Origin of the sequence: Stenotrophomonas sp. yr243 (assembly GCF_900184195.1) — a bacterium.
Lineage (GTDB): Bacteria > Pseudomonadota > Gammaproteobacteria > Xanthomonadales > Xanthomonadaceae > Stenotrophomonas > Stenotrophomonas lactitubi.
In genome coordinates, this window is record NZ_FXWT01000004.1 from 452373 (window position 1) to 508602 (window position 56230).

Genomic DNA, 56230 nt, shown 5'->3' on the forward strand with positions numbered 1-56230 from the left:
GCAGGCCGGCGTCGACCAGCGGCTGGGTCAGCGCGTCATCGTGGGCGAAGTCGACGTTGTCCACGCACCAGTCGTACAGCGGGCGGTGGTCTTCGAACTCCAGCGTGCACAGCGAGTGGGTGATGCCCTCGATCGAATCGCCCAGCGCGTGAGCGAAGTCGTACATCGGGTAGATCGGCCACGCGTTGCCAGTGTTCTGGTGCTCGACGTGCTTGATGCGGTACAGCGCCGGATCGCGCAGGTTGATGTTGCCGCTGGCCATGTCGATCTTGGCGCGCACGGTGCGCGCGCCATCGGGGAATTCACCGGCGCGCATGCGGCGGAACAGGTCGAGGTTTTCCTCGACGCTGCGCTCGCGGTACGGCGAGGGACGGCCGGGTTCGGTCAGGGTGCCGCGGTAGGCGCGCACCTCCTCGGCCGACAGGTCGCACACATAGGCCTTGCCGTCGGCGATCAGCTTCTCGGCGGCCAGGTAATAGGTCTGGAAGTAGTCCGAGGCGTGGCGCAGCTCGTTCCATTCAAAGCCCAGCCAGCGCACGTCGTCCTGGATCGCGGCCACGTACTCCGGGTCTTCCTTGGCCGGGTTGGTGTCGTCGAAACGCAGGTTGCAGACGCCGCTGAACTCACCGGCGATGCCGAAGTTCAGGCAGATCGACTTGGCATGGCCGATGTGCAGGTAGCCGTTCGGCTCCGGCGGAAAGCGGGTCTTGATCGCCTGGTGCTTACCGCTGGCCAGGTCCTCGCGCACGATCTGGCGGATGAAATCGCGCTTCTCGTGGCTGTCGGCGGGGGTCTCGGGGCTGGCGGGGGTGTGCTCTGACATGAGTCGGCGAAAGTAAGGCAGAAAGATCGCCAGTCTAACGCTTACCGGGAAGGGCTGCCCGGGCTGCCGCTACGCTCGCCGGGCATGGCCCGGCGCTACCATCCCGCACCGGTAGCGCCGGGCCATGCCCGGCGAGCGCAGCGGCACCATTCAGGCCCCGGGCGTATGCTGGAATCCTGTCCCACGGAGCCGCCCCATGCACATCGTGTACAAGGCCGACAACCTGTTCGACGCACACCTGGTCAAGCACGCGCTGGAAGACGCCGGCATCCCGGCCTTCGTGTTCGGTGAGTCGCTGCTGGGTGGCATGGGCGAGCTGCCGCTGTTCGGCGTGCTGCGGGTGGGTATCCCCGATGCCGCGCGCCCGCAGGCCGAGGACATCGTCGCCGCGCTGGACTTGGGCCACGCCCCCGGCGACCCCATTTCAGATGCTGACGACATTGCCGGCCTTCCGGCGTAGGAGCGCATCATGTTGGGAATCGGACAGGGCATCCTCGGCATCGGGGCCTTCAAGCAGCGCCTGCCGCGCCCGGAAGAAGCGCTGCCGGGCCGCGAGCAACCGCTGCCGCTGCACAGCAACCAGCACTTCGTGAACAGCCATCCGCTGAAGGACCGGTTCGCCGGCCTGCAGCAGATCCGCTTCGCGCTGGGCTGCTTCTGGGGTGCCGAGCGCAAGTTCTGGAGCGAACCGGGCGTGTACAGCACCTCGGTGGGCTATGCCGGCGGCATCACCCCGAACCCCACCTATGAAGAGGTCTGTTCAGGCCTGACCGGCCACACCGAGGTGGTGCAGGTGGTGTTCGACCCGGCGGTGGTGAGCCTGGAGCGGCTGCTGCAGCTGTTCTGGGAAAGCCATGACCCGACCCAGGGTATGCGCCAGGGCAACGACACCGGCACCCAGTACCGTTCGGCGATCCACGCCACCGATGAGGCGCAGTACGCGGCGGCGCTGGCCAGCCGCGAGGCCTACCAGGCGCAGTTGGCTGCGGCGGGCTATGGCCCGATCACCACCGAGATCGTGTATCCGGCGCCTGAGTACTACTACGCCGAGGATTATCATCAGCAGTACCTGGCGAAGAATCCGAACGGTTACTGCGGCATCGGCGGTACTGGCGTGAGCTGCCCGATCGGGTTGGATGTAGAGGTGCCGCGCTGACGCGCGGTGGTCCGCCTGCGGCGGGCAGAGGCTGAAAGCAACGGCCAAAGCGAAAGCCAAAGCGGCTCTGGGTTGCTGTGGGTTTGGCGGGACGGGTACAGATGGCGGGACACGCCGTAAACCCATCCCTGGGGGCTCGGCCACGGCATCCATGCCGTGGACGGTCCCGCCATCTGCACCCGTCCCGCCTTCGACAGTTTCCCGGTGACGGTGGGCAAGAGCATGGGGTTACTGACGACCTGATAGAAAACAAAAAGGACGCGGCATTCGCCGCGTCCTTTTTGTTTGTGAGCACGCGTAGCGCGCGACCCGCTTTTGCTCTTCTTTTCTTTCTTCCGTGGCGGACCACCGCAGGAAATTGTCGAAGGCAGGGCGGGTGGGCCGTGCAGGGGCGTGAGCCGCATGGATGCGGCGACCGAGCTTACATGGACGTACTTGCAGCGTCCCCTGCATGGCCCACCCGCCCTGCCAATCCCACGATCTGCCTTACGCGATCCGCCACGAGGGGCTCAGCCGTTGGCCGGAACCCTCACAGTGCCTCGCGAATCCGCTGACGCAGTGCTTCCAGATCCTTGGCAAACGCATCGATACCCGTTGCCAGCTTCTCGGTCGCCATCGGATCGGCCGCCAGGTCGGCAGCGAACGTCGCCGCGTCGATCGGCGTCACCTGCACGGCCTCAGCGGCACCGGCCACCAGCTTGCGCGGCAGCATGCCGTGGTCGGCATCCAGCTTTTCCAGCAGGTCCGGCGAAATGGTCAGGCGGTCGCAGCCGGCCAGCGCTTCGATCTGCGCGGTCGAACGGAACGAGGCGCCCATCACCACGGTCGGCGAACCGCGGCGCTTGAATTCGGCATATACGCCACGCACGAACACCACGCCCGGGTCCTCGTCGATGTTCGCCGGGGTCTGGCCGTTGGCCACGTACCAGTCGAGAATGCGGCCGACGAACGGCGAGATCAGGAACGCACCCGCTTCGCTGCAGGCGAGTGCCTGGGTCGGGTTGAAGATCAGGGTCAGGTTGCAGTCGATGCCTTCGGCCTGCAGCACGCGCGCGGCTTCCACGCCTTCCCAGGTCGCAGCGATCTTGATCAGGATCTTCTCGCGCGGCACGCCGGCATCGGCGTACATCTGGATGAACTGGCGGGCCTTGGCCACGGTCGCGGCGGTGTCGTGGGCCTGGTCGGCGTCCACTTCGGTGGACACGCGGCCTGGTACCAGCGTGCTCAGCAGCGCGCCGACGCCGATGGTCAGGCGGTCGGCCACGGCGTGCACCACGGTCTCGCGGTCACCGCCCTGCTGGCGGCCCCAGGCCAGTTCGCGTTCGATCAGTTCCGCATAGACCGGCAGGTCCAGCGCCTTCTTCACCAGGGTCGGATTGGTGGTGCAGTCCACCGGCTGCAAGCGCTTGATCGCCTCGTAGTCACCGGTATCGGCAACGACCACGGACAGTTCGCGCAGCTGGGACAGTTTGGACGGGGTACTCATTACGGCTCCTGGTGCGGGGATTGCAGGGAAACTGATCGCGCGCGGTACGCAGCGCAGGTCAGGGACGGTCGTTGTGGACCGCGCTCACGCGCAGCCGCAGCTTGCGGCCGCCGGGGGCGGTCCAGTCGATGCTCTGGCCCACGGCCAGGCCAAGCAGGGCGCTGCCGACGGGCGCCAGCACGGACACCTTGCCTTCATCGACATTGGCTTCGCGGGGGAAGACCAGGGTCAGGACATGCTTCTCGCCCGACACTTCATCTTCGCACTCCACGCGCGAATGCATCATGACGATGCCTTCGGGAATCTGGTCTGGCGGCAACACGGTCGCCCGGTTCAGTTCGTCGGCAAGCGCACGCGCGGCCGGCGTCTGGCTGTTTGCCGGAGACTCGAGCATGGCGTCCAGGCGGTCCATGTCGAGGGTGGAAACGGTGATCGACGGCGGCAGGCCGCTGGCGGTGTTCATGGTGACGCTCCTTGGTTGAAAGCCATGCAAAAGGCGGCACCTGCTGGCGCCGCCTGACTGTATTGTGGGGACAAATGCGGCCGGAATCGACTCCCGGCGGTTTTGAGGCCCGGCTGCGGTGTCTCAGCCGTTCAGCACCGGCGTGGGCGGGGTGGCAGCATCGCCGTTTGCCGGGGCCAACGCCTCCAGCGTAAACAGCGCATCGGGCAGGCGCTTGAACTGCTCGGCCAGCTCCATCAGGAACTCGTTCATCGCCGAGCTGCGGCGCCAGATCATGGCGATGCGACGGCTGGGACGGCCCTCGCCGACGAAGTCGATCAGGCGGATGTTGTTCGAGCGCGGCACCGGCGGCTGTACCGACAGGCTGGGCAGCAGGGTGATGCCCACGTCGGCGGCGACCATCTGTCGCAGTGTTTCCAGGCTGGTGGCGCGGAACTCGGATTTTTCATTGGCGCCGAACAGGCGACAGACTTCCAGCGCCTGGTCACGCAGGCAGTGGCCGTCTTCCAGCAGCAGCAGCTTCTGCGTGGCCAGTTCCTGTACGTCCAGATGCTCGCGCGTGGCCAGCGGATGGCGGCCGGACACGGCCAGCAGGAACGGCTCCTCGAACAGGAATTCGGCATGCAGCTGGTCGTCGATCACCGGCAGTGCCAACAGTGCGGCGTCGAGCTTGCCTTCGCGCAGGCGCTCCAGCAGCACATCGCTCTTTTCTTCCACCAGCAGCAGTTCCAGCTCGGGGAAGCGGCTGCGGATGCGCGGGATCACGTGCGGCAACAGGTACGGGCCCAGGGTGGGGAAGATCCCCAGGCGCACCGTACCCGCTTCCGGATCGCGGCTGCGTCGCGCCGCTTCCTTCAACTGCTCCACTTCGGCCACGATCACCCGTGCCCGCGCGGCCGCTTCGTGGCCGGCAGGGGTCAGCATCACCTTGCGCGGCGCGCGTTCCACCAGCGGCAGGCCCAGTTCCTCTTCCAGCTTGCGGATCTGGGTCGACAGCGTCGGCTGGCTGACGAAGCAGGAGGCGGCGGCCCGGCCGAAGTGCTTGTGATCGGCCAGGGCCACCAGGTATTTCAGGTCACGCAGGTTCATCCTCAGACCTCTCGGGGGTACTGCACCGGCATGGCGTTGCCCCGCCGGTTGATGGTGCTCCCGATGGCCTGGGAACGTTGGATCAGGCCGCTTCGGCCACCGCACCGCTGCTCTTGGGAACCGAGGAACGGATCAGGTGATCGAAAGCGCTCAGTGCGGCGGTCGAACCGGCGCCCATCGCGATGATGATCTGCTTGTAGGGTACCGTCGTGCAATCGCCTGCGGCGAACACGCCCGGCAGATTGGTCTGCCCGCGGTCATCGATGACGATCTCGCCACGCGGCGAAAGAGCCACGGTGTCCTTCAGCCATTCGGTGTTCGGCAGCAGGCCGATCTGCACGAAGATGCCTTCCAGTTCAACGCGATGCGAATCACCGCCGACACGGTCCTTGTAGACCAGGCCGGTGACGCGGCTGCCGTCACCCAGCACTTCGGTGGTCTGCGCGCTGGTCAGCACGGTGACATTGGCCAGGCTGCGCAGCTTCTTCTGCAGCACTTCGTCGGCACGCAGGCTGGAATCGAATTCCAGCAGGGTCACATGCGACACGATGCCGGCCAGATCGATGGCGGCTTCAACGCCGGAATTGCCACCGCCGATCACCGCTACGCGCTTGCCCTTGAACAGCGGGCCATCGCAATGCGGGCAGTAGGCCACGCCCTTGTTGCGGTACTGGTCTTCGCCGGGCACGTTCATCTGCCGCCAGCGGGCGCCGGTGGACAGGATCACCGAGCGCGACTTCAGCACCGCGCCGTTTTCCAGCTGCACCTGCACCAGACCGTCTTCACCGGCCGGCACCAGCGCACTGGCGCGCTGCAGGTCCATGATGTCGACCTCGTATTCACGCACGTGCTGTTCCAGCGCCGCGGCCAGCTTCGGGCCTTCGGTCTCCTTCACCGAAATGAAGTTCTCGATCGCCATGGTGTCCAGCACCTGGCCACCGAAACGCTCGGCAGCGATGCCGGTACGGATGCCCTTGCGCGCAGCGTAGATCGCCGCTGCGGCGCCGGCCGGGCCACCACCGACCACCAGCACGTCGAAGGCGTCCTTGGCGGCGATCTTCTCGGCATCGCGCTTGCTGGCGTTGGTGTCCAGCTTGGCCACGATCTGCTCCAGCGTCATGCGGCCCTGGTCGAACACCGCACCATTGAGGTACACGGTCGGCACCGACATGATCTCGCGCTGCTCGACTTCCTCCTGGAACAGCGCGCCGTCGATGGCCACGTGCTGGATGCGCGGGTTGAGCACCGCGGCCAGGTTCAGTGCCTGCACCACGTCCGGGCAGTTCTGGCAGGACAGCGAGAAATAGGTTTCAAACCTGTAGTCGCCTTCCAGGTTCTGCACCTGCTCGATCAGCTCGGCGGTGGCCTTGGACGGATGCCCGCCGACCTGCAGCAGTGCCAGCACCAGCGAGGTGAACTCGTGGCCCATCGGCAGGCCGGCGAAGGTCAGGTGGATGTCCTGGCCCGGCGTACCCAGGTCGAAGGACGGCACGCGGCCCTGGCCATCGCGCAGCACCTGCAGCGAGATCTTGTCCGACAGGCTTTCCAGGGTCTGCAGCAGGTCCAGCATCTCCTGCGACTTGGCACCGTCGTCGGCATGCGCGGTGATCTGGATCGGGCGGGTCACGCGCTCCAGATAGGTCTTCAGCTGCGACTGCAGGTTGGCGTCCAACATGGTCTTCTCCTGGCTTCAGGCAAAACGAGGGCGTGGCACCGCTGTAGAAGGTAGCGGACCAGCAGGGGGTAGGGGTGAACCCAAGGCAGCGACACCGTGGAAGGGGCTGGCTGGCCAAGGCTGGCGCGCGTTGGCTGTCTTGGGTTCACCCCCACGCCGGCGGGGGGACCGGCACGGGGATGAAGGCCGCGCCGCAGCGTGGGGCTGCGGCAGGCCGGTACTGCGGGTACTGCTTTAGATCTTGCCGACCAGGTCCAGCGACGGGGTCAGGGTCTTTTCGCCTTCCTTCCACTTGGCCGGGCAGACCTGGTTCGGGTTGGCGGCGGTGAACTGGGCAGCCTTCAGCTTGCGCAGGGTCTCGGAGACGTCACGGGCGATCTCGTTGGAGTGGATTTCCAGGGTCTTGATCACGCCTTCCGGGTTGATGATGAAGGTGCCGCGCAGGGCCAGGCCTTCTTCTTCGATGTGCACGCCGAAGGCGCGGGTCAGCTGGTGGGTCGGGTCGCCGACCAGCGGGAACTGGGCCTTGCCGACGGCCGGCGAGGTTTCGTGCCAGACCTTGTGCGAGAAGTGGGTGTCGGTGGTGACGATGTAGACCTCGGCGCCGGCCTTCTTGAACTCGGCGTAATGGTCAGCGGCGTCTTCGATCTCGGTCGGGCAGTTGAAGGTGAAGGCTGCCGGCATGAAGATCAGGACCGACCACTGGCCCTTCAGGGTGCTGTCGGAGACCTTGATGAACTCGCCATTCAGGTAAGCGTTGGCTTCGAACGGCTGGATCTGGGTGTTGATCAGGGACATCGTTTTTCCTCTGGGTGAAGGGGAGTGGGTGAATCGACAGGACCTAGGTTACTGGTTCTGTTTCGATAAGGACAATGCATTGATTACATCTATTTGATAGAGACAGGCTATCAAAATCCAATGAGCAGGCACTGAACCCGGCCACGTCCATCCTGCAACTGCCTGTGTGACAAGGAAAATCTTCCTGGACGTGTGAAGAGGGCTGATAGCCCCTCTTTATCCCCTCTGGCGGAACCTGAACGGATTCCAGCATTCTCTAGCGTCGAGCCATGCTCGGCTGTGCATCCGTAGAGCCGAGCCCACGCTCGGCTGGGGCTACCGCGAACAGCAGCCGAGCATAGGCTCGGCTCTACAATTGCCGGATGTCTCTACAACCCGAACCCACCCTGCGCCAAGTCGTGACCGACGCGAGTACCCGGCTGGGCAACGTCGACGCCCGCCACGAAGCCGAGCTGCTGCTGCTGCATGTGCTGGAGCGGCCGCGCAGCTGGTTGTTCGCGCATGCCACCGATCCGTTGCCGGCCGCCGAGCAGGCCGCTTTGGAGGCCCTGCTGGATCGTCGCCTCGCGGGCGAGCCGGTGGCCTACCTGACCGGCCGCCGTGGTTTCTGGACACTGGACCTGGAGGTGGACCCGGCCACCCTGATTCCGCGGCCGGAGACCGAACTGCTGGTGGAACTGGCGCTGGATCGCCTGCCGCCGGACCGCGCGTTGCAGTTGGCCGACCTCGGTACCGGCAGCGGTGCCATCGCGCTGGCCCTGGCCAGCGAGCGGCCGCAGGCGCAGGTACTGGCCACCGACGCCAGTTCCGCTGCGCTGGCGGTGGCCGCCCGCAACGCCGCGCAGCACGCGCTGGGCAACGTGCGTTTTGCCGAAGGGGGCGACGACTGGTATGCACCGCTGCGCGGCGCGCGCTTCGACCTGATCGCCAGCAACCCGCCGTATATCGCCAGTGACGACCCGCATCTGGAGCAGGGCGACCTGCGCTTCGAACCTGCCACGGCACTGGCCTCGGGCGTTGATGGGCTGGATGACATCCGCCGCATCGTCGCCGGCGGCGGCGACCATCTGCAGCCCGGCGGCTGGCTGCTGATCGAGCACGGCTGGGACCAGGGCGATGCCATCCGCGCGCTGTTCGAGCAGGCCGGCTACAGCGACGTACACACCGTGCAGGACCTGGAGCAGCGCGACCGGGTCACCCTGGGCCGGCGACCGGCCTAGAATGGGGGTTCTCCTGCCAAGGGCAGGGCACCACCACGGAGCTGCAAGCATGCGTACGCTGTACCCCGCCATCACCCCTTACGACGTCGGCACCCTGAAGGTCGACGACCGCCACACGCTGTACTTCGAACAGTGCGGCAACCCGGACGGCAAGCCGGTGGTGATGCTGCATGGTGGGCCGGGCGGCGGCTGCAGCGACAAGATGCGCCAGTTCCATGACCCGGCCAAGTACCGCATCATCCTGTTCGACCAGCGCGGCGCCGGTCGTTCCACCCCGCATGCCGATCTGGTGGACAACACCACGTGGGACCTCGTTGCCGACATCGAGAAGCTGCGCCAGCACCTGAAGGTCGATCGCTGGCAGGTATTCGGTGGCAGCTGGGGCTCGACCCTGGCGCTGGCCTATGCCGAAACCCATCCGCAGCGCGTGACCGAACTGGTGCTGCGCGGCATCTTCATGCTGCGCCGCTGGGAACTGGAATGGTTCTACCAGAAAGGCGCCAACCGCCTGTTCCCGGATGCGTGGGAGCACTACCTCAAGCCGATTCCGGCGGTGGAGCGCCACGATCTGATCTCCGCCTTCCATCGCCGCCTGACAAGCGAAGACGAAGCAACGCGCCTGGATGCGGCCAAGGCCTGGGCGGTGTGGGAAGGCGCGACCAGCTTCCTGCATGTGGACGACGACTTCATCAACAGCCATGAAGACCCGCATTTCGCGCTGGCGTTTGCCCGCATCGAGAACCATTACTTCGTCAACGGCGGTTTCTTCGAAGTGGAAGACCAGCTGCTGCGCGACGCGCACCGCATCGCCGATATTCCGGGCGTGATCGTGCACGGCCGTTACGACGTGGTCTGCCCGCTGGCCAACGCCTGGGATCTGACCAAGGTGTGGCCGAAGGCGAAACTGGAGATCACCCCGGCCTCCGGGCACTCGGCGTTCGAAGCGGAGAACGTCGACGCGCTGGTGCGCGCCACCGATAGCTTCGCCTGATCGTTGGTGGTGCCGGCCGCTGGCCGGCAATGCCTTACCGGTAGCGCCGGGCCATGCCCGGCTGCTCTCGCGTCGACGCATTCATCCACGCATGGCGTGGATCTACTACAGGTCAGTAGAGCCAGGCCACGCCTGGCTGCTTTCCGTTCCGCTGCCACGATGCGGCTCGCCGACCCTGAATCATGTTCATGGCCTGGCGGCAGGTCTCCCGCGCATGGCGATGCGTTCGTCTGGACGGCGCCCGCCGTTCAACGTGCGCGGCGTGGATCTACCATTCTGCGGCGAGCAACGCCTCGGCCAGCACCTGCAGCTTCGGCGAATGCTGGCGCGACGGCGGATAGATCAACGACAACGCGCGGCTGCGGCCTTCAAACGGCTGCAGCACGCGCTGCAGGCGACCATCGGCCAGCGCATCGGCCACGGCGAAATCCATCACCTGCACGATGCCGATGCCAGCGATCGCTGCCTCCACCAACGGGTCGCCGCAGTCGAACACCATCCGCGTCGGCGGCGTGACCTCGCGCAGCTGCCCGTCCTGCAGGAACTGCCAGTCCACCAGCCGACCGCTGCGCAGGTTGCGCACCGCCAGGCAGGCATGGCCCTGCAATGCCCCCACATCGGCCGGCTCACCGTGCGCGGCCAGGTAGGCCGGGCTGGCCACGGTCACCCAGCGCAGTGGCTTCAACGGACGCGCCACCATGCGCTGGTCGGCGATGGTGCCGGTGCGCAGGGCGGCGTCGAAGCCTTCCTCCACCAGATCCACCAGCCGGTCGCTGAGCACCGCCTCGACCTGAAGCTGCGGATGCTGCTGCAGCAACGGTCCCAGCAACGGCACCAGCACCTTGCGCCCGAACATCGACGGCGCGCTGATCTTCAACGTGCCCGACGGCATGCAGGGGCGGTCGGCCAGCAGCCGCTCGGCGTCCTCCATTCCGCACAGCAACGGTCCCACCTGCTCGACGAACTGCTGGCCATCCGGGGTCAGCGCGACATTGCGGGTGTTCCGCTGCAGCAGCTTCACCCCCAGCGAGGCTTCCAGCCGGCCGATCGCGCGTGACAGCCCGGACTGGCTCAGGCCGAGCTGGCCGGCGGCCACGGTGAAGCTGCGCGCTTCGGCCACCTGCACCAGCATGCGCACCGCATTGAGGTCCATCGACGATCCATTCATGCGAAAAATCATGACAGAAATCGCGCTGAGGGGGTTTATTGATGCACTCGCATCAATGAGACTGCCGTCCCCCCTCCGAACCGGGCGCCGCATGCCTCCCCTGAAATACCCGCGCTGGGCGCTGACCCTGCTGGCCACCGCGCAGCTGATCATCGCCCTGGATGCCACCATCATCTTCGTGGCCCTGCACGACATGGGCCGCGCGCTGCAGATCAATGCGCAGCAGCTGCAGTGGGTGGTCAGCGCCTATACCGTGGCCTTCGGCGGCAGCCTGCTGTTGGGCGGGCGTGCGGCCGATCTGCTGGGCCGCCGCCGTTTCTACCGGCTGGGCATGCTGCTGTTCGCGCTGGCCTCGCTGCTGGGCGCGCTGGCGCCCAATGCCACGCTGCTGATCGTGGCGCGTGCGGCGCAGGGCATCGGTGCGGCGCTGCTGTTCCCGGCCACCCTTGCCTTGATCAATACCCTGTATGCGGAAGGCCCGGTGCGCAATCGCGCGCTGGCGATCTGGAGCATGGCCAGTGCGGCGGGCCTGGCGCTGGGCACGCTGCTGGGCGGCGTGCTGACCCAGGCCTTCGGCTGGCCGGCGGTGCTGGCGGTGATCGTGCCGCTGGCCACGGCCTGCGCGGTTGCCGCGGGCGCGTGGCTGCCGGCCGATGGCCCGCGCGTGCGCGGCCGTTCCTTCGACCTGGCCGGTTGCCTCACCGTCACCGCCGGCGGCAGCCTGCTGGTCACCACCCTGGTGCAGGGACCGGAGTGGGGCTGGACCGCGCCGGCCACGCTCATCTGCCTGCTGCTGTCAGCGGTACTACTGACGGTGTTCGTGCAGATCGAAAAGTGCAGTCGTGATCCGCTGATGCAGTTCGCACTGCTGCGCCTGCCTGGCCTGCGTGCAGCACTCGGCCTGACCTTCGCGTTCATGAGCAGCTATGGCGTGCAGTACTACTTCCTGGCGCTGTACTTCCAGGATGGTTACGGCTGGAGCCCGCTGCAGGCTGGCATGGCCTTCCTGCTGCCGACGCTGGTATGCACCTTCGGCATCCGCATTGCCGAGCGCATGCTGCAGCGTCGTTCGCCGCGCCAGGTGCTGGCCTGGGGCTTCGCCGCCGGTGCCATCGGCATCGCCGCGGTGGCTCTGGCGATGCCGCACGGCGGCAGCTACTGGCCGCTGCTGCCGGGCATCGTGGTGCTCAGCGTCGGCCAGGGCATGAGCTGGACGGCGATGTGGATCGTGGCCGGGCAGGGTGTGCCGGGGCCGCAGCAGGGTGTCGCGTCCGGCATGGCCGCCACCGCGCAGCAGATCGGTGGTGCGCTGGGCCTGGCGGTGCTGGTGATGGTGGCCAACGCCGCGCGCGGCACGCAGGCGGCAACCAGTGCTGATGCCCTGCAGGGCATGGTCAATGCACAGTACGGTGCTGCGCTGTTCGCTGCACTCGGCGTGGTCATCGCGCTGGGCCTGCGTCCGGCACGGGTAGACTCGGCAACGACCGCTTGCCTGAGCAACGAAGCATGATCGAGCTGCTGGACCTGCAACAGACCCTGCACGCGTTCGCAGCCTGCAACGATGACGATGAGGTGTATGCCTCCTTCGGTTGGGTGCACGCCACCGATGACGACCTGCTGCAGGCGCGCTTCTGGTTGCCGGCCGATGAAGACGCCGCGTTCGATGATGACGGTGAGGTGCCCGGGGCCGCGCAGGCGCTGGGTCTGACGACCTACCTGGAGCCGGCCACGTTCGCTGACGTCCTGGATGTGCAGAAGCGCCAGCGTCCGCTTTCTTCCCTGCACGATTACGCCGAAGCGTTGGCGTACTACGCAGAGTACGACGCCTTCCTGCAGGTGGACGGTGTCGATGAAGCATTGGGCGAAGCGGGGGCCGCCGAGCAGGCCGCCGCACGTGCAGCCGGTGTCGGGCCGGGCATCTTCGCCGCGTTCGGGTTGACGCTGGAGGGATGTGCGGACGAACAGATCAAGGCTGCGGCACAGCGCGTGGCGCACCTACTCGACATTCCGGTGGGCGAAGCGCTGGCACGTTGCCGCGCGCTGCCGCTGGTGCTGGGCGAAGCCCTGGATCGCAACCGCGCACAGACCATCAAGGATGATTTTGCAGCGATCGGCGCGACCGTGCAGGTGCACGGCTTCAAGCCGTTCCCGTGGATGGATGCGCCTTCATTGCGTTGAACAACACCATCCACGCATGGCGTGGATCTACTGGAATGCAACGCCATGCGCGGATGCGGTCATCCGAACGCCAACAACCGCGGCTGCAATGCGCTGAAAATCCGTGCCAACCGCTCCGCCCATGCCTGCTGCCCGGCTTCATCGGCAATCAGGTCCTGGCGGATCTCCAGTTCCACGTGCACCAGACCGCGGCCTTCGCCATGCACCGGTACCGCGTAGTCGCTGCTGCTGTTGACCGAATAGGGTTCGTTGTCGCCCACCACCAGGTCGCCTTCATCGCGCAGCGCCTGCAGCAAGGCGTGGGCAAAACGTGTGTCCTGGTGGTACAGCACGCCGGCATGCCAGGGACGCTGCACGCCATTCATGGTCGGCGTGAAACTGTGCATCATCACCAGCAGCGTCGGCCGTGCCGCATGGCGACGTGCATCCAGTTCGGCATCGATGCGTGCATGGTAGGGCGCGTGGATCGTATCAATGCGCTGCTGCCGCTGCGCGGGCGACAGCCCGGCATTGCCCGGCACCACGGTGTGGTCGCTGACCTCGGGGATCAGCGTGGGCGAAACCAGCGGGCGGTTGCAGTCGATCAGCAGCCGCGAATAGGTCTGCTCGATCCCCCACGCATCCAGCCGCTCGGCCAGTGCACGGGTGGTGCCGCCGATGCCGATGTCCCAGCCGATATGGCGGTCCAGTTCGGTCTGCGGCAATCCAAGATCGGCCAGCGCACGCGGTACCCGCTGGCCTGCATGATCGGCCAGCAGCAGGAACGGTGAGGCGCCTTGTGCACGGTGAATGCTGTAGATCGCCGGATCGTCGGCGCCCAGCAGCGCCGGCAGCGCGTGCAGGCCGGCATCAGCCACGGGGGCGGCCGTCCAGGTGGTGTTCGATCATCCACAGACCAGCCCACAGCTTGGCATCGGCTTCATAGCCTTCGGCCATTTTCTGCACCAGCCAGGCGGCCGCCTGCGTACGCGGAATCTCGTGTACGGTGATGTCCTCGCTCTCGTCGCCGCCGCCTTCGCCGATGCGACGCAGGCCGGTAGCACGGACAAAGGCGATCTTCTCGCTGCTGGCACCGGAGGAGGTAGGACCGATCATCAGCACTTCGGCGTGCTCGGCGGTCCAGCCGGTTTCCTCTTCCAGTTCGCGTACCGCGGAAACTTCGATGGACTCGCCTGCATCGATGTCGCCAACCAGCCCGGCCGGCATCTCGATGGTCGGTGCCTGCAGCGGCACGCGGAACTGTTCGACGAACAGCACCTTGTCCTCGGGGGTGACGGCAATGATGATCGCGGCCAGGCCGCCGGCGTGGGTGCGTTCGCTGTACTCCCAGCTGCCGCGCACGACCATGCGCTGGTACTTGCCTTCGTAGACGACACGCGGTGCTTCGGTATTGCGCTGGCTCATGCGGGCTCGCTGGAAGTGGGAACGGGGTCGGAAATGCCGGCGGCATTGAACAGCCGGCGACGGGTCATGGGGCCGAAGCGCAGGGTCTGGCACAGGCCGCCGAGCAGCTCCGGATCGGCCGCCTGGCGCGGCATGCCGGGCTGGCAGCCTTCCAATGGGGCGTCCAGGGCAATGGTGGTCAGCTGGCGCCAGAGCTGGGCGTGCTCGCGCTGCTCACGCAGGCGCACCGCCATCTGGGCCGCGCCGCGCAGGCGCAGGAACGGCACTTCGTCCAGGCGTTCGTAAAGCACGTCCATGCTGCCGAAATGGGCCAGCAGCACGGCCGCCGACTTGGCGCCGACACCGCTGATGCCCGGAATGTTGTCGACCGCATCGCCGCACAGCGCCAGGTAGTCGGCGATCTGGTGCGCGTGCACACCGTGCCTGGCCTTCACCCCGGCCACGTCCCAGCGCTGGTTGCGTGCGTAGTCCCACTGTTCGTCGTGGTCGAGCAGCAACTGCGACAGGTCCTTGTCGGCGGAAATGATCACGCCGCGATGGCTGTTGCGGTGGCCATGCAGGGCGCTGCCGATCAGGTCGTCGGCTTCGTAATCGTGGTGGGCCAGCACCGCCAGGCCGAGCGCTGCGCACAATGCCTTGCAGTGCACGAACTGGCGCTTGAGCGCTTCCGGCGCTGGGTCCCGGTTGGCCTTGTAGGCCGGGTACAGGCGGTGGCGGAAGCCGCTGTCCAATGCTTCGTCGAAGGCGACGGCGATGTGCCGGGGGTGTTCGCGCTCAAGCAGGTCGAGCAGGAAACGGGCGAAACCATGCACGGCGTTGGTCGGCCAGCCCTGGCTGTCCTGGAATTCGTCCGGCAGTGAATGCCAGGCGCGGAACACGTAGATGCTGGCGTCGACCAGGTACAGCGGCGGCGGTGCCGGCAGGCTCATGCCGGCGGGGTCCAGTCACGCAGCAGGGCGACCGGGTCCGGGCGCTCGCGCTCGGGCACCTCGGCCTTGGGCGTGCCGATGTGGATGAAACCGGCAATGCCTTCGCCCTCGGCCAGCCCGAGATGGGCGTGCACGGCGGGATCGAAGGCCATCCATGCGGTCAGCCACTGCGCGCCGAAGCCCAGCGCCTGGGCCGCCTGCAACAGGGCAAAGCACACGCAGCCAGCGGTCATCAGCTGTTCCTGTGCGGGCACTTTCGGGTCCGGGCGCGGGCTGGCCACCACAACGATCACCAGTGGTGCGTGGCTGAAGCGCTGGCGGTCCTTCTCGAACACGGCGTCGCCGGCATGCGGGTCGCGCTCACGGCTGCGCGCGGCCAGGAAGTCGCCCAGAGTGTGACGCGCATCGCCGGCGATCTTCAGGAAGCGGAACGGCACGCGCTTGCCGTGGTCGGGCACGCGGACCGCCGAGGTCAGCATCCGCTGCAGGGTGGCCGGGTCCGGTCCGGGCTCGCCCAGTTGCCGCGAGGGCACCGAGCGGCGGGCATCCAGGGCAAGCAGGGCAGCAGGGTCGGGCATGGAGTCTGAACCGGTCATCACGGGTCGCTGATTATAGTCGGGGAGGTAGATGACGCCGTTTGTGTCGCGTCAGACCCCTGAATAGCAAACTGTGATGAACATCATGCCACTGGCGGATCACGCAGCCCCGCGTCCCCTCGCCTCGCAGGCCCTGCACGGCTTACGATACGTAATATTGCCGGGCCGCCGTTCATGAGGTTTGAAGTGAGGACTGTTTCACTGTCCGTGATGGGCTGGCCGGCCTACCATCGAGGGACCGGTGCATGGGGTGTACCGGCCGTCGTGATGTCCATGATGTCTGTCGCACCAGAGAAGGTGGGGAGCCTTCCCGAATGATGAGCGCGCCCACTCCGATGGGATCGCCGGGCCGTGACCCGGCCCAGCTCCAGCTTGCCCGGGACATCGTCCTGCCGGCGTTGTGCCAGGCCTTTGGCGCGGCACTGGCCCGCTTCGATGATGCCCTGTTCGACCGTGCCGGCAATGCCGGCTCGTCGCAGTTGCTGTTCCTGGACGCGATGCGCGAGCTGCGCCGCCGCCGTGAGGAGATTGCTGGTGCGTTTGCCGGTCATCTCGGCCATGCCTGGGCCGGCCTGGCTGCGGGCGAGCCCGTCTCTGCCGAGCTGACCCTGTCCGGACCGGCCCAGGATGGCCTGAGCTTGGTGCCGGAACATGTACTGGAATCGCGGTTGGCGGTGCGCAACTTCGCCACCGTGCTGCTGCGCGACTTCAAGCCGGTGCTGGCGCGGCTTGACCGTCGCCTGGGCTGGCTGGGCGGCGGTATCGACCTCGATGCCGACCGCAACCCGATCAGCCCCGAGCATCTGGGCGTGGCCATCCACGAAGCCTTTGCCGGCTGTGAGCTGGCCCCGGAAGTGCATCTGGTGCTGATCAAGTTGTGCGAGCGCGACATGCGCGCGCCGGTGGGTCGCATCTACGAAAAGCTGGACGAGCATCTGGCCGCGGCCGGGGTGATGTCGCAGATGGGTGCCCCGCGCCGCCCACTGGCGGCGGCCCCGACGCAGCACGTTGCGCATGGCCTGGATGATCTGGTCGAGCAGCGCACGGCACCGGGCTTTGACAACGAATTCAATGACGACGAACAGGCCGCACCGGCCTGGGCGCAGCGATTTGCCGCGCGCTGGTCGGAGCGTCGTGGCCACATGCAGCAACACGCGGGTGGCGAAGAGAGCCCGTCCGGTGAAGCCTATTCCGGTCAGCAGGGCATGCTGCTGGAGGCCCTGCACGAACTGCTGCAGCAGACCCGCCACGTGCGCGAGGACGCAACCTCTGCGGCGCAGGTTGCGGTCGGCCAGCATCGCCCGTTGAGCCAGCGCGAAATGATGTCGGTGCTGTCGCTGTTGCAGGCCACGCCCAGTGCGACCCTGCGCGCGGCGATCGGCGAGGACGGCGAATCCTTGGCGCAGCGCTTGAAGAGTGAAGTGCTGTCCAGCGCCACCCGGCTGGGTGTCGACCCGGGCCAGACCCGGCTGGACGCGCAGGACGAGGATGCGATCGACCTGGTCGGCATGCTGTTCGACGTGATGCTCGATGAGCGTGAACTGGAAGGCCGCTCGCGTGAGCTGATCGGCCGTCTGGTGGTTCCGTTCGTGAAGGTGGCGATGCTGGATCGCCGCATGTTCGTGCAGAAGACCCACCCGGCGCGCAAGCTGCTCAACTCGCTGGCCGAAGCCTGCGAGGGCAACACCGGCGAAAGCCAGGCCGAGCGCATGCTGATGGCCAAGGTGGAAGAGATCATCGAGCGGCTGGTCGCCGAGTTCAACGAGAACCTGGCGATCTTCCTGACCCTGGAAGAAGAGTTCCGGGATTTCCTGGTACAGCACCGTCGTCGCGTGGAAATCGCCGAGCGCCGGGCCGCCGAGACCCAGCGCGGCCAGGAAAAGCTGGAAATGGCCCGTACCCGTGCCGGTGCCGAACTGGATCGCCGTATCGGCGATGCCACCTTGCCGCCGGCGATCGCCGAATTCCTGCGTCAGCCCTGGCAGCACCACCTGACCCTGGCGCTGCTGCGCGAAGGTGAGGAGGGTGCCTCGGTGGCCGAAGCGCTGACCTTGGCCGACGGCCTGCTGGAGGAAGTGGCCGAGGCCCGCCGGCAGATCGTCGGCAAGCCGTGGCTGCAGGCCTGGCAGCCGCTGCTGGCCAAGGTATTTGCCAGCGTCGGCGTGCATGGCGACGCCGCCACCGCCGCCGTCGATGCGCTGCACGACACGCTGCAGGGCATCGCCGAATCGCGACCGGAGCTGCAGCGCGCGTTGCCCGAGCTGCCGCAGGTGGTGCTGCCCGCACCGCCGGCACCGGAAACGCCGGCCGTGGAGCTGGGCAGTACCTTCAATACCGACGATTTCGACAACGCCGATGCCGACCGCTTCCGCCGGATGGAAATCGGCAACTGGCTGGACTTCGTCGACAAGGATGGCAAGGTGCAGGCGGGCAAGCTGTCCTGGATCAGCCCGATTTCTTCGCGCCTGCTGTTCGTCAACCGTCGTGGCGTGCGCTTCTGCGTGGCCTCGCCCGAGGAGCTGGCGGTGATGGTGCGGTTGGGTCGCCTGCGTCCCCACGTCGACGATGGCGCCTTCGACAGCGCCATGCAGGGCGTGCTCGATCGTCTCGACCCGGGTGGCGCGACGCTGCACTGAGCCGCGTACGCCTGCTAGGATCGGACCCACTCACCGATCAGCGGGAATCTGCATGGCCGTGGCGTTGCTGGGGATCAAGGAGACCGCGCCGGGCGAACGACGCGTTGCGCTCACGCCGGAGACGGCGCGCAAGCTCGGTGCGCTGGGCATCACCGTGTGGTACCAGCCCGGTGCGGGCCAGGCCGCCGGTTTCACCGATGCCGCCTACGACGACGCAGGTGCCCGCGCCTTCGATGCCGCCCGTTGGGCCGAGATCGACATCCTGCTGTGCGTGCAGGCGCCAGCGGCCGAGGTGCTGGCCCAGCTCAAGCCCGGCGCCAGTGTGGTGGGCCTGCTGACCCCGGCGGCTGACCCGGCGTTGGCCGCATTGGCTTCGGATGACCGCCTGCACCTGTTTCCGCTGCAGCAGCTGCCGCGCACCACGCGCGCGCAGGCGATGGACGTACTCAGTTCGCAGGCGGGCATGGCCGGCTACAAGGCGGCGTTGATCGCTGCCGAACGCGCGCCGCGTTTCTTCCCGATGCTGACCACGGCGGCCGGCACCGTGCGTCCGGCCAAGGTGCTGGTGATCGGCGCCGGTGTCGCGGGCCTGCAGGCCATTGCTACTTCGCGCCGCCTGGGTGCGCAGGTGGAGGGCTTCGACGTGCGCCCGGAAACCCGCGAGCAGATCCAGTCGCTCGGTGCGCGCTTCCTCGACCTCGGGGTAAGCGCGGCGGGCGAGGGCGGGTACGCGCGGGCGCTGACCGATGAGGAACGCGCCGAACAGCAGCGTCGTCTCGGCGATCATCTGCGCAGCGTGGATGTGGTGGTCTGCACTGCCGCCGTGCCGGGGCGCCGGGCACCGACGATCGTCACCGCTGCGATGGTCGAAGGCATGACAGCGGGCAGCGTGATCGTCGATCTGGCCGCCGAGAGTGGTGGCAACTGCGAACTGACCCAGCCCGGTGGATGCATCGAGCACCAGGGCGTGACCATCGATGGCCCGCTGGGCCTGGCCAGCCTGGGTGCGACCCAGGCCAGCGAGATGTATGCGCGCAACCTGATGAACTTCGTCGCCCTGTTCGTGCGCGAAGGCCAGCTTGGCTTCGACTGGGAAGACGAACTGCTGGCGAAAACGCGCTGGCAGGCCTGACCCGGCAACGCCGGTTGCCTCTCCGGTAGATCCACGCCATGCGTGGATGAGGGGCCCAGCGTGCGGATGGCGGGTTACCGCGGTTTCGCCGGCGGCGGGTTGTCCCGCACCCATTCCCTGCGTTCGTCCGCGCTCATCTGCGACCAGCGCTCGCGCATGGCATCGCGCTGTGCCGGGCTGAGGTCACGCATCTGGCCGAACAGCGCCCGGGCCTGCTCACGCTGCTCCGGGCTCATGTGTTCGAAGCGGCGCAGGCCGCGGCGGGCCTTGTCGCGTTCTTCCGGGCTCATCGACTGCCAGCGCTGGCCGTGCGAGAGCATGCGCTGGCGCTGCGCGGGATCGGCGCCGTTCCAGCGGTCACGCAGCGGCGCCAGCAGCGCTTCGCGCTGGGCCGGGCTCAGCTGTTCCCAGTTCGGCAGCGGCACGGCAGCCGCAGGGGCCGGCCGCCCGGCAGGCGCCGGTGCGGTGGCCTGCGCCAGAGCCGATGCAGCCGGCAGCAGGGTCAGGGCGATCAGCAGGGGCAGGGAGGGGTATCGCAACATGGTTCACTCCATCGCCAGGTCGTTGTCGCCCAGCCACAGGTACAGATCGGGATTCTCGTCGTACAGCACGCCATTGTCTTCTTCCGCCGCCACGACCGGCGCGGTGGCACCGCGCTGATGCTCGTCCGGGCCGACGAACTGGACACCGATGCCCAGCGCGATCACCAGCGAACAGGCGCTGGCCAGCCACCAGCGCCAGCGATCGGCGTGCGCCCTGGCAGCGCTGTGACGCGCACCACGCAGGCGTGCCAGCGTGGCCGGCGACAGCGCCTGCAACGACTGCGCGTGCAGGCTGCGCAGGGCGTCATCGGAAGGCAGGGGGCGGTTCACAGGTGCATCTCCAGTTGATTCTGCAGCGCCTGTCGGGCGCGCGCCAGATGGGTCTTTACCGCGCCCTCGCTGCAGCCCATGGCGCGGGCGGTGGTGGCGCCGTCCAGGTCCTGCAGCACGCGCAAGGTGAAGGCTTCGCGCTGGCGGGCGGGCAGCTCGCGCAGTGCCTGCACCAGCTGCTGGTACTGCTGGCGCTGCTCGTGCGCCTGCGCGGGGTCCGGGCCGGGGTCGGCCCAGTCGATCTCGCCACCGTCGGCGTCCTGGTTGTCGCGCCAGAACGGCAGGCGGAAGCGACGGCGGCGCTGCAGGTCGATCACCCGCCGGCGCAGGATGCTCCAGAACAACGGCGCCCACTCGGTGGCTGGCTTGTCGGCGTAGTCCAGCATGCGCAGCAGCGCGTCCTGCACCGCATCCAGCGCGTCATCACGCTGGCGCAGGCCGGCCTCGGCGAAGCGGAAGGCGCGCGGCCCGACGCTGGCCAGGAACGCTTCCAGCGAGGCCGGAACGGCGTCGGCATCGGTGGTTGAGGGGACAGGGCTGCTCACCAGCACAGGGTACGGTTCCTCGGCAGGGGTCACCATCGACAACGCGTGAGCGCGGTTGTGGTTGACCGGAACGCGCGCGGGGTTCAGCCCGTGGTTATGATGGGGCGACGAAGACAGAGCAGGAGCGTTGCCGGTGAGTGACGGGTTCGTGGCGCTGTACATCTTCATGTTGGCCGCCATTGCCGGCCACGTGATCATTTCCCGGGTCCCGGTGATCCTGCATACCCCGTTGATGTCGGGCTCCAACTTCATCCACGGCATCGTGCTGATCGGCGCGATGGTGGTGCTGGGGCACGCGCAGACACCGCTGGAGAAAATCCTGGGGTTCCTTGCCGTGGTGCTCGGCGCCGGCAACGCAGCCGGCGGCTATGTGGTCACCGCGCGCATGCTGGAAATGTTCAAGCCGAGCGTGCGCAAGACCGGCAACGATGAACCGAAGGAGCCACAGGCTTGAACATCAGCACTGTCGAACTGCTCGATTGGCTGGTCAAGGCCAGCTACCTGGTTGCCGCCACCCTGTTCCTGCTCGGCCTGCAGCGCATGGCCTCGCCGATGACCGCCAGCAGCGGTATCCGCTGGGCGGGGCTGGGCATGCTGCTGGCCACGGTGGCGACCTTCTTCCTGCCCGAGCTGCACAACGTGCCGCTGATCCTGGTGGCACTGCTGCTGGGTGCCGGCCTGGCCTGGTGGTCGGCGGGCAAGGTCGCGGTCACCGACATGCCGCAGATGGTCGCGCTGTACAACGGCATGGGCGGTGGCTCGGCGGCGGCCATCGGTGCGGTGGAACTGCTGCGCTATGCCTTCCTGGCCAACCGCGATACCACCCACTGGAGCGCGCAGGCGTTGGCCGACCTGGCCGCGCGCCAGCCGTCCGGCACGGTACTGGTGCTGGCGGTGGTCGGCGCGGCGATCGGTGCGGTGTCGCTGTCCGGCTCGGTGATCGCTTGGGCCAAACTCGATGGCCGCCTCGACAAGCGCGTGACCTGGCCGGGCCAGCAGGTGATGAACCTGCTGGTGGCGCTGGCCGTAGTGGTGCTGGGCATCATCGCTGCCAGCACGCTCAGCACCTGGGCCATCGTCGCCTTCTTCGTGCTGGCGCTGGCGCTGGGCGTGTTGATGACGCTGCCGATCGGTGGCGCCGACATGCCCGTGGTGATCTCGCTGTACAACGCGTTCACCGGCCTGGCGGTGTCCTTCGAAGGCTACGTGCTGGGCAACGAAGCATTGATCATTGCCGGCATGATGGTCGGCGCAGCCGGCATCCTGCTGACCCGGTTGATGGCCAAGGCGATGAACCGGCCGATCCGCAACGTGCTGTTCTCCAATTTCGGCGCTGGCGCCGGGGGTGAAGCGCAGGCGATTTCCGGTTCACAGAAGCCCATTGAAGCGGCCGACGTGGCCGCGATGATGGGCTTTGCCGAACGTGTGGTGATCGTGCCCGGCTATGGCATGGCCGTGGCCCAGGCCCAGCACAAGATCTGGGAGCTGGCACAGCGGTTGATCACGCGCGGGGTGAAGGTGAAGTTCGCCATCCACCCGGTGGCCGGGCGCATGCCCGGGCACATGAACGTGCTGTTGGCCGAAGCGGGTGTGCCCTACGACCTGATCGCGGACATGGACGACATCAATCCCGAATTCGCCACCACCGACGTGGTGCTGGTGATCGGCGCCAACGACGTGGTCAATCCGGTGGCGCGCACCGATCCGGCCAGCCCGATCTACGGCATGCCGGTGCTGGACGTGGTCAACGCACGCAACGTGGTGGTGATCAAGCGCGGCAAGGGCACCGGCTTTGCCGGTATCGAGAATGCGCTGTTCTACGCCGACAACACGCGCATGCTGTACGGCGATGGTGCCGAGGCGGCGGCGTCGCTGGTCAGCGAACTGAAGGCGCTCGACGGCGGGCATTGAGGCCGTACCGGTAGCGCCGGGCCATGCCCGGCGGCTTTTCGTGCAGATCGCTGCGCTCGCCGGGCATGGCCCGGCGCTACAACCCCATCCACGCATGGCGTGGATGTCCCAGGGCATCACCGGCGCGATCAACGCGCGAGCCACGCTCCGATCACAACGGCCACCGCCAGCCACAGCCATTCGACCACGCCGTTGGCCAGGGTGATCAGCGTCCAGGCCAGGTGCGGGCCCATCCGCAGCGAGGCGTCCCACGGGTTCAGGCCCATCGAGCCGCCCATCCAGGCACTGGCGATGGCCCAGTTCGCGATGGCGGCCACCAGCAGCGTGCCCAGCACGACCAGGGCGATGCGCAGCTTGCCGGGGCCAAGCGTGCCCAGACGCAGCATGAACACCAGTTCCAGGGCGGTCAGTACCGCCATCCAGCCGACCGGACGGCCGGTGAACAGGGCGATCAGCATCCAAGCGAGGGGGGCGGTGGCCAGCGCCAGCAACAACATGAAGGGCCAGAGCCAGGTAACGGTCCTGGCACGTGCGGCATTGGAGGACATCGAAGCTCCTGAAGGTCGCCCACAGGATACTGTGGTTTGCCGCAGTGCACCGGCGAGGGCCGGGCGCCTACGTTAGAATGCCGTCTTGCGTGGCTTCGGCCGCAGCCCCATATCGGTCCCCATGTATTCCCGTAGCAGCGAACCTGTCCACTTCGAACGCGATTGCGAGGCCGTGATGGTCCCGCAGGGCGACACCGTGACCCTGCCCGCCGGCAGCTATGGGTACATCACCCAGGCGCTGGGCGGCAGTTATTCGGTGTTCGTCGAGGGTAATCTGTTCCGCATCGCCGGCAAGGATGGCGATGCCATCGGCAAGGAGGCGCCGGCGCCGCTGGAGCTGCCCGACGATGCCAGCGACGAGCAGGTCGAACAACTGGTGTGGCAGCAGCTGCGCACCTGTTTCGACCCGGAAATTCCGGTGAACATCGTCGAACTGGGCCTGGTCTACGAGGTCGAGATCAAGCACCTGGACGAAGGGCAGCGCGAGATCGACGTGAAGATGACCCTGACCGCGCCTGCGTGCGGCATGGGCGACATCCTGGTCGACGACGTGCGCAGCAAGCTTGAAATGATCCCGACGGTGGCCGAGGCCGACGTCGAGCTGGTCTTCGATCCGCCGTGGAACCAGCACATGATGTCAGAGGCTGCGCGCCTCGAAACCGGCATGCTTTGACCCACGGCCCGCAGTGACGCGGGCCCGGCATTACCCGCAACCAGAACAGGAAATCTCCGGTGTCCCAGTCCATTCCCAGCTTCGCCGTCACCCGTTCGGACCACCCGCGCAGCGCTGAAGAGCGCGCCCAGATCCTGGAGAAGCCGGGCTTCGGCCTGCACTTCACCGACCACATGGTGGAAGTGCGCTGGGACAAGGACACCGGCTGGCACAACGCCAACGTGCGTGCCTATGGTCCGCTGCAGCTGGACCCGGCCGCGGCCGTGCTGCACTACGGTCAGGAGATTTTCGAGGGCATCAAGGCCTACCGCCATGCCGATGGTTCGATCTGGACCTTCCGCCCCGATGCCAACGGCCGTCGCCTGCAGCGTTCGGCGCAGCGCCTGGCGCTGCCGGAACTGCCGGTGGAGATCTTCGTCGAATCGCTGAAGCAGATGATCGCCGTCGACAGCGCCTGGGTGCCGTCGGCCGATGAGTCGAGCCTGTATTTCCGTCCGTTCATGATCGGCGATGAAGCCTTCCTCGGCGTGCGCGGCGCGCACAAGGCCGGTTACTACGTGATCGCCAGCCCGGCCGGCCCGTACTTTGCCAAGGGCGTCGCCCCGGTGTCGATCTGGCTGTCCACCGAGTACGCGCGTGCGGCCAAGGGCGGCACCGGTGCGGCCAAGTGCGGTGGCAACTACGCCGCGTCGCTGCTGCCGCAGCAGAAGGCGCAGGCACAGGGTTGCTCGCAGGTGCTGTTCCTGGACCCGGTCGAAGGCAAGTACCTGGAAGAACTGGGCGGCATGAACGTGTTCCTGGTCTACAAGGACGGTACCCTGGTCACTCCGGAACTGTCCGGCAGCATCCTCGAGGGCATCACCCGCGAGAGCATCCTGCAGCTGGCCCGCGATCGTGGCATGAAGGTCGAAGAGCGCAAGGTCACCTTTGACGAGTGGAAGCAGGGCGTGACCTCCGGCGAGATCGCCGAAGTGTTCGCCTGCGGTACCGCTGCAGTGGTCACCCCGATCGGCCAGCTGAAGGGCGAAGGCTTCTCGGTGGGCGACATCAATGCGCCGGCCGGCGAAGTGACCATGTCGCTGCGCAAGGAACTGACCGACATCCAGTACGGCCGCCTGCCGGACCGCCACGGTTGGCTGGTCAAGCTGGGCTGATCGCCCGCATTGAACTGTAGAGCCGAGCCCACGCTCGGCTGCTCCTCCGGAAAGCCCGTCCTCGTGACGGGCTTTCTGCGTTGTGAGCCTGGGGTCAGATCCCTGTTCCTGCGGAAAAGGGATCTGACCCCGAATCTACCGACGCCGATGTCGGCAAAGACATGATGAGACAGGACATTGCGCAGTCAGGTCTGTGCAGGTGACGCGAAAGTTCCTTCACCTTCACAAACCCTCGACCCGGAAAGTCTCAGATCCAACATTTCATCTTGCTGAAAAGACGCTGAAAATCTTGTGGTGTCCGGTTTCAGCCACTAGCGTCATCAACACAGCGGATGGTCAGGGGAATCCGCTGGCTCGCCGGACCCGAACCTCGCCATCGCAAGCCAGCCCACGGTTCAGGCCGGTGCTTCTGCCGATTCCGGCATTCCTACCATTAGAAGGGAAATCCGATGTCCCAGGTAACGCAACCGCGTGTGCGTCGTGTGTGGGTGGTCCTTGGTGCGTCCGTTCTGTCATCGCTGCTGCTGGCCACGCCTGCGCTGGCCGGTGATGTCCAGCTCAGCGGCCTGCAGTCCGCGCCGACCCATCAGCGGTTCATCGTGAAGTACCGCGACGGCAGTGCGCCGGTGGCCAACACCACCGCACTCGCCTCTTCGCTGAAGACCGCCGCTGCCGGCATCGCCAGCAGCCAGGGCCGCGCGCTGGGCCTGCAGCAGGTCCGCAAGCTCGCTGTCGGCTCCACCGTGGTCAGGACCGACCGTGCGCTGGACCAGGCAGACGCCGAACTGCTGATGCGCAAGCTCGCCGCCGACCCGAATGTGGAATACGTCGAAGTCGACCAGATCATGCGCGCGACGCTGACCCCGAACGACACCCGCTTCAGCGAGCAGTGGGGCTTCGGCACGTCCAACGCGTCGATCAACGTGCGCCCGGCCTGGGACAAGGCCACCGGCACCGGCGTGGTCGTGGCCGTGATCGATACCGGCATCACCAACCATGCCGACCTCAACGCCAACATCCTGCCCGGCTATGACTTCATCAGCGACGCGGCGATGGCGCGCGATGGTGGTGGCCGTGACAGCAATCCCAACGACGAGGGTGACTGGTACGGCGACAACGAGTGTCAGGCCGGTTACCCGGGCTCGAACTCCAGCTGGCATGGCACCCACGTGGCCGGCACGGTCGCTGCGGTGACCAACAACAGCAATGGCGTGGCCGGTACCGCATTCAATGCCAAGGTCGTGCCGGTGCGTGTGCTCGGCAAGTGCGGCGGCTATACCTCCGACATCGCCGATGCCATCGTCTGGGCCTCCGGCGGCACGGTCAGCGGTGTGCCGGCCAACGCCAATCCGGCCGAGGTCATCAACCTCTCGCTCGGTGGCGGCGGCAGCTGCTCGACCACCTACCAGAACGCCATCAACGGCGCGGTCGGCCGTGGCACCACCGTGGTGGTCGCTGCCGGCAACAGCAACACCAACGTGTCCTCGTCGGTCCCGGCGAACTGCCCGAATGTGATCGCGGTGGCCGCGACCACCTCGGCAGGTGCACGTGCCAGCTTCTCCAACTACGGCACCGGCATCGACATCTCCGCACCGGGCCAGGGCATCCTGTCGACCCTCAACAGCGGCACCACCACCCCGGGCAGCGCCAGCTATGCGTCCTACAACGGCACCTCGATGGCGGCGCCGCACGTGGCCGGCGTGGTTGCGCTGATGCAGTCGGTGGCACCGAGCCCGCTCAGCCCGGCGCAGGTGGAAAGCATCATCAAGAGCACCGCGCGTCCGCTGCCGGGTGCGTGCTCGGGTGGTTGCGGCGCCGGCATCATCGACGCCGATGCCGCGGTGACAGCCGCGATCAACGGCACCACGCCCAACCCGGGTGGCACCGTGCTGCAGAACAACGTGCCGGTCACCGGCCTCGGCGCGGCCAGCGGCGCATCGCTCAGCTACACCGTCAACGTCCCGGCTGGCAGCTCACAGCTGCGCGTGGCGATCAGCGGCGGCAGCGGTGACGCCGACCTGTATCTGCGCCAGGGCAGTGCCCCGACCGACACCGTCTACACCTGCCGCCCGTACCTGAGCGGCAACAACGAGACCTGCACCGTCAACAGCCCCGCTGCCGGCGTATGGCACGTGCGGGTGAAGGCGTACAGCACCTTCTCGGGCGTGACCCTCAACGCCCAGTACTGAGCCCAAGCCCCTCTCCATGGGCACGCCCCGGCTTCGGCCGGGGTGTTTTTTTGTAGAGCCCAGCCCACGCTCGGCTATCAGAGGGCTGCCGAGCACGGGCTCGGCACTACAAGTCCCTCAAACCGACTCGAACCGGTTCGCCGCCACGTTCTTGCGCACATGCTGCGGATCGAAGATCCGGCCGTTCATTGCGATGAACACCCCAGCCGGCAGCGACTGCACCGCACCGATCGCACAACCGATGTTGAACTCCGCATCCGAACCACGGAAACGCGCCGGGCTCAGCGCACCGGTCATCACGATGGTCTTATCGGGAATCGTCGCCAGCACCTTGCCGGTCTGCACCATCGAATCGGTGCCATGGGTTACCAGCACGTGGCGGGTGGGCTGCGCAGCGATCGTCGCGCGGATCAGCTCACGATCGTCGTCGTTGATGTGCAGCGAATCCTTGCGCAGGATCGGAATCACGTTGAAGCGGAACGTGACCCCCAGTTCGCGCAGGATCATGCCGATCTGCGGGTCGCCGATCTGGTAGTCCGACTTGTCGTCGAAATAGATCTTGTCGATCGTGCCACCGGTGGTGACGACCAGGAGCTCTTCCATCATGTGCATGCGCGAAACCAAGGCAGGTACAGCGGCGCGGGGCCGGGAACGCAGATGATACGGCCCGCCGGGCGCAGCGTCAGCGCCGCCGCCCGAAACGGGCGCGCAGGCCGGGCAGGCTGGCCGAGAAGATCACCAGCAGCGCCAGCGCGATCTCGATCAGCGCCAGCCAGCGGGTCTCGGGATGGCTCCAGGCGCTCATCACGCCGTGGCTGAACCAGCCCAGGGCCAGCACCGCCGCCCAGAACCCGACCTTGCGCCAGCCCAGGCGCAGCGCGATGGCCAGCGACAGCGGCGGCGCAGTGAATACCAGCTGGGTGGCCAGCCAGTGCCTGTCGTTGATGAACCAGCCGGCAAACAGCGCCGCCAAGCCCATCAAGGCCAGCAGCAGCACGGTGCGCGGCGCGGCGCTCATCGTGCCAGCCGCTGCGCGATGTCGGCCACGCGCCGGCCCAGCGCGCGTGCCAGCACCGCCTCATCGTCGGTTGGTTGCGGGTCGTCGGCGGCACCGGCCACGTGGCTGGCGCCATACGGCGTGCCGCCACTGGTGGTATGGCTCAGCGCCGGCTCGGTGAACGGAATGCCGACGATCAGGCAGCCGTGGTGCAGCAGCGGCACCTGCATCGACAGCAGGGTCGACTCCTGGCCGCCATGCATCGACGCGGTGGACGTGAACACCCCGGCCGGCTTGCCCGCCAGCGTGCCGTTCACCCATTCGGCGCCGAGCCCATCGAGGAAATGCTTGACCGGCGCGGCCATGTTGCCGAAACGGGTGGGGCTGCCCAGCAGTAGTCCCTGGCACTCCACCAGGTCCTGCACGCTCACATACGGCGCGCCATCGTCCGGCACCGGAGGCTGCGCGGTCTGGGTGACGGCAGCCACCGGCGGCACCGTGCGCAGCCGCGCAGTCATGCCCGGAGCCTCGCCGATGCCCCGCGCGATCTGGCGCGCCAGCCGTGCCACCGAACCGCCGCGGCTGTAGTAAAGCACCAGGATTTCGCCCATCGCGCCCAGCTCTCCTCATCGTGTGGACGCCAGTATGGCTATCCTGCATCGATTCCGCATCGGGTACCCTTTCGCCGATGGAACCTTTGGATACGCTCAATTTGTGGATGGAGCGCGCGCGGGATCGCGCACGCGCCGCCAGCTTCGGCCGCTTCCTGTGGCGCCGCTTCCTCGACGACCGCCTGTTCCAGGCTGCCGCCGCGCTGGCCTACACCACAGTGTTCGCGCTGGTGCCGTTGGCGATCGTGGTATTCGGCGTGCTCTCGGCCTTCCCGGTGTTCGATCGCTGGAGCGACCAGCTCAGCGACTACGTCTTCTCCAACTTCGTGCCCAATGCCGCGCGCGCCGCCGAAGGCTACCTGCGGCAGTTCTCGGCCAGCGCGGGGCAGCTCACTGCGGCCGGCTTCATCGCCCTGGTCATCTCGCTGCTGATCACCCTCAACAGTGTTGAAGAGACCTTCAACCAGATCTGGCGCGTCGGCAGCAGCCGGCCGCGGCTGACCCGCTTCCTGGTCTACTGGACGGTACTGACCCTCGGCGCGATGCTTGCCGCCGCTTCACTGGCCGTGTCGGCGCGGGTGTTCGCGATGCCGCTGTTCGGCACGCAGGAGGGGCGCTGGCTCGCCGATCTCGCGTTGCGGCTGGCGCCGATCCTGATCGAATTCGTCTGCATCACCCTGATGTTCCGGGTAGTGCCACACCACACCGTGAAGTGGCGCCACGCGGTTCCGGGCGCGATTCTCGCTGCGGTGATCCTGGAGCTGGTGAAGTGGGGTATCGGTGCTTACCTGGGCAGCTTCCAGTCCTACCAGAAGCTGTATGGCACGGTGGCCTTCGTGCCGATCCTGCTGCTGTGGATCTACCTGTGCTGGGTGGCCGTGCTGCTGGGCGCGTCGCTGGCATCGTCGATGGCGGCCTTCCGCTACCAGCCGGTGGAGCTGCGCCTGCCGCAGGGCTACGAGTTCTATGGCCTGCTGCGCCTGCTCGGGCGCTTCCAGCACGCACGCGCCAAGGGCAGGGGTCTGGCCGACGACGAGATCCTGCGGCTGGAACCGATGCTGACCGACTCGCTGCTGCAGGACCTCGCCTGCAACCTGGAGGGCATCGGCCTGCTGCGCCGTGACGAGCGCGGCGAATGGCTGCTGGCCCGTGACCTGGACCAGATCAGCCTGGGCGATCTGTACGAATGCACGCAGCTGCGCATTCCGGTGGCCGAACAACACCTGCCTTACCGCGATGACAGCCTTGGCCGGGCCGCATTGGCCGCGCTGGATGAGTTGCGCCTGCCGCTGCGTGAACGCCTCAAGCGTCGCGTCAGCGACATCTACCCTGATTCTGGAGACGCCCCATGACCTGCAAGACCCCGTTGCTGCTGGCTGCGCTGCTGGCTTTGGCCGCCTGCAAACCCGCGCAGGAGCCGACCCCGGCCAGCAGCCAGCCGCCCGCGCAGGCACCGACCCCGGCCGCCCCGGCGCCGGTTGAGGACACGCCCGCCGAGCGCGTCACCGCCGAGTTCCCGACGCTGAAGATGAAGGCGGTCGATGGCAGTGATTACGACCTGGCCGCGCATCGTGGCAAGTGGGTAGTGGTGAATTTCTGGGCGACCTGGTGCGCGCCTTGCCGCAAGGAAATGCCCGAGCTGTCGGCGTTGCATGCAATGCGCAGCAACATCGAAGTGGTTGGCCTGGCCTACGAGGACATCGAGGTGCCGGAGATGCAGTCGTTCCTGACCAAGCACCCGGTGACCTACCCGATCGTGATCGTCGATCCGTTCGATCCGCCGGCTGACTTCGCCACTCCGCGCGGCCTGCCGTTGACCCACCTGATCGATCCGCAGGGCAAGCTGGCGCACAGCTTCCTGGGCCCGGTCACCGCCGCCGACATCGAAAAGCAGATCGCGGCTGCCAAGTAATAGGTGGGTCGGCAGGGCTGCGCCCTGCACCTGCCGAAGCAACAGCAACAGCCGAAGCAGAAGCTGGTTTCCTGAGGGTAGGCGGGGTGGGTCCGGTTGCGGGGGACGCCGTGAATCCGTCCATGGAGGCTTGGGCGCGCCATCCATGGCGCTTACACCCCCGCAACCGGACCCACCCCGCCTTCGACAGATTTCTGCGATCTCTCGGAATGGCTCTTGGGGTCAGATCCGTTTTCCGTAGGAAAACGGATCTGACCCCAGATTGATTTCGATATCTGAAAGAGATTCATCCACGCATGGCGTGAATCCATCAGCCACCGGAAATCTGTCGAAGGTGGGGCGGTGTCGGATTGCGGGGTGTCCGCGGCATGGATGCCGCGGCCAAGCCCCCATGGACGGGTTCACGGCGTCCCCGCAATCCGACACCGCCCCGCCATCCCCCGGAATACCCGCTTTTGCTGTTGCTTCGGCAGTTGCCTTTGATTCGGCAGGTGCAGGGCGCAGCCCTGCCGAACCTACCTCAGTCCTCGACCGGGAAACTCTCGATCGGTTTCAGTACATCGTAGTGCTCGCGATGCAGCTTGCCCTTCAGCTTCGGCAGCTCCGGCAGCGGTGCATCCACCCGCGTGTCCGGCAACCGGTCCAGCAGGTTGCGGGCCAAGGTCAGGCGACCCAGGCGCTGGTCGTTGAAATCCACCAGCGTCCACGGCGCACCGTCGCGATGGGTAGCGCGCAGCATTGCCTCGCGTGCCTCGGTGTATGCGCTGTACTTGCTGCGCGACTTCAGATCCACCGGCGACAGCTTCCAGCCTTTCAGTGGATCGACATGGCGTTCGGCAAAACGCTTTTCCTGCTGCTCCTGGTCCACGCACAACCAGTACTTGAACAGCAGGATGCCGTCATCCACCAGCAGTTGTTCGAACACCGGCGCCTGGCGCAGGAACTGCTGGTACTCGGTCTCGCTGCAGTAGCCCATCACCCGTTCAACGCCGGCACGGTTGTACCAGCTGCGGTCCATCAGCACGATCTCGCCGGCGGCCGGAAGATGCGAGGCGTAGCGCTGGAAGTACCACTGCGTGGCTTCGCGGTCGGTGGGTTTGGGCAGCGCCACCACCCTGCATTGGCGTGGGTTGAGGTGCTCGCTGATGGTCTGGATCGCGCCCCCCTTGCCGGCGGTATCGCGTCCTTCGAACAGCACCAGCAGGCGTTGTCCGCTGTGCTGCACCCAGCGCGCCATCGCAGCCAGTTCCAGCTGCAGCGGCTGCAGCAGTTCGTCGTATTCCTTGCGCTTGAGCTTGGCCATCGTCATACCACGCGGGAAGGAAGCCCGAGCGTAGCGCAGGGCGATGTCAGGGCGTGTCGAGGCCCTGCCAGCCTTGTTCGCGGGCCAGCTGCTGCAGCAGTGCGGACAGCTCGCGCGCGAAAGCCTCCATGTCGAACAGGCCGCTGCGCTCGCGTGCCTGCGCCAGTTCGGCGCGCACTGCGGCCAAGGCGGCCGGATCGTTGCCGAGTGCGCTGGCGGTGGCGACGAACGCCGCATCGTCGGCGACGTTCATGTGCTCCAGGCCCAGCTGATGGTTGAGGCTGCCGGCCACGCGCGCGGCGAAGGTAGTGCCGGGGCAGGTCAGTACTGGACAGCCGGCCCACAGGGCATCCGAGGCGGTGGTGTGTGCGTTGTACGGGTTTGTATCCAGGAACAGGTCGGCCAGCTGATAGCGGGCCAGATACTGCGGATGCGGCAGCTTGGCCATGAACACCAGGCGCGCCGGATCCAGTCCAGCAGCCTGCGCAGCGGCACGCAGCCGCGCATCGGCTTGGCCGGGGCCGGACAGCAGCCACAGCACGCTGCCGGGTACTGCCTGCAGCACCGCGAACGCGCGGCCCATGCTGCGCGGGTTGAGCTTGTAACTGTTGTTGAAGCAGCAGAACACCGTGCCCTGCGCGGGTAGCCCGCATGCGGCGCGGTCTGGTGCCGGCTCCAGCACGCGGGTGTTGTCCGAGGGCTGGAACGCGCGCGGCAGGCGCAGCACTCGTTCGCTGTAGTGCGCCTCCAGCGAGGGCGGCAGCGTGAAGTGGTCAGCGATCACGGCATCCAGCCACGGTGCGCCGGAGGTGCCGGGGTAGGCCAGCCAGTTGAGCTGCAGCGGGGCAGGGCGCATCGCCAGTACTTCCGGTGTGCCGCCGCCACCCCAACCGCGCAGGTCGAACAGCAGGTCGATGCCCTGTGCACGGATGCGCGCGGCCGTATCGGCATGGCGCAACCCCGCCACGTCATGCAACCGGGTAGCGGTCTGCAGCCGTTGGCGGATTCGGCTGCCATCCTCGGCGTTGAGCGCGAACAGATGCAGGTGCAGGGCCGGGTCCTGGCTCATGTGTTCCAGCAGTGCGACCGTCAGCAATCCGGTGGGATGAGCGCCGAAACCGTTGGACAGGAAGCCCACGCGAAGTGGACCTCGTTCGCGCAGCTTCACCGGGGGCAGTGGCCTCACCGACCCCGCCACGGCGGCCGCGCGCGCACGCGCACAGGCCAACTGTTCGGCCGCGCTGGCGTCTTCGCTGAGGAACGCGAAGGGTTCGACCACGCCCTGGCCGGACACAAGTGCGCCGCGAACCTGGGTCGCCAGCGCATCCACGTCCTGCCAATCGCACAGGCGACGCTGCCAGGCGAGGCGCTGTGCGGCGATATAGGGCTCATCGGGCATCAGTGCGTGCGCGCGGCGATAGGCTGCCGATGCACCTTCCGCATCATTGGCATCTTCCAGCGCGTGCCCCAGCCACAATGCGATGCCCGGGTGCTCCGGTGCCAGCGCGGAGGCCTGGCCCAGCAGCGTGGCGGCATCGGCATGCGCTCCTGCCATCCACGCTACCCGGCCCAGCCGGGCAAGTGCTTCAGGATGATTGGGACGCAACTGCAGTGCGCGTCGCGCGGCCTGCTCGCCGGCCGCAATGTCGCCGGCTTCCAGTTCCAGGTCGGCCAGCATCACCCAGGCGACGAAGTCGCCGGGCTGGCGCGTGATCGCCTGCTGCAGTTGCTGCCGCTGCTGCCAGGCCGACATGCTGGTCAGCCCGCCGAAAGCTGGGCCAGGGCGTCGACCTGGTGTTCGTGGCTCAATCGCTGCAGCAACGGGTCCAGGTCGCCGGCCAATACGTTGGGCAGGTCGTACAGGGTCAACCCTTCCACGCGGTGGTCGGTGATCCGGCCCTGCGGGAAGTTGTAGGTGCGGATGCGCTGGCTGCGGTCGCCGCTGCCGACCTGCAGGCGCCGAGATTCGGCCTGCGCCGCGTCGTGGCGCTGGCGCTCGGCATCGAGCAGCTGCGCCTTCAGGCGTTTCATCGCCTTGTCCCGGTTGGCGTGCTGGCTGCGCTCGGTCTGGCATTCGACCACCACGCCGCTGGGCACGTGGGTAATGCGGATCGCCGATTCGGTCTTGTTGACGTGCTGGCCGCCGGCGCCGGAAGAACGGTAGGTGTCGACTCTCAGGTCAGCCGGGTTGATGACGATCTCATCGACTTCGTCGGCTTCCGGGATGATCGCCACGGTGGCCGCCGAGGTGTGGATGCGGCCCTGCGATTCGGTGGCTGGCACGCGCTGCACGCGGTGCGTGCCAGATTCGAATTTCAGGCGCGAGAACGCGCCACGGCCGACCACGCGCGCCACCACTTCCTTGTAGCCGCCATGTTCGCCGGGATTGTCCGATTCGATCTCGACCTTCCAGCCCTGTCGCTCGGCGTAGCGGGCGTACATGCGGAACAGGTCGCCAGCGAAGATCGCCGCCTCGTCACCACCGGTGCCGGCGCGCACTTCCAGGAACAGGTTGCCTTCATCGCGCGGGTCGCGCGGCACCAGCAGCAGCGCCAGTTCCTGCTCCAGTTCCTGCAGGCGGGCTTGCGCGGCGGCGATCTCCTCGTCGGCCAGCTCGCGCAGGTCCGGGTCCGCACGCATGCTTTCGGCCGCAGCCAGGTCGGCCTTGGCGCGTGCTTCATCGGCCAGTGCGGTGGCGATCGGTTCGAGCTGGGAAAATTCGCGCGACAGATCGCGGAAGCGCGCGTTGTTGGCGACCACCTCCGGTTCGGCGAGCAGACGTTCCAGTTCTTCGCGGCGCTCGGCCAGCGCTTCCAACTTACGGCGCAGGGTCGGCGTCATCGGTTCTCACAGGTGGGTGGCGGTAACCCGGCGTCGCCGGGAACAGGCGCTCGGCGGCGCGGGTCAGGTCGGCATCGCCGCTGAGCGCGGCCGCGCGCAGGGCGGCGGTCGGCGGATGCAGCAGGCGGTTGGTCAATCCGTGGGCAAGCAGTTCCAGCACTTCGTCGGCCGGCTTGCCGTTGGCCAGCTGCTGGCGCGCGCGTTCCAGCAGTTCGGCACGGGTGGCCTCGCCGAAGGCGCGCAGCTGCCGCAGCGGTGCCTGGTGGGCACTGGCCTGCAGCGTTTCCACGAAGCGCGAGACCTGCAGGTCGATGATCGTCTCGGCCTCAGCGGCGGCCTCGCGGCGGCTGCGGCGGTTGTCTTCCACCGCGCGCTCGAGATCGTCCACGGTGTACAGGAACGCATCGTTGAGACTGGCAACGTCGGCTTCAATGTCGCGCGGCACGGCCAGGTCGAACAGCAGCATGGGCTTGTGCCGGCGTGCGCGCAGGGCGTTGGCCACCGCGGCACGGTGGATCACCGGTTCGCGGGCAGCGGTGGCCGAGAACACCACGTCGGCCTCGGCCAGGTGGCGCTCCAGTTCGGTCAGCGGCAGCGCCACGCCGCCATGGCGGCTGGCCAGTTCCTGCGCATGGGCGAGGGTGCGGTTGGCGATCAGCAGACGCCGCACCTTGCCTTCGCTGAGGTGGCGCGCGGCCAGTTCGATGGTCTCGCCGGCGCCGACCAGCAGCACGGTGGAATCATCGAGGCGGGCAAATGCGTTCTGCGCCAGGCGCACCGCTGCCGAGGCCACCGACACCGGGTTGGCGCCGACCTGGGTATCGGTACGCGCGCGCTTGGCCACCGAGAACGTCTGCTGGAACAGCCGGTCCAGGCGCTGGCCGAGCAGGCCGTGGTCGCGCGCGGTCGACCAGGCATCCTTCACCTGGCCGAGGATCTGCGGCTCGCCCAGCACCATCGAATCCAGTCCCGTCGCCACCCGGAACAGGTGGCGCACGGCATCGGCATCGGCGTGCTGGTACAGATAGCCCTGCAGGTCGCCGGCCTGGGCGTGCAGCCACTGGTCCAGTGCCTGCGCGGATTCGGCCACGGCATACAGCTCGGTGCGGTTGCAGGTGGACAGCAGCACCGCCTCGGCGATCTGCGGGGTATCGCGCAGCGAACCGAGCGCGCGCGGCAACGCGTCACCGGCGAAGGCTGCGCGTTCGCGCAGTTCCACCGGTGCGGTCTGGTGATTCAGTCCGAGCACCCACAGGGTCATTGTTCAGTTGCTTGCGATAAGCTGCTGGCCATTGGACGACATTTTAAGGCCCCGATGCCGACGATGCCCGCATTGATTCGCATCCCCAGTGTTCTGCTGCTGTCTCTGGCCTGTGCACAGGCCCTGGCGGCGGTGCCCGCCAAGGCGCCTGCACGCCCCGCGGTGACTGAGGAACTGGCGCTGGAGCCGGTACTGGCTGGCGAGTTCGCCCTGCAGGCGGGCAAGCTGGCCGAGGCCGCGCGCTGGTACCTGCAGGCCGCCCAGCAGACCGACGGCGACGCCGGCCTGGCCGAGCGGGCGACCCGCATCGCCATGCTGGCCAACGAGGATGATGCCGCGGCCAAGGGCCTGGCCCTGTGGCAGCAGCGTGCGCCGCGCTCATTGGCTATGCGCAGCGCCGCCGGTGCGCTGGCGATGCGCCAGGGCGATGTGAAGACTGCGCGCAGCGAGCTTCAGGCCTTGTTGCAGGACCCGGGCGACGAGGGCTGGAAGTTCGCTCTGGGCGCCCTGATCGGCGGCGGCCGCGATCCGGCCGTGCCGGCCCAGGTGCTGGGCGAGCTGGTCGATGCCAACGCCATTCCCCAGAAGATCGAGGCCTGGCAGGAGTTTGGACGCCTGGCGTTGCGCATGGAGAAGCCCGAGCTGGCGCGGCGCATGATCGATGAGGTGGTCAAGCGCTTCCCCGAGGAGCCGCGCGTTGCCTTGCTGCGCGCCAGCCAGCTGCAGCAGGCCGGGCAGACCGACCAGGCACTGTCGCTGCTGCGCGGGGTGGAGCCGAAGACCCGTCAGGATCCGGAGCTGCGCAATGCGGTGGCCATCGCCTATGACAGCCTCGGCCAGCCGGCAGCGGCCGAGCGCGTGCTGGCGGTCGGTCCGCAGAATGTGCAGACGTGGGGCATGCGCGCTTCGCTGCTGGCCAAGCAGGGCGACAAGGCCGCGCTGTCCAATCTGTACAACGAACTGTCGCGGCAGGCGGCGAAGCCGGACCCGGCGCAGCGCCTGTTGCTGGGCAAGATCGCCGAGTACCTCAAGCGCTACCCGGAGGCGGTCAACTGGTACCACAGCGTGCCTGGCGGCGATGAGCTGAATGAAGCGCGCCTGCGCGCGGCCAATGCGCAGGGGCTGGCAGGCCGGCAGTCGCTGGCGCTGGATGAAGTGCATGCGATCCAGTCCGATGCCGGGGTGGATGACGATGTGCGGCGCGATGCGTATCTGCTGGAAGCCGAGCTGCGCCAGCGCGCCGACGACCTTCCCGGCGAGATCGATGCGCTGGCCCGTGGCCTGGCGGCGTATCCGGACGAGAACGGCCTGTTGTATGCCCGTGCGCTGGCCTGGGAGCGCCGCGACGACATCGCCCGCGCCGAGGCCGACCTGCGCAAGATCCTGGTGACCGAGCCGGAGAACGTGCCGGCACTGAACGCACTGGGCTACACCCTGGCCGACCGGACCGGCCGTTACCAGGAAGCGCTTGAGCTGATCGACCGCGCACGCGTGGCCGAACCGGACAACGCGGCCATCGTCGACAGCTATGGCTGGGTGCTGTATCGGCTGGGGCGCAACGCCGACGCGCTGGTACAGCTGCGCCGCGCCTGGACGCTGGCCAAGGACCCGGAAATCGCCGCCCACGTGGGCGAGGTGCTGTGGGTGCTGGGCAAGCAAGATGAAGCCCGTCACTTCTTCGAGGAAGCGGCCAGGCTCGACCCTGAAAACCGCGCGCTGCTGCGCGCCCGCGAGAAATTCAATCCATGAGTGTTTCCACGATCCGGCCGTTGCTGCTGGTGGCCGTGACCCTTGCCCTGAGTGCCTGTACCACCGTTGGCCGGCAGAAAACGCCGGCGCCGGCCGTGGTCACCACTGTCTCCGCCGAAGCAGCCGCTACCGAGGTCGCGCGCGTGGATGCCCTGCGTTCGGCAGCGGACTGGAATTTCCAGGGCCGGGTGGCGGTGAGCAAGGGCAAGGACGGTGGCAGCGGCCGCATCGACTGGAAGCAGGAAGGTCAGCGCTATGTTGTTGAGCTGAGCGCGCCGGTGACCCGCCAGAGCTGGAAGTTGAGCGGTGATACCCATCATGAAGCCGGGCGACTGGAAGGACTGGCCGGTGGTCCGCGGGAAGGTGAAGACGCGCAGGCACTGTTGTTGGAGGCCACAGGCTGGGATATTCCGGTCAATCAGCTGCCGGACTGGGTACGCGGCCTGGTCGCCGGCGACAGCGCTGGGCCGGAAAAGATCGACCGTGATGCTGATGGCCGTCCGCGGCGCATGCAGCAGATGGGGTGGGTGATCCAGTATCTGGACTGGTACCCGGCCGAAGCCGGGCGTCCGGCCCTGCCGCGCAGGGTCGAAGCGGTCAATGGCGACGCCAAGGTGCGCCTGCTGGTCGACCAGTGGGGCCAGGGCGCGCCATGAACGTGCGGTTGGATGACGCGGGCTGGTCCTGGTGGCCGGCCCCGGCCAAGCTGAACCTGTTCCTGCACATCACCGGCCGCCGTGCCGACGGCTACCACGAGCTGCAGACGGTGTTCCGCCTGCTCGACTGGGGCGACCGGATCGGCCTGCGCCTGCGTGAAGACGGCCAGGTGCGGCGGCAGGGCGATGGCCTGGCTGGCGTCGCCGAGGCCGATGATCTGGCGGTTCGCGCGGCGCGGATGCTCAAAGAGGCGGCGAATGTCGAGCAAGGTGTCGACATCGTCGTCGAAAAGCATGTTCCTGCGGGAGGTGGTTTCGGTGGCGGCTCATCCGATGCGGCCACCGTATTGGTGGTACTGAACCGGCTCTGGGGCGCGGGGCTGGACGAAAATGCGCTGGCGGCGCTGGGGTTGCGACTCGGCGCCGACGTGCCGGTGTTCGTGCGTGGCCACAACGCCTGGGCCGAAGGGGTGGGCGAGCGGCTGCAGCCGATCACCCTGCCGCAGGCCTGGTATGTGGTGGTCGAACCGGGCGTTCATGTGCCGACGCCCCTCCTGTTCGCTGATCCGGATTTGACGCGCGACAGTCCACAGGCGAAAATAGAGGACTTCGCTTCCGGTACGCTGGTCGGGAACGTGTTCGAACCGGTGCTGCGCCGCCGTGAGCCTGCCGTCGAGGCGGTGCTTGCTGCGTTGAGCGACATCGGCACGGCACGTCTGACCGGTTCGGGAAGTGGTTGTTTCGTCGAGTTCGATTCGCAGGCTGCCGCCGAGCAGGGACGAGCGAAGTTGTCGAAGGAGTTGCGGGCAAGGGTGGCTGCGGGCGTTGCACGTTCGCCACTGCTGGATGCACTCGAGCAACACTAGATTCATCAATGCAGGGGCGTCGCCAAGAGGCCCAAGGCACCAGGTTTTGATCCTGGCATTCGGAGGTTCGAATCCTCCCGCCCCTGCCAATGCGGCTGCGTCCGCGCCTTCCAGCGCATCATCTGCGCGGGACGTGGGAACAGCCGCGGTGTTGTCAGCAGCAGGGGCCGCAGTGGTCCTTGCCGCTACCGGATCCCCGCCACTCGTCCCCGCCCGAGACAATCATGATGCAAGAGTCCCCGAACCTGCTGGTCTTTTCCGGCAACGCCAACAAACGTCTGGCGCAGAACATCTGCAAGGAACTGGGAGTCCGCCCGGGCAAGGCGCTTGTCTCGCACTTCTCCGATGGCGAAGTGCAGGTGGAAATCGAAGAGAACGTCCGCAAGCAGGACGTGTTCGTGATCCAGCCGACCTCGGCGCCGAGCGCGGAAAACCTGATGGAACTGCTGGTGCTGATCGACGCGCTCAAGCGCGCATCGGTGGCCAGCGTGACCGCCGTGGTGCCGTACTTCGGCTACTCGCGCCAGGATCGCCGCATGCGTTCCTCGCGCGTGCCGATCACCGCCAAGCTGGCGGCGAAGATGTTCAGCACCGCCGGCGCTGATCGTGTGCTGACCGTCGACCTGCACGCCGACCAGATCCAGGGTTTCTTCGATATTCCGGTCGACAACGTGTATGCCTCTCCGCTGCTGCTGGCCGACATCTGGCGCGCCTACGGCACCGAGAACCTGATCGTGGTGTCGCCGGACGTGGGCGGCGTGGTCCGTGCCCGCGCCGTGGCCAAGCGCCTGGATGACGCCGACCTGGCGATCATCGACAAGCGCCGTCCGCGCGCCAACGTCTCCACCGTGATGAACATCATCGGTGACGTCGAAGGCAAGACCTGCGTGATGGTCGATGACATCGTCGATACCGCCGGCACCTTGTGCGCCGCTGCCGCTGCCCTGAAGGCGCGCGGTGCGCTCAAGGTCGCCGCCTACTGCACCCACGCGGTGCTGTCGGGCCCGGCGGTGGACAACATCACCAATTCCCAGCTCGATGAGCTGGTGGTGACCGACACCATCCCGCTGAAGGACGCCGCGCGGGTGTGCAGCAAGATCCGCCAGCTGAGCGTGGCGGAAATGCTGGCCGAAACGATGCGCCGCATCGCCTTCGGTGAGTCGGTCAGCTCGCTGTACGTCGATTGATTTTTTCGTCCCCGCCGGCAACGGCAGGGACACACTGGGCACTTCTGGTCGCGGAAGTGCCTTCAACCGCCAAGCCGCAAGGCAAGGCAACAACCGAGTAGTCGAAAATGTCGAAGACCCATGAAATCAAGGTCACCAAGCGTGAACTGCAGCGTAAGGGTGCGAGCCGCCGCCTGCGTACCGCTGGTGTGATCCCGGCGATCGTGTACGGCGGCAACGCCGAACCGGTCGCCATCAGCCTGGACCACAACGAAATCTGGCTGGCTCAGCAGAACGAGTGGTTCTATGCCTCGATCCTGGACCTGAACCTGGACGGCCAGGTGCAGAAGGTGCTGCTGCGTGACATGCAGCGCCATCCGTTCAAGCAGCTGATCATGCACCTGGACTTCCTGCGCGTGAACGAGAACGAGAAGCTGACCGCTTCGGTTCCGCTGCACTTCATCAACGAAGACACCTCGCCGGCTGGCAAGGCTGCCGACGTCGTGGTCGCCCACGAACTGAAGGAAGTGGCCATCAGCTGCCTGCCGAAGGACCTGCCGGAGTCGATCGAAGTCGACCTGGGCGAGCTGAAGGCTGGCGACGTTGTGTACCTGTCGGACATCAAGCTGCCGAAGGGCGTGGAAATCCCGGCGCTGGCGCTGGGCAAGGACCACGACGACGCGATCGTCACTGCCAAGCACGGCAAGCAGGACGCTGCCGACGCTGAAGAAGCAGCGGCCGAGTAATACCCCGCGGCGCCTGTCCTTCGGGGCAGGCGCCGTATCTGGATGGAACGATGGCAGGATTGCGACTGATCGTCGGTCTGGGCAACCCCGGATCGGAGCACGCCCGGACCCGGCACAATGCCGGGTTTCATTTCGTTGAGGCCCTGGCCGAAAAGGCCGGTGCACGCTGGAACGTGGACAGCAAGTTGTTTGGCGAGACCGCCAAGGTCGACATCGCCGGACAGACGGTGTGGCTGCTCAAGCCCGCCACCTTCATGAACCTCAGCGGCAAGTCGGTCACCGCCGCGCAGCGGTTCTGGAAGATCGAGCCGGAGGAAACCCTGCTGGCCCACGACGAACTGGACCTGGCGCCCGGCGTGGCGCGGCTGAAGTTCGACGGTGGCCACGGTGGACAGAACGGCCTGCGTGACACCATCCGCTTGCTCGGCCACGGCAAGTTCCATCGCCTGCGCGTGGGCATCGGCCATCCCGGCCACAAGGACCGCGTGGTGGGCTGGGTGCTGGGACGCCCCTCCAAGGACGATGAAGTACTGATCTCGCGCGCCATCGACGATGCGATCGACGTGCTGCCGTTGGCAGTGCAGGGCGATTTCAGCGAAGCGATGAAGCGGCTGCACACCCCGAAGTAACCCGTTTTGGGTAGGTGCCAACCTTGGTTGGCACAGATGTTGATCGGCAACACCGAGATGGATTGGCCAAGCGGCGCGCGCGCTGTTTCACCAATCACTTTCACCCCAGAGAGCTGTCACCCATGGGTATCAAATGCGGCATCGTCGGCCTGCCCAACGTCGGCAAGTCGACCCTGTTCAACGCGCTGACCAAGGCGGGCATCGCCGCGGCGAACTTCCCGTTCTGCACCATCGAACCGAACGTCGGCATCGTGCCGGTGCCGGATCCGCGTCTGAACGAACTGGCAGCGATCATCAACCCGCAGAAGGTCATCCCGACTGCGGTCGAGTTCGTCGACATCGCCGGCCTGGTGGCCGGTGCCGCCAGCGGCGAAGGCCTGGGCAACAAGTTCCTGGCCCACATCCGCGAAGTGGATGCGATCACCCACGTGGTGCGCTGCTTCGAGAACGCTGACGTCATCCACGTCAACAACAAGGTCGACCCGATCTCGGACATCGACACCATCGATACCGAACTGGCGTTGGCCGATCTGGACAGCGTCGAGAAGGCACTGAACCGCGCCGAGCGTGCGGCCAAGGGTGGCGACAAGGATGCAGCGGCTCGCAAGCCGGTGCTGGCCAAGCTGCAGGCTGCGCTGGCCGACGGCAAGGCCGGTCGTTCGGCGGGCCTGGACGAGGAAGAGAAGGCGCTGGTGCGCGATCTGTTCCTGCTGACCCTGAAGCCGGTGATGTACATCGCCAACGTGCTGGAAGACGGTTTCGAGAACAACCCGCACCTGGACGCTGTGCGCGCCCGTGCCGCCGAAGAAGGCGCACAGGTGGTGCCGGTGTCGGCGGCGATCGAAGAAGAGCTGTCGCAGCTGGACGACGAAGACCGCGATACCTTCCTGGCCGACCTCGGCCTGAGCGAGCCGGGCCTGAACCGCGTGATCAACGCGGCCTACAGCCTGCTCGGCCTGCAGACCTACTTCACCGCTGGCGTGAAGGAAGTCCGCGCGTGGACCGTGCGCAAGGGCGCCACCGCGCCGCAGGCTGCCGCGGTCATCCACACCGACTTCGAGAAGGGCTTCATCCGCGCCGAGACCATCGCGTATGACGACTTCATCAAGTACAAGGGCGAAGCCGGCGCCAAGGAAGCCGGTCGCCTGCGCCTGGAAGGCAAGGAGTACCGCGTGCAGGAAGGCGACATCCTGCACTTCCGCTTCAACGTCTGATCGACGACGCAGCGCAGTGCAGTGATTGCCCACAGGACCCCGCAATGCGGGGTCTTGTTGTATTGGGCGCCTGTCAGAACGGGCACACGAGGATCGTGTCATTGCGCGTTTGCGCTGCAGAAGCGCCAGCCCGGCGTTGCGGATGGCAGTGGACATAAATTCACCACACGTTGAAACGCTTGGCGTGCAGGGCTTGCGGCTACTTGTCCACATCAAACCCCCACGGCTTTCCACCTCACGTGTGGAAAACCGATGAGGCGGCTGGACAAAAAACAGCCACTCCTTGAAACGCCTGCGGCATAACGTTCAAGGCGGGTTGTCCACATCAAGTTCGCATTGCTTTCCACCTGCTGTGTGGAAAACACGCACCTGCCTGCATCCTGGACAGCCTGGACAAAAAAAAACCAGCGTCGAAAACGCTTGTCGTGCGTGGCTTACGACCACTTGTCCACATCCAACCCCCATCGATTTCCACGCGCGGTGTGGAAAACAACGAGGGGTCCGACGAAGCATCGCCGGACCCCTCGATGGGCTAGCCAGCAGTATGTCTTACCAGCGGTAGGAGACGCCCAGCTGACCGCTGGTATCGCGGAAGCCCATGCCGCCGGTCTGCCGGCTGATCTCACCCCAGCCGCGCCAGCCACCCGACAGATTCACCTGCACGCCGGCCTTGGCCTCGTAGATGTCACGCGGCAACCGCCGGCGCAGGCGTTCGCCGTCCACGGCGATGGCTGCGTCGTTGCCACCGGACCACCAGTTCACCGCGACGAACGGCTGTACCTGCCCTTGGCCCTGCGTCAGCGAACGCGTGTACAGGCGCAGGCCCACACGCGTGGTGGTGCTGTCCTTGTCGCGGCCTTCGACCACCGTGCCATTGGTTTCGACCACGCGGTCGGCATCGTAGCGGCTGTGGATCACCTGCAGCTGTGGCTCCAGGTAGACACCGCGCTGCGCTGTACGCTGCACGGGCAGCACATAGCCTGCCTCGGCCGAACCGGTCCAGCTGTGCGAGCGATAGTGCTCCTTCTGCAGCCCTTCGCCCTGCACGCTGTTGCGGAACCGTCCGTACTGCAGCCAGCTGTCCACATACGCACCACTGTCCATCCGCGCGTCCTGCAACCAAGTGGCATACAGGCCCAGGCTGGTGCCGTTGACCACACCGTGTGCGGTGTAACCGGTCACCTGCGAACGGCTGTCGTTGCGTGCCCGACCCTGGCCGGCCATCACACCTGCCTGCAGCTGACCACCGGGATTGGCTTCGAAGCGGCGACCGACACCCAGCAGCACGCGGTTGAGCTGGCTGTCCACATCCACCTGGCGGCCGCGGCTGCCGGGCTGGCTGCTGCGCACCTGTGCCCATGCAATGGCGTCGCTGCCGCCGTCGGTTGCATCGGCAGGATCGCCACTGCGGTCGTACAGGCTGTGCCGGAACATACCCAGCGCGCTGCTCTGGTTGGCCATGTACACCGCCGGCTCCGGGCGCTCCACACGCGGCGGGACCGGCGGTAGCGGCGGGTCGACCGGCGGGACCACCGGCGGATCGATCGGTGGATCAATCGGCGGAGCAGGCGGATCAATCGGCGGAGTCGGCGGATCAATCGGCGGCTCCGGCGGATCGGGCGGTTCCGGCGGGTCGACCGGCGGTACGTATTCCGAGCGCAGGTACCAGTTGCCGTCGTCCGGCGTGGCGACGCCACCCTTGTACAGGAAGTAATCGTAGGCGCCGGCCACCGCGCGTCCCTGCAGCGAGAACTGTGCATCGGACTGGCCGCCCACGCTGATCAGGCGAATGCCTTCGCTGGTCAGGGCACCGGCGCCCCCCGCGTTGCGCACGCTGACGGATGCAGTGCCACTGCTGTTGCCCTGGATCACCAGCTGGTCACCCAGCGAGGCATCGTCGCCCAGTGCGCGGTTGAACAGCCAATGGCCATCGTTGCCGACATAGTCGCCGGTGACGGTCAGGGTCTTGAAATCGTCAGTGGTGGGCGCGACGAAGGCGATGGTGCCGGCATGGTCCAGCGAGCCGACGCTGGAATTGCCACGCACGTTCCACTGGCTGCTGTCATCGATTGCCAGCTGCGCGACCTGGTAGCCCGAGTCGATGCGCAGTGCGCCGTTGAACACGGTGCCGTTGCGCAGTGTCATCTGCACGTTGGCGGTGGCGCTGTCGACCACGACATCGCCGGTCAGGCGGCTGTTGTCGGCAGTGAAAAGAATGTCCGCGGTGGCGACCGAGCTGCCATCGGTGAACACGGTATCGCTCACCCGCAGCAGGCGGCCACCGTCGAGGTTGCCCTGCTGGCGCGCGACGACATCGGTGTTGTTGAGCGTCAGCTCGTGGTTGCTGCCCTGCAGCCACAGCGCGGGACCGTCCTGGGTCTGCAGACTGCTGTTGTTGAATACCAGACGGTCCCAGTACGGCCCGAACACCGTGATGTAGGAACGATAGGCACCCGAATTCGTCCCCTGTGCCTGGATGCTCAGGTTGTCGGCGGTGAGCTTGGCGGTGTTCATCTGCACGATGCCGAACGAGGATGCACCCAGCGTGGTGATCGAGCCTCCGTCCAGCTGTACATCGGCGGTGCTGCCGCCGAGGAAGACGCCCCCGCCCCCGGTGCCGTAGGTGGTGATGTCCAGATCCTTGGCACGGATGCGCGAATAGGGCGTCGGCGGATTGCTGCCCGAGGCGCGCAGGCCGTAGACACCATCGCCGTGGGTATCGATGCTGCCGCCGGTGATCGTGGCAGTACCGCCCCAGACGTCCACGCCGTGGCCGTAGCCGTTGTCGCCATAGGTGCTGATCGTGGTATCGGTGAGGTCGGCCAGCGAGTCCGCGCCGGACAGCCAGATACCGGACGAGCCATCGCGCACCGTGAAGTGGGCGCCGTTGGTGGTCAGCTTGGCCCAGCTGTTGACGTTGACGCCATAGCCGCCGACGGTCTCGAAACGGCCGCCGGTGATATCGGCGGTGGAGTACACGCGGTTTCCACTGTTGCCGAGCAGGCGGATGCTGCTGCCGCTGCTGCTGGCACTGCCGCCCACGATCTGCAGCGTGCCACCGTTGTCGATATCGAAGTAGCCGTTGACCACGTCCACGTCGCGCAGCGACAGCACGCTGCCACTGCCGTTGGAGGAGACGCGCCCGCTGTAGCCACTGGTGGCTTGCGCGAAAGTCATCGTCAGCGATTCCAGCGACAGCAGTGCACTGCCCTCGGCGTACACCGCGCTGTTGGTACCGCCGTTGATCTCGGTACCGGCCACATGCAGTTCGCTGCCGCGCCCACTCGAATACAGCGCGTGCCCGCCGCTGCTGACACTGCCACCGTTCAACCACACCTTGCCACCGCCGGTGGCATTGACCGTGCCGTAGCCGGAGCCGTTGCGGTAGGCATTGATGACCAGGTTGTTGGCGCGGATCACGCTACCAGCACCGCTGGCGTTCAGCGCATAGCCGACGGTGGTGCTGCCGTTGCCGACCTGCAGGATGCCGCCCTCGATCAGGACGCTGCCGCCGGCGCTGGCAAGGATGCCGCTGCCTCCTCCAGTGCTCGAGATCCAGCTGCCATTGACGGTAATGGTGCTGCCGACACCATTGGCCTCCAGCGCGTAGCCACCGGCACTGTGCGACAGCATGTCGTCGGCGCCCAACTGCAGGCTGCCGCCATCGGTAACCTTCAGCGGCCCCTGCAGTTCGGCCGCGTGCACGGGCAGGGCGGCCCACAGCGCGCTGGCCAGCAGGCTGGGAATCAAGGGGAGGCGCGAAGCGCGCGCGCAGGCGGACGCACGGCGGCGCCGTGGGGGAGAGGCGTTCATGCTGGTGTATTCCTGTGGCAGGGCGCAGCGCGGCCGCGCGATCTGGCGCGGCAGGGCCGCGTCGCTGTGGAAACCGGGCGTGATGGCCGCTGCAGGCGCCATCCGGTTTCGCTCCCGCCGGTAACGCGATGACGATGGGAAATCGTCACCGTGGCGGGATGCATCCAGACTAGAAACCAGCCCTGTCCGATGGAATCAGGCGTTTCCTAAAGCACTTCGCGCCCTGCGCATGGGCGGGGCACGGTTCAGCGATGTGGAGGCCTCAGCCGAACATCGACGACTGCAGGCAGTACTCGATCAGCGCCTGGTCGCTGTCCACACCCAGTTTGCGCATCGCGTTGATTTTCTGCGTGCTGACCGTCTTCGCACTGCGCTGCAGCTGGCGGGCGATGTCACCCACGCTCATGCCCCCGGTGAACAGACGGATGACTTCCAGTTCGCGCGGCGAGAGGCGCGCCAGCACCACCTCGGCATCGGCCGGTTCTGCGGCGGCAACCGGCAGCAGGCCGGGAGGGCGGTAGACGCGGTCGGCCAGCACCGTGCGCAGCGCTTGTACCAGGCTGCCCAGGCCGTGGCTCTTGAGCACCACGCCGCTGGCACCGGCTGCGTACATGGCCGCCACCAGCGAAGGATTGGAGACCATCGTCAACACCAGCAGACGCACATCGGGGAAGCTGCGACGCAGGAACGAGATCAGCTTGATGCCATCGCCGAAGCTGTCACCACCGGGCATGCTGTAATCGGTGATCACTGCGTGGGGCAGGGTGCTCGTCATCAGCTCGATCAAGGTCACTGGATCGGCGGCCTCGCCGACCACGTCCAGGTCCAGTTCGCCGGCCAGGACATCGCGGATGCCGGCAAGCACGATCGGGTGGTCGTCAGCGATGAGGATGCGGGTGGTCATGGCGGTGCCGGGTTGCTGGAAGGTGAGGGGGGGGCGACGTGCGCCAATGGTTGCAGCAGCCGCTGCAGGCGCCGTTGGAAATGGTCGAGCGCCGTAGCGAGAGCAGGTAATTCCTCGCCTTCGCCGATCTGCTGTTCGATCTGCTGGCCGTGTGCCACCAGTGCCGGTGCGCCAACGATCACCAGTGCGCCGCGGATGCGGTGCAGCACCTGAGCCACGCGTTCTGATGCGGCATCGTCGATCGCCCGCCGCAGGCTGTCCAGGTCGGCCTGCATGGTCTGCACGAACAACGCCTGCATTTTCTCCGGAACCTGCAGTGGCGCATCGGCTTCGTCGTCGATGGGCTCGCTGCGCGGCCGGGCTGCAACCTGGGTCAGCAGGCGCTGCAGTGCTGCCAGGGTGATCGGCTTGACCAGCACCCCCTGCATCCCCGCCTCATGGCAGCGTTGCCGCTCGGCAGGGTCGGCGTTGGCGGTGGCGCCATGGATCGGTACGTCAACCCCGCGCGCGCGCAATGCACGGGCCAGACCGTAACCATCCAGTCCCGGCATGTTGAGGTCGGTCAACACCAGGGCGAAAGGATGCTGCGGCCAATACCGCAGGGCTTCATTGCCATCACTGGCGACTACGGCATGGCAACCGAGCTGTTCCAGCTGGTCACGCAGGATCGCCTGGTTGATCGGGTTGTCTTCGGCGACAAGTACCTGCAGCCCGAAGCTGCGTGGCGCCGGCAGACGCCCGTTGACCTCGGCGGGCAGTGCCTGCCCGGCCGCGGCCGCCAGCGCGAGCACGATCGCATCCAGACGATGCACGCCGACCTGCCAATGCCCCTGCACCTGTTGTGGCTGCATTCCACCTTCGCGGCAGGCCACCACCTGCGGTCCACTCCACGTGGGCGTGCCCTCGTCCAGTACAAGGTCGAGCATCACCGCGCCAGGATCGGCAGGCTCCGGCGCATCATCGCGATGCACGCTGGCCTGTGCGCCGCGCTGCTGCAACCGCTCGGATATCGATTGTGCAAACTCGCGGACGCTGCCACGGACCTGCACCGGCAACGCTGCCGGCAATCGCGGTGAAGGCGCTTGCAGCGGATCGGGTGTTGCCTCGGGCAGTGGCAGTTCGACCGAGAAACTGCTGCCCAGCCCGCTTTCGCTGACCACCCGCAGGTGGCCTTCCATCATCGTGGTCAGATGCGCACAGATGGCCAGGCCCAATCCGGTACCCCGCATGGCATCGGTGCCCGGGTTGGCCTGGAAGAAGGGTTCGAACAGATGTGCCTGGTGCTCGCTGGCGATGCCGATGCCGGTATCGGCCACCTGCCAGCGCAGCCAGCAGCGATCATCGATGTGCTGTGCGCCCAGACGCACCACGACCCGGCCGCTGTCGGTGAATTTCAGCGCATTGCTGATCAGGTTGTTGAGGATCTGGCGGATGCGCGCGGCATCACCGTTGACCGCAGCCGGTACGTCCGGATCGATGCAGGCATAGAACTGCAGGCCCTTGTGTGCGGCGGCAGCGGCGTAGGAGTCCAACGCGTCCTCGGTCAACCGCACCGGATCGAACGCGCCGGGCTCCAGGCTCAGCTGGTCGGCCTCCGCCTTGCTGACGTCCAGGATGTCGCTGATCAGCTGCATCAATGTCGATGACGAGCGCTGGATCGTGTCCAGGTAGTCCTGCTGGCGCGCATCCAGCGGGGTCAGGCCCAGCAGCTCCAGCGTGCCGAGCACGCCGTACAGCGGGGTGCGTATCTCATGGCTCATGGTGGCCAGGAACTGGCTCTTGGCGCGGTTGGCCTGGTCAGCCGCACGCCGTGCCTGCTGCAGCACCTGTTCGGCCTCGTGCTGGCTGCTGAGGTCGATGAACAGGCACAGCACGGCGGGTTCGCCGCGATAGCGCGCGGGCGTCGCGGTGATCAGCAGATGGCGGTTGTCCGGCGTGGTGTAGGCCAGACCGTCGCCCGCCGCGGTACCGCCGGTGGCGAGCACGCTGCGCCGCCAAGGCCCGTGCCAGCCACCGTCGTCGTGGTCTTCCCCCAGCCAGTGACGCGCCAGCGCGTTGTCCAGCAGCACGCGGCCATCGGTACGACGCAGCAGGCACAACCCGATCGGTGCGTTGTCGAGGATGGTGCGGCTGAAGGCTTCGCTTTCCAGCAATCGCGCATGGTTGCGGCGCAGTGGCTCGATCACCGAGCGCCGGTAGGCACGCAAAACCAGCACGCCACCGGTGGCCAGCAGCAACGCCACCACCATGCTGCCCAGCAGGGGGCCGCGCGGGTGCTGGAACACCTGTTGCCAGCCAACGTGGTACACCGCCAGCCATCCCTGTTCGCTGCGCATGCGGAACAGCAGGCCGTCCAGACCCGCGCGCCAGGACGTGCCTGCGCGGCTGGCATCGCTGGCGTCACCCAGCAGCAGGCGGCCGTTGCCATCGAACAGCGACATCCGTTCGAACACCGGTGTACCCATCACCTGGCGGTAGTCATCAACGCGGCCGGGATCCAGCAGGCAGGCCACCGCGGCCAGCGACTCGTCCTCGCTTTCGCCCCACAGGCGGGCATCCTGCGGTGCGTGCGCGATGGCAAGCAGCCGGGTCTGTCCCTCGCGCCAGGCCACTGGTGTCCAGACCACGTTGCCGCGCCGCAGCGCTGGCCGTTCGCGCAGGACCTGGTGGATGGCGGTCAGTGCCGGCTGCAGGTGATGCGGGCTGCTCTGGCCCGGATCACCGCGCGCGGTCTGGATCGGTGCAAGCAGGCCACGGCGGCCTTGGCCATCGACCAGCAGGCACTGCGGAGGCGGAAACCGGGAGGCCGCCCAGAAGGCGCCGTAGAAGCGCAGGAAGCGGTCGCCCAGTTCGGCCGTTGCCTGTGTCGAGGCGCTGCCGTCGGTACCTATGCGCGCGAAACTGGCGAACAACGGGCTGGGCTGTGCACCTGAGGCGGCCTCGTCCACGGGCTGCCCGCGATTGCCCACGTCATGCAGGCGCCATTGCCGCAGGAAGCGATCCTGTTCCTGCAGCGTGCCGTCCAGGCGACGGAAGTGATAGCGGATCTTGCTCTGTTCTTCGTTGAACAGCTGGCTGCCGGTGGACAGCAGCAGGCCGGCCTGCAGGGTTGCCAGCACCACCACGCCAATCAGCAGCGCATGTACGCGCAGGGAGCGGCGGGCGAGTCGGCGTACGGGAGCGGCCTCGGCCGGCATGGACAGGTCTCGGAACAGTAGGCGGTCGATGGCGGCCCGAAGGCCCCAGGGCACGGCCGGTGCCGCCGCGCAGAGAGGATCGTCAATGACTCTTGATGGGATTGTGAAGCTTTTCAGCAGCGCCTGTCAGCGCGACGCGGCCCGGCCGCCGCCGGCGGCAGCATGGGGAACATCTTCGCCGAGCAGACGGGTGAAGTCGTCCGACGGCAGTGCCTGCGAAATCAGGAAGCCCTGTACCTGGTTGCAGCCGAGCTGGCGCAGCGCGGCCAGATCAGCATCGCTCTCCACGCCCTCGGCCACGATGGTCAGGCCGAGCTGGTTGGCCAGCGCGATCACGGTGGTCAAGGTCAGGTGCAGGGCGGGATCGCGCGCGCAACCGCTGACCAGCGCACGATCGATCTTGACCTCGGTGAAGGGTGTATTGACCAGGTTGTGCACCGAGCTCAGCCCTTGGCCGAAGTCGTCCTGGGCCAGGCCGAACCCTTTCATCCGCAAGCGGCATGCGCCTGCATAGAAGTCGCTGACGTGGCGGGTGGTGCTGTTCTCCATCAGTTCGAAGCACAGATCAGCCGGATTGCCGCCCGCGGCCAGAGTCAGTGCCAGCAGCTCATCCGGAAGATCGGACTGCTCCAGCAGGTGCGGTGGCAGGTTGATCGATACCGGCACGCGGAATCCCTGGGAGCGCCAGCGCGCCTGCGCCTGGATGCTGGCCGTGAGCATCGCGCGCAGCAGTTCGCCCTCCAGGCCATGACGACACAGCGCCGGCAGGAAGCTTCCAGGCGCCAGTGTCCCAAGCTGCGGGTGGCGCCAGCGCACCAGTGCCTCGGCGGCAACCACGCGCCCGGACTGCAGCGATTTCTTCGGCTGGAACCAGGCGGTCAGGCTGCCGTCGGCCAGCGCCTGCCGCAGTTGCGCCGCGTCCGGCTCGGGCGTCAGCGCGGCGGGGCTGGTACGCACGGCCGGCCGGGTCTGCGCCAGTGCATCGAGCAGTGCATCGACATCGCTGGCGGCGACCGGTTTGGCCAACAGGCCGACCACCTCCAGGCCTAGTGATTCGGCCATCAACCGTGCCGAACTCATCATCCGCCGCGAGGCTGCGCTCACCACGGCAAGCCGCGGCGGGCGCGGTTGTGCGGCCAGTGCCTGGATGAACTGGATGCCATCCTGGCCGGGCATCAACAGATCGCTCACCACCAGGTCATAGGCCTGGCAGGCGCACAGGGCGATTGCCGCATCCACGTCTTCGCAGGCGTCGACCTGCACGCCGGCGCGTGCGCTGAACAGATTGACGAGGTAACCACGTTGGAATGGCTGGTCTTCCAGGATCAGGACACGGCGGGTCATGCAGGATCTCCTTGGCGAACGGCGGAAAGCGCCTGACGCAGGCGTGCGATGTCGATGGGTTTGCTCAGATAGCCCTGCATCCCGCTGGCCAGGCAGCGCTCGCGCTCCTCGGCGGTCGCGTTGGCGGTGGCGCCGATCACCGGCAGCAGATTGCCCTCCGCCCGCAGTCGGCGCGCCAGGGTGTGGCCGTCCATGCGCGGCATGTTGATGTCGGTGACCACCAGGTCGAAGTCATGGGTCTGGCACAGCTGCAACGCCTCGACACCATCCTGCGCAAGCTCCACCTCGCAGCCCAGGGCCTGCAGCTGTTCGGCCAGGATCACCCGGTTGATGGGATTGTCTTCCACGGCCAGCACCCGCAGTCCCAGCGGACCCGGTTGCACATCGCGCGCTGCGGTCGGCAGCGTTGCGCATTGCCGCTGCTGGCGTGCGACCGCCAGGGCAATCGAGGACATGCCGTGCAGGGTGACCAGCAGCGCGCCATCGGCGGTGGGCGCGGGTTGGTCGCCACCATCGATCGAGGCCAGCACCCGCGGTCCCTGCCAGGCCAACGGCTGTTCCGCCTCGCCATCCATCAGGATCGCGCCGGCGTGGTCGAGCAGGGCAGGGTCGCCCTGCAGGGGCTGCGCACTGGCACCCCAGCGGCGCAGCCAGCCACAGGCACTGTCGACCAGCTCGCGATCGCGGCCGCGCACGTAGACCGGCGGTTCGGCCAGCAATGCCGGGCCATCCTCGGTCGCGGCCAGCACCGGCAAGGGCAGGCGCACGGTGAAACTGCTGCCCAGTCCCGGTTCGCTGACCACGCGCAGTTCGCCACTCATCAACCGCACCAGGCGGTCGCTGATCGACAGGCCCAGCCCGGTGCCCTGCGCGCTGGCGGCGCCGCGGACCTGGCGGAAGGGCTCGAACAGGCGCGCCTGTTCCTCGGTGGCGATGCCCACGCCGGTATCGGTGACCTGCCAGGCCAGCACGCTCGACTCGCCTTCGCGCTGCACCAGCCGCACGCGCAGCACCACCCGGCCATGCTCGGTGAATTTGATGGCGTTGCTGAGCAGGTTGCCCAGCACCTGGCGGATCCGGTCGGCATCGCCGAGCACCCGTGTCGGCAACCGTGGATCGGTACAGACCAGTACCTGCAGGCCCTTGCGCGTCGCCGCAGCGGCGAAGCTGCGCAGCGCGCTCTCGGTCAGCTCGCGCGGCGAGAACGATGCCGGTTCCAGGCTCAGCTGGCCCGACTCGATCTTGGACACATCCAGCACGTCGCTGATCAGTTGCAGCAGCACCGAGGAGGAACTCTCGATGGTGCGCAGGTACTGCGACTGCCGTGCATCCAGTGGCGTGCGGCCGAGCAGCTCCAGCGTGCCAAGCACCCCGTACAGCGGCGTGCGGATTTCATGGCTCATGGTCGCCAGGAACGCGCTCTTGGCCTGGTTGGCGGCGTCGGCCGCCTGCCGCGCCGAGGACAGCGCCGCCTGCGCCTGTCGATGGCGTGAGATGTCATGGAACACGCACAGCAGCACGTCGTCATCCTGGTAGCGGCAGGCCGCATGCAGCACCTGCAGCTGGCGACCGTCGCGTGCGGTGAACTCCAGCCCGCGACCGCGTTCGCCGGCATGGCCGCGCCACGGGGCCTGCCAATCGCTGTCGGTGCCATCCTCGCCCAGCCAGTCGCGCAGCAGCTGGTTGGACAGCAGCAGCTGGCGGTCGCTGCGACGCAGGACACAGATGCCGACCGGCGCCAGGTCGATCACCGTCGAACTGAAATCCAGGCTTTCCAGCAGCCGCCGGTGCTGCAGCAGCGCCGGTTGGATCAACTGGCGGTCGACGCGATGCCGCAGCAGACGCAGGGCGACGCCGGCCAGCAGCAGCAACGCACTGCTGATCAGCAACGAGGTCGCCATGTCACCGAGCAGCAGGCGCGGAGGCAGGTGATAGACCAACCGCCAGCCGTCATTGCCTACCCCCTTCACCAGGGCCACGCCGCGCGGCAGGCCCGTGCTCCAGAGCACGCCGAAACTGTCGTCCTGGCGCTGCTGCAGTGCTTTCCAGCCTGCGCTGTCCAGGCGTGGCGCCAGGCTCGACAGGGCCGGCTGCCCATCGCGGTCCAGCAGGGCGTAGCCGCCGATGCCCTGGCCATCGATCATGTCCGAAGCGGCCGCACTGTCCAGCAGCAGCATCAGCCACTGGCTCGGCTGCGCTCCGGTCTGTACCGGTTGTGCCAGGGCGACGCCGGCATCGCCCGCGCGCAGCCAGTACACCGGATCGGTACCGGCAAGCGTGCCGCTGCGCTGCCGCAGCACCTGCAACGTGGGCAGGCCGGCGATGTCCACGTCGGCCTGGCCGCCCGCCAGCCAATGCGTTCCCTGCGGATCAACCAGCAGCAGATGGGTCTGCAGGGTCTGCAGCGTGTGCTCTGCGCGCGGCGACAGCAGCAGGCGCTGGCCGGGCTTCCCGCCCGGCCCGTCCAATGGCAGCTGGCGTACGCCCTCGCTGGACGGCACCGACGGATCGCCCACCACCACCGAATCGCCCAAATAGCGCAGCAGGGCCTCGCGCTGGTCGAAGTAGATCTGCGCCTTGTACGCGGCGGCATTCATGTCGCGGCGGTGGCTGGAGATATCTTCGGTCAACGCCGTCAGCAGATAGAAGCCGGTGGCGGCCGCTAGGCACAGGAACACGCACACCGTCAGCCAGCGCAGCAGCACCGAAGCGGTGGTCGGCGGTGCGACCAGGGGCAGGGAAGGGCGAGGGAATCGGAACATGCACCGATCCTAGGGAGGACGGTCACCCGTCCGGAATCAGCCATGTCCTAAAAAGCGGCCTGCATCCCGTGCAGGAGACCACCGGCGGGGAACCGTTCAGGCTGGCGCTGGCGATCAAAAAAAAGACCCCCGCCGAAGCGGGGGCCTGTAACGTGCTGCCAGCAGGGGCGCCCTTACAGCGCGCTGCCGCCGAACTTGTGCGTGTACTGCAGGTTGATGGTGCGGCCGACGCTGTCGAACCAGGACACGTCGTAGTAGGGGTACGCCGTGTAGGTCTTGTCCTTCGGCGGCATCTTGTTGAACACATTGACCACCGACAGCGACAACCGCGAGTGATCGTCGAAGCGGTACTGCAGCGAGGCGTTGTAGCGGTAGGTCGCCTTGATCCACGGGCTGTCGCCGCTTTCCTCGTCGAACACCTGGTCGTAGCTGTCCGAGGTCGGCAGCTTGCCAAGGCGCGAGCCGTACACGGTGGCCGACCAGGCATCCTTCTCCCAGGTCACGCTGACGCTGGTCTTGGTGCGCGGAATATCGAAGCCGCTGTTGATCGCGAACTGATCTTCGGTCACATCACCGGCATAGCGCTGGAAGTCATGCTTCTTCACCCAGGTGTGGGTGCCATT

The 56230-nt window shown here is 67.0% G+C and carries 50 protein-coding genes and 1 tRNA gene (2 of these 51 only partly in view); 23 read left to right on the top strand and 28 right to left on the bottom strand.

What is annotated here, in order from left to right; genetic code table 11:
• On the bottom strand, positions 1-823 hold the 5' end (the start) of the coding sequence (locus QOL57_RS19015) for a glutamine--tRNA ligase/YqeY domain fusion protein (protein WP_089238897.1). 926 nt of this gene lie to the left of the window's left edge; only the first 823 of its 1749 coding nucleotides appear in the window; the start codon lies at positions 821-823; its stop codon lies off the left edge, out of view.
• A 196-nt stretch (positions 824-1019) separates the two neighbouring features.
• Here QOL57_RS19015 and QOL57_RS19020 point away from each other — a divergent pair, with 196 nt between their 5' ends.
• Positions 1020-1283: a DUF2007 domain-containing protein gene (locus tag QOL57_RS19020; RefSeq protein WP_089238899.1), complete on the top strand. Its 264-nt coding sequence runs from the start codon at positions 1020-1022 to the stop codon at positions 1281-1283.
• A gap of 30 nt (positions 1284-1313) precedes the next feature.
• Positions 1314-1979 (top strand): peptide-methionine (S)-S-oxide reductase MsrA, encoded by a 666-nt coding sequence (gene msrA, locus QOL57_RS19025; RefSeq protein ID WP_089241180.1) that lies wholly within the window; start codon positions 1314-1316, stop codon positions 1977-1979.
• Between the two features lie 529 nt (positions 1980-2508).
• On the opposite strand, the gene QOL57_RS19030 is transcribed toward msrA, so the two are convergent.
• The 5 genes from QOL57_RS19030 to ahpC form a co-directional block, all read right to left on the bottom strand.
• Positions 2509-3465: a transaldolase gene (locus QOL57_RS19030; protein WP_089238901.1), complete on the bottom strand. Its 957-nt coding sequence runs from the start codon at positions 3463-3465 to the stop codon at positions 2509-2511.
• Positions 3466-3523: 58 nt separating this feature from the next.
• On the bottom strand, positions 3524-3928 hold the full coding sequence (rnk, locus tag QOL57_RS19035; RefSeq protein ID WP_089238903.1) for a nucleoside diphosphate kinase regulator: 405 nt from the start codon (positions 3926-3928) through the stop codon (positions 3524-3526).
• A gap of 123 nt (positions 3929-4051) precedes the next feature.
• On the bottom strand, positions 4052-5017 hold the full coding sequence (locus QOL57_RS19040) for a LysR substrate-binding domain-containing protein (RefSeq protein ID WP_089238905.1): 966 nt from the start codon (positions 5015-5017) through the stop codon (positions 4052-4054).
• Positions 5018-5099: 82 nt separating this feature from the next.
• Positions 5100-6692 carry an alkyl hydroperoxide reductase subunit F gene (gene ahpF / locus QOL57_RS19045; RefSeq protein ID WP_089238907.1) on the bottom strand — a complete coding sequence of 531 codons (1593 nt, stop codon included), beginning with the start codon at positions 6690-6692 and terminating at the stop codon, positions 5100-5102.
• Between the two features lie 234 nt (positions 6693-6926).
• A complete protein-coding gene (gene ahpC / locus QOL57_RS19050) occupies positions 6927-7490 on the bottom strand; it encodes an alkyl hydroperoxide reductase subunit C (RefSeq protein WP_025877950.1) in 564 nt (187 codons plus the stop codon).
• A 362-nt stretch (positions 7491-7852) separates the two neighbouring features.
• Here ahpC and prmC point away from each other — a divergent pair, with 362 nt between their 5' ends.
• Both prmC and pip read left to right on the top strand, forming a co-directional pair.
• Positions 7853-8710 (top strand): peptide chain release factor N(5)-glutamine methyltransferase, encoded by an 858-nt coding sequence (gene prmC / locus QOL57_RS19055; protein ID WP_089238909.1) that lies wholly within the window; start codon positions 7853-7855, stop codon positions 8708-8710.
• 49 nt (positions 8711-8759) lie between these two features.
• The gene (gene pip, locus QOL57_RS19060) at positions 8760-9701 is read left to right on the top strand and encodes a prolyl aminopeptidase (protein ID WP_089238911.1); all 942 of its coding nucleotides are present in this window, start codon (positions 8760-8762) and stop codon (positions 9699-9701) included.
• A 268-nt stretch (positions 9702-9969) separates the two neighbouring features.
• On the opposite strand, the gene QOL57_RS19065 is transcribed toward pip, so the two are convergent.
• Positions 9970-10854, bottom strand: a complete 885-nt coding sequence (locus QOL57_RS19065) for a LysR family transcriptional regulator (RefSeq protein WP_089238913.1) — start codon at positions 10852-10854, stop codon at positions 9970-9972.
• A 106-nt stretch (positions 10855-10960) separates the two neighbouring features.
• Between QOL57_RS19065 and QOL57_RS19070 the strand changes: the two genes are divergently transcribed.
• The gene (locus QOL57_RS19070; RefSeq protein WP_089238915.1) at positions 10961-12379 is read left to right on the top strand and encodes an MFS transporter; all 1419 of its coding nucleotides are present in this window, start codon (positions 10961-10963) and stop codon (positions 12377-12379) included.
• The gene (locus QOL57_RS19075) at positions 12376-13047 is read left to right on the top strand and encodes a hypothetical protein (RefSeq protein WP_089238917.1); all 672 of its coding nucleotides are present in this window, start codon (positions 12376-12378) and stop codon (positions 13045-13047) included. The genes QOL57_RS19070 and QOL57_RS19075 overlap by 4 nt, the downstream gene beginning before the upstream one ends.
• A gap of 59 nt (positions 13048-13106) precedes the next feature.
• Here the strand turns inward: QOL57_RS19075 and QOL57_RS19080 are convergent, their stop codons facing one another.
• The 4 genes from QOL57_RS19080 to QOL57_RS19095 are packed head-to-tail and all read right to left on the bottom strand — an operon-like array spanning position 13107 to position 15958.
• Complete coding sequence (locus QOL57_RS19080) at positions 13107-13904, bottom strand: N-formylglutamate amidohydrolase (protein ID WP_089238919.1); 798 nt, start codon at positions 13902-13904, stop codon at positions 13107-13109.
• Positions 13897-14451: an NUDIX hydrolase gene (locus QOL57_RS19085; protein WP_089238921.1), complete on the bottom strand. Its 555-nt coding sequence runs from the start codon at positions 14449-14451 to the stop codon at positions 13897-13899. Before QOL57_RS19085 ends, QOL57_RS19080 begins: the two co-directional genes overlap by 8 nt.
• Positions 14448-15380, bottom strand: coding sequence for a 5'-3' exonuclease H3TH domain-containing protein (locus tag QOL57_RS19090; RefSeq protein WP_089238923.1), 933 nt, complete (start codon positions 15378-15380; stop codon positions 14448-14450). The genes QOL57_RS19085 and QOL57_RS19090 overlap by 4 nt, the downstream gene beginning before the upstream one ends.
• Positions 15377-15958, bottom strand: coding sequence for a nitroreductase (locus QOL57_RS19095; protein WP_089241182.1), 582 nt, complete (start codon positions 15956-15958; stop codon positions 15377-15379). The genes QOL57_RS19090 and QOL57_RS19095 overlap by 4 nt, the downstream gene beginning before the upstream one ends.
• Positions 15959-16290: 332 nt before the next feature.
• Here QOL57_RS19095 and QOL57_RS19100 point away from each other — a divergent pair, with 332 nt between their 5' ends.
• A complete protein-coding gene (locus QOL57_RS19100) occupies positions 16291-18612 on the top strand; it encodes a DUF1631 domain-containing protein (RefSeq protein WP_089238925.1) in 2322 nt (773 codons plus the stop codon).
• A 52-nt stretch (positions 18613-18664) separates the two neighbouring features.
• Positions 18665-19744 carry an NAD(P) transhydrogenase subunit alpha gene (locus QOL57_RS19105; protein ID WP_089238927.1) on the top strand — a complete coding sequence of 360 codons (1080 nt, stop codon included), beginning with the start codon at positions 18665-18667 and terminating at the stop codon, positions 19742-19744.
• 74 nt (positions 19745-19818) lie between these two features.
• Here the strand turns inward: QOL57_RS19105 and QOL57_RS19110 are convergent, their stop codons facing one another.
• The 3 genes from QOL57_RS19110 to QOL57_RS19120 are packed head-to-tail and all read right to left on the bottom strand — an operon-like array spanning position 19819 to position 21197.
• Entirely contained in the window at positions 19819-20286 is a 468-nt protein-coding gene (locus QOL57_RS19110; RefSeq protein ID WP_089238929.1) for a DUF3106 domain-containing protein, read from the bottom strand.
• Positions 20287-20289: 3 nt separating this feature from the next.
• Positions 20290-20616, bottom strand: a complete 327-nt coding sequence (locus QOL57_RS19115; protein WP_089238931.1) for a hypothetical protein — start codon at positions 20614-20616, stop codon at positions 20290-20292.
• Positions 20613-21197 (bottom strand): RNA polymerase sigma factor, encoded by a 585-nt coding sequence (locus QOL57_RS19120; RefSeq protein WP_089238933.1) that lies wholly within the window; start codon positions 21195-21197, stop codon positions 20613-20615. Before QOL57_RS19120 ends, QOL57_RS19115 begins: the two co-directional genes overlap by 4 nt.
• Positions 21198-21294: 97 nt before the next feature.
• Between QOL57_RS19120 and QOL57_RS19125 the strand changes: the two genes are divergently transcribed.
• The gene (locus tag QOL57_RS19125) at positions 21295-21615 is read left to right on the top strand and encodes an NAD(P) transhydrogenase subunit alpha (protein WP_089238935.1); all 321 of its coding nucleotides are present in this window, start codon (positions 21295-21297) and stop codon (positions 21613-21615) included.
• Positions 21612-23072, top strand: a complete 1461-nt coding sequence (locus tag QOL57_RS19130) for an NAD(P)(+) transhydrogenase (Re/Si-specific) subunit beta (RefSeq protein ID WP_089238937.1) — start codon at positions 21612-21614, stop codon at positions 23070-23072. Before QOL57_RS19125 ends, QOL57_RS19130 begins: the two co-directional genes overlap by 4 nt.
• Before the next feature lie 128 nt (positions 23073-23200).
• On the opposite strand, the gene QOL57_RS19135 is transcribed toward QOL57_RS19130, so the two are convergent.
• Complete coding sequence (locus QOL57_RS19135; protein WP_089238939.1) at positions 23201-23620, bottom strand: hypothetical protein; 420 nt, start codon at positions 23618-23620, stop codon at positions 23201-23203.
• A 121-nt stretch (positions 23621-23741) separates the two neighbouring features.
• On the opposite strand from QOL57_RS19135, the gene sufT reads away from it, so the two are divergent.
• From sufT to QOL57_RS19150, 3 genes are all read left to right on the top strand, one after another.
• The gene (sufT, locus tag QOL57_RS19140; RefSeq protein ID WP_025877975.1) at positions 23742-24293 is read left to right on the top strand and encodes a putative Fe-S cluster assembly protein SufT; all 552 of its coding nucleotides are present in this window, start codon (positions 23742-23744) and stop codon (positions 24291-24293) included.
• Between the two features lie 59 nt (positions 24294-24352).
• Positions 24353-25447, top strand: a complete 1095-nt coding sequence (locus QOL57_RS19145; protein WP_089238941.1) for a branched-chain amino acid aminotransferase — start codon at positions 24353-24355, stop codon at positions 25445-25447.
• 449 nt (positions 25448-25896) lie between these two features.
• Positions 25897-27636: a S8 family peptidase gene (locus QOL57_RS19150; protein WP_089238943.1), complete on the top strand. Its 1740-nt coding sequence runs from the start codon at positions 25897-25899 to the stop codon at positions 27634-27636.
• 117 nt (positions 27637-27753) lie between these two features.
• On the opposite strand, the gene QOL57_RS19155 is transcribed toward QOL57_RS19150, so the two are convergent.
• The 3 genes from QOL57_RS19155 to wrbA all read right to left on the bottom strand — a co-directional run bounded on the left by QOL57_RS19155 (position 27754) and on the right by wrbA (position 29244).
• Complete coding sequence (locus QOL57_RS19155; RefSeq protein ID WP_033830416.1) at positions 27754-28239, bottom strand: asparaginase domain-containing protein; 486 nt, start codon at positions 28237-28239, stop codon at positions 27754-27756.
• 79 nt (positions 28240-28318) lie between these two features.
• Positions 28319-28654 (bottom strand): DUF2069 domain-containing protein, encoded by a 336-nt coding sequence (locus tag QOL57_RS19160; protein WP_089238945.1) that lies wholly within the window; start codon positions 28652-28654, stop codon positions 28319-28321.
• A complete protein-coding gene (gene wrbA, locus QOL57_RS19165; protein WP_089238947.1) occupies positions 28651-29244 on the bottom strand; it encodes an NAD(P)H:quinone oxidoreductase in 594 nt (197 codons plus the stop codon). Before wrbA ends, QOL57_RS19160 begins: the two co-directional genes overlap by 4 nt.
• A 77-nt stretch (positions 29245-29321) precedes the next feature.
• Between wrbA and QOL57_RS19170 the strand changes: the two genes are divergently transcribed.
• Together QOL57_RS19170 and QOL57_RS19175 are read left to right on the top strand one after the other, a co-directional pair.
• Positions 29322-30596 (top strand): YihY family inner membrane protein, encoded by a 1275-nt coding sequence (locus tag QOL57_RS19170; protein WP_089238949.1) that lies wholly within the window; start codon positions 29322-29324, stop codon positions 30594-30596.
• A complete protein-coding gene (locus QOL57_RS19175) occupies positions 30593-31156 on the top strand; it encodes a TlpA disulfide reductase family protein (protein WP_089238951.1) in 564 nt (187 codons plus the stop codon). The genes QOL57_RS19170 and QOL57_RS19175 overlap by 4 nt, the downstream gene beginning before the upstream one ends.
• A 520-nt stretch (positions 31157-31676) precedes the next feature.
• Here QOL57_RS19175 and ppk2 read toward each other — a convergent pair.
• The 4 genes from ppk2 to hemA are packed head-to-tail and all read right to left on the bottom strand — an operon-like array spanning position 31677 to position 36561.
• Positions 31677-32459, bottom strand: a complete 783-nt coding sequence (gene ppk2, locus QOL57_RS19180) for a polyphosphate kinase 2 (RefSeq protein WP_089241183.1) — start codon at positions 32457-32459, stop codon at positions 31677-31679.
• A 46-nt stretch (positions 32460-32505) separates the two neighbouring features.
• Positions 32506-34212: a tetratricopeptide repeat protein gene (locus QOL57_RS19185; protein WP_089238953.1), complete on the bottom strand. Its 1707-nt coding sequence runs from the start codon at positions 34210-34212 to the stop codon at positions 32506-32508.
• A 5-nt stretch (positions 34213-34217) separates the two neighbouring features.
• Positions 34218-35300 (bottom strand): peptide chain release factor 1, encoded by a 1083-nt coding sequence (gene prfA, locus QOL57_RS19190; RefSeq protein WP_089238955.1) that lies wholly within the window; start codon positions 35298-35300, stop codon positions 34218-34220.
• Complete coding sequence (hemA, locus tag QOL57_RS19195) at positions 35278-36561, bottom strand: glutamyl-tRNA reductase (protein WP_089238957.1); 1284 nt, start codon at positions 36559-36561, stop codon at positions 35278-35280. The genes prfA and hemA overlap by 23 nt, the downstream gene beginning before the upstream one ends.
• A gap of 63 nt (positions 36562-36624) precedes the next feature.
• Here hemA and QOL57_RS19200 point away from each other — a divergent pair, with 63 nt between their 5' ends.
• From QOL57_RS19200 to ychF, 8 genes are all read left to right on the top strand, one after another.
• Complete coding sequence (locus QOL57_RS19200; protein WP_176429860.1) at positions 36625-38310, top strand: tetratricopeptide repeat protein; 1686 nt, start codon at positions 36625-36627, stop codon at positions 38308-38310.
• Positions 38307-38966 carry a lipoprotein insertase outer membrane protein LolB gene (gene lolB / locus QOL57_RS19205; RefSeq protein ID WP_089238961.1) on the top strand — a complete coding sequence of 220 codons (660 nt, stop codon included), beginning with the start codon at positions 38307-38309 and terminating at the stop codon, positions 38964-38966. The genes QOL57_RS19200 and lolB overlap by 4 nt, the downstream gene beginning before the upstream one ends.
• A complete protein-coding gene (gene ispE / locus QOL57_RS19210) occupies positions 38963-39832 on the top strand; it encodes a 4-(cytidine 5'-diphospho)-2-C-methyl-D-erythritol kinase (RefSeq protein WP_089238963.1) in 870 nt (289 codons plus the stop codon). Before lolB ends, ispE begins: the two co-directional genes overlap by 4 nt.
• 12 nt (positions 39833-39844) lie before the next feature.
• Positions 39845-39921 (top strand) — tRNA-Gln (locus QOL57_RS19215).
• A 138-nt stretch (positions 39922-40059) separates the two neighbouring features.
• Positions 40060-41019: a ribose-phosphate diphosphokinase gene (locus QOL57_RS19220; protein ID WP_025879147.1), complete on the top strand. Its 960-nt coding sequence runs from the start codon at positions 40060-40062 to the stop codon at positions 41017-41019.
• Positions 41020-41126: 107 nt separating this feature from the next.
• Positions 41127-41744, top strand: a complete 618-nt coding sequence (locus tag QOL57_RS19225) for a 50S ribosomal protein L25/general stress protein Ctc (RefSeq protein ID WP_089238965.1) — start codon at positions 41127-41129, stop codon at positions 41742-41744.
• Positions 41745-41794: 50 nt separating this feature from the next.
• A complete protein-coding gene (gene pth, locus QOL57_RS19230; protein ID WP_089238967.1) occupies positions 41795-42373 on the top strand; it encodes an aminoacyl-tRNA hydrolase in 579 nt (192 codons plus the stop codon).
• Positions 42374-42495: 122 nt separating this feature from the next.
• Positions 42496-43587, top strand: coding sequence for a redox-regulated ATPase YchF (ychF, locus tag QOL57_RS19235; protein WP_089238969.1), 1092 nt, complete (start codon positions 42496-42498; stop codon positions 43585-43587).
• A 549-nt stretch (positions 43588-44136) separates the two neighbouring features.
• Here ychF and QOL57_RS19240 read toward each other — a convergent pair.
• The 6 genes from QOL57_RS19240 to QOL57_RS19265 all read right to left on the bottom strand — a co-directional run.
• Positions 44137-47400 (bottom strand): autotransporter outer membrane beta-barrel domain-containing protein, encoded by a 3264-nt coding sequence (locus QOL57_RS19240; protein ID WP_089241184.1) that lies wholly within the window; start codon positions 47398-47400, stop codon positions 44137-44139.
• A 262-nt stretch (positions 47401-47662) separates the two neighbouring features.
• A complete protein-coding gene (locus QOL57_RS19245) occupies positions 47663-48304 on the bottom strand; it encodes a response regulator transcription factor (RefSeq protein WP_089238971.1) in 642 nt (213 codons plus the stop codon).
• A complete protein-coding gene (locus QOL57_RS19250; RefSeq protein ID WP_089238973.1) occupies positions 48301-51501 on the bottom strand; it encodes a hybrid sensor histidine kinase/response regulator in 3201 nt (1066 codons plus the stop codon). Before QOL57_RS19250 ends, QOL57_RS19245 begins: the two co-directional genes overlap by 4 nt.
• 126 nt (positions 51502-51627) lie before the next feature.
• The gene (locus QOL57_RS19255; RefSeq protein ID WP_089238975.1) at positions 51628-52845 is read right to left on the bottom strand and encodes an EAL domain-containing response regulator; all 1218 of its coding nucleotides are present in this window, start codon (positions 52843-52845) and stop codon (positions 51628-51630) included.
• On the bottom strand, positions 52842-55607 hold the full coding sequence (locus tag QOL57_RS19260) for a response regulator (protein ID WP_089238977.1): 2766 nt from the start codon (positions 55605-55607) through the stop codon (positions 52842-52844). Before QOL57_RS19260 ends, QOL57_RS19255 begins: the two co-directional genes overlap by 4 nt.
• A 173-nt stretch (positions 55608-55780) precedes the next feature.
• Positions 55781-56230 carry the 3' end of a TonB-dependent receptor gene (locus tag QOL57_RS19265; protein WP_089238979.1) on the bottom strand. The gene runs 2289 nt beyond the window's last position, so 450 of the gene's 2739 nt are visible here — the last part of the coding sequence; its start codon lies beyond the right edge, outside the window; it ends in the stop codon at positions 55781-55783.

Excerpts from the sequence above, each read along its gene's own strand:
- lolB (WP_089238961.1), top strand. The coding sequence starts at position 38,307 with ATGAGTGTTTCCACGATCCGGCCGTTGCTGCTGGTGGCCGTGACCCTT.
- ychF (WP_089238969.1), top strand. The coding sequence starts at position 42,496 with ATGGGTATCAAATGCGGCATCGTCGGCCTGCCCAACGTCGGCAAGTCG.
- QOL57_RS19100 (WP_089238925.1), top strand. The coding sequence starts at position 16,291 with ATGATGAGCGCGCCCACTCCGATGGGATCGCCGGGCCGTGACCCGGCC.
- QOL57_RS19095 (WP_089241182.1), bottom strand. The coding sequence starts at position 15,958 with ATGCCCGACCCTGCTGCCCTGCTTGCCCTGGATGCCCGCCGCTCGGTG.
- pth (WP_089238967.1), top strand. The coding sequence starts at position 41,795 with ATGGCAGGATTGCGACTGATCGTCGGTCTGGGCAACCCCGGATCGGAG.
- QOL57_RS19120 (WP_089238933.1), bottom strand. The coding sequence starts at position 21,197 with ATGGTGACCCCTGCCGAGGAACCGTACCCTGTGCTGGTGAGCAGCCCT.
- ahpF (WP_089238907.1), bottom strand. The coding sequence starts at position 6,692 with ATGTTGGACGCCAACCTGCAGTCGCAGCTGAAGACCTATCTGGAGCGC.
- QOL57_RS19110 (WP_089238929.1), bottom strand. The coding sequence starts at position 20,286 with ATGTTGCGATACCCCTCCCTGCCCCTGCTGATCGCCCTGACCCTGCTG.
- QOL57_RS19030 (WP_089238901.1), bottom strand. The coding sequence starts at position 3,465 with ATGAGTACCCCGTCCAAACTGTCCCAGCTGCGCGAACTGTCCGTGGTC.
- QOL57_RS19075 (WP_089238917.1), top strand. The coding sequence starts at position 12,376 with ATGATCGAGCTGCTGGACCTGCAACAGACCCTGCACGCGTTCGCAGCC.
- QOL57_RS19085 (WP_089238921.1), bottom strand. The coding sequence starts at position 14,451 with ATGAGCCAGCGCAATACCGAAGCACCGCGTGTCGTCTACGAAGGCAAG.
- QOL57_RS19065 (WP_089238913.1), bottom strand. The coding sequence starts at position 10,854 with ATGGACCTCAATGCGGTGCGCATGCTGGTGCAGGTGGCCGAAGCGCGC.
- QOL57_RS19260 (WP_089238977.1), bottom strand. The coding sequence starts at position 55,607 with ATGTTCCGATTCCCTCGCCCTTCCCTGCCCCTGGTCGCACCGCCGACC.
- QOL57_RS19150 (WP_089238943.1), top strand. The coding sequence starts at position 25,897 with ATGTCCCAGGTAACGCAACCGCGTGTGCGTCGTGTGTGGGTGGTCCTT.
- sufT (WP_025877975.1), top strand. The coding sequence starts at position 23,742 with ATGTATTCCCGTAGCAGCGAACCTGTCCACTTCGAACGCGATTGCGAG.
- QOL57_RS19245 (WP_089238971.1), bottom strand. The coding sequence starts at position 48,304 with ATGACCACCCGCATCCTCATCGCTGACGACCACCCGATCGTGCTTGCC.
- QOL57_RS19020 (WP_089238899.1), top strand. The coding sequence starts at position 1,020 with ATGCACATCGTGTACAAGGCCGACAACCTGTTCGACGCACACCTGGTC.
- QOL57_RS19170 (WP_089238949.1), top strand. The coding sequence starts at position 29,322 with ATGGAACCTTTGGATACGCTCAATTTGTGGATGGAGCGCGCGCGGGAT.
- QOL57_RS19220 (WP_025879147.1), top strand. The coding sequence starts at position 40,060 with ATGCAAGAGTCCCCGAACCTGCTGGTCTTTTCCGGCAACGCCAACAAA.
- pip (WP_089238911.1), top strand. The coding sequence starts at position 8,760 with ATGCGTACGCTGTACCCCGCCATCACCCCTTACGACGTCGGCACCCTG.
- QOL57_RS19240 (WP_089241184.1), bottom strand. The coding sequence starts at position 47,400 with ATGAACGCCTCTCCCCCACGGCGCCGCCGTGCGTCCGCCTGCGCGCGC.
- ppk2 (WP_089241183.1), bottom strand. The coding sequence starts at position 32,459 with ATGGCCAAGCTCAAGCGCAAGGAATACGACGAACTGCTGCAGCCGCTG.
- QOL57_RS19070 (WP_089238915.1), top strand. The coding sequence starts at position 10,961 with ATGCCTCCCCTGAAATACCCGCGCTGGGCGCTGACCCTGCTGGCCACC.
- QOL57_RS19200 (WP_176429860.1), top strand. The coding sequence starts at position 36,625 with ATGCCCGCATTGATTCGCATCCCCAGTGTTCTGCTGCTGTCTCTGGCC.
- QOL57_RS19105 (WP_089238927.1), top strand. The coding sequence starts at position 18,665 with ATGGCCGTGGCGTTGCTGGGGATCAAGGAGACCGCGCCGGGCGAACGA.
- QOL57_RS19040 (WP_089238905.1), bottom strand. The coding sequence starts at position 5,017 with ATGAACCTGCGTGACCTGAAATACCTGGTGGCCCTGGCCGATCACAAG.
- QOL57_RS19090 (WP_089238923.1), bottom strand. The coding sequence starts at position 15,380 with ATGAGCCTGCCGGCACCGCCGCCGCTGTACCTGGTCGACGCCAGCATC.
- QOL57_RS19250 (WP_089238973.1), bottom strand. The coding sequence starts at position 51,501 with ATGCCGGCCGAGGCCGCTCCCGTACGCCGACTCGCCCGCCGCTCCCTG.
- prmC (WP_089238909.1), top strand. The coding sequence starts at position 7,853 with ATGTCTCTACAACCCGAACCCACCCTGCGCCAAGTCGTGACCGACGCG.
- hemA (WP_089238957.1), bottom strand. The coding sequence starts at position 36,561 with ATGACCCTGTGGGTGCTCGGACTGAATCACCAGACCGCACCGGTGGAA.
- QOL57_RS19255 (WP_089238975.1), bottom strand. The coding sequence starts at position 52,845 with ATGACCCGCCGTGTCCTGATCCTGGAAGACCAGCCATTCCAACGTGGT.
- QOL57_RS19155 (WP_033830416.1), bottom strand. The coding sequence starts at position 28,239 with ATGGAAGAGCTCCTGGTCGTCACCACCGGTGGCACGATCGACAAGATC.
- QOL57_RS19135 (WP_089238939.1), bottom strand. The coding sequence starts at position 23,620 with ATGTCCTCCAATGCCGCACGTGCCAGGACCGTTACCTGGCTCTGGCCC.
- prfA (WP_089238955.1), bottom strand. The coding sequence starts at position 35,300 with ATGACGCCGACCCTGCGCCGTAAGTTGGAAGCGCTGGCCGAGCGCCGC.
- ispE (WP_089238963.1), top strand. The coding sequence starts at position 38,963 with ATGAACGTGCGGTTGGATGACGCGGGCTGGTCCTGGTGGCCGGCCCCG.
- wrbA (WP_089238947.1), bottom strand. The coding sequence starts at position 29,244 with ATGGGCGAAATCCTGGTGCTTTACTACAGCCGCGGCGGTTCGGTGGCA.
- rnk (WP_089238903.1), bottom strand. The coding sequence starts at position 3,928 with ATGAACACCGCCAGCGGCCTGCCGCCGTCGATCACCGTTTCCACCCTC.
- ahpC (WP_025877950.1), bottom strand. The coding sequence starts at position 7,490 with ATGTCCCTGATCAACACCCAGATCCAGCCGTTCGAAGCCAACGCTTAC.
- QOL57_RS19185 (WP_089238953.1), bottom strand. The coding sequence starts at position 34,212 with ATGTCGGCCTGGCAGCAGCGGCAGCAACTGCAGCAGGCGATCACGCGC.
- QOL57_RS19160 (WP_089238945.1), bottom strand. The coding sequence starts at position 28,654 with ATGAGCGCCGCGCCGCGCACCGTGCTGCTGCTGGCCTTGATGGGCTTG.
- QOL57_RS19225 (WP_089238965.1), top strand. The coding sequence starts at position 41,127 with ATGTCGAAGACCCATGAAATCAAGGTCACCAAGCGTGAACTGCAGCGT.
- QOL57_RS19175 (WP_089238951.1), top strand. The coding sequence starts at position 30,593 with ATGACCTGCAAGACCCCGTTGCTGCTGGCTGCGCTGCTGGCTTTGGCC.